The organism is Mycobacteroides chelonae CCUG 47445, assembly GCF_001632805.1.
GTDB lineage: Bacteria > Actinomycetota > Actinomycetes > Mycobacteriales > Mycobacteriaceae > Mycobacterium > Mycobacterium chelonae.
In genome coordinates this window covers 4,766,713-4,824,383 of record NZ_CP007220.1, presented here as the reverse complement: position 1 = coordinate 4,824,383, position 57,671 = coordinate 4,766,713, and the positions used below count along the sequence as shown (strand labels likewise).

At 62.5% G+C, this 57,671-nt stretch carries 33 protein-coding genes and 2 pseudogenes (2 of these 35 only partly in view); 26 read left to right on the top strand and 9 right to left on the bottom strand.

Annotated elements, in window-relative coordinates; genetic code table 11:
* The 4 genes in view from BB28_RS23400 to BB28_RS23385 are tightly spaced (at most 23 nt apart) and all read left to right on the top strand, a layout consistent with a single transcriptional unit that may run on beyond the window.
* Positions 1–17,070: the 3' portion of a non-ribosomal peptide synthase/polyketide synthase gene (locus tag BB28_RS23400; RefSeq protein ID WP_046255267.1), read on the top strand. 7,326 nt of this gene lie to the left of the window's left edge; the window shows 17,070 of its 24,396 coding nt (coding positions 7,327–24,396); its start codon lies off the left edge, out of view; the stop codon is at positions 17,068–17,070.
* Positions 17,070–25,172, top strand: coding sequence for a non-ribosomal peptide synthetase (locus tag BB28_RS23395; RefSeq protein ID WP_081252320.1), 8,103 nt, complete (start codon positions 17,070–17,072; stop codon positions 25,170–25,172). The genes BB28_RS23400 and BB28_RS23395 overlap by 1 nt, the downstream gene beginning before the upstream one ends.
* Positions 25,169–25,483, top strand: a complete 315-nt coding sequence (locus BB28_RS23390; RefSeq protein ID WP_046255266.1) for an acyl carrier protein — start codon at positions 25,169–25,171, stop codon at positions 25,481–25,483. Before BB28_RS23395 ends, BB28_RS23390 begins: the two co-directional genes overlap by 4 nt.
* A 23-nt stretch (positions 25,484–25,506) precedes the next feature.
* Positions 25,507–27,141 carry an AMP-binding protein gene (locus tag BB28_RS23385; protein ID WP_046256118.1) on the top strand — a complete coding sequence of 545 codons (1,635 nt, stop codon included), beginning with the start codon at positions 25,507–25,509 and terminating at the stop codon, positions 27,139–27,141.
* On the opposite strand, the gene BB28_RS23380 is transcribed toward BB28_RS23385, so the two are convergent.
* Positions 27,138–28,031, bottom strand: coding sequence for an amidohydrolase family protein (locus BB28_RS23380; RefSeq protein ID WP_046255265.1), 894 nt, complete (start codon positions 28,029–28,031; stop codon positions 27,138–27,140). The two genes, BB28_RS23385 and BB28_RS23380, sit on opposite strands and share 4 nt — an antisense overlap.
* 133 nt (positions 28,032–28,164) lie before the next feature.
* Between BB28_RS23380 and BB28_RS23375 the strand changes: the two genes are divergently transcribed.
* The 3 genes from BB28_RS23375 to BB28_RS23365 are packed head-to-tail and all read left to right on the top strand — an operon-like array spanning position 28,165 to position 31,646.
* Positions 28,165–28,377: a heavy-metal-associated domain-containing protein gene (locus BB28_RS23375; protein ID WP_046256117.1), complete on the top strand. Its 213-nt coding sequence runs from the start codon at positions 28,165–28,167 to the stop codon at positions 28,375–28,377.
* Entirely contained in the window at positions 28,374–29,339 is a 966-nt protein-coding gene (locus BB28_RS23370; protein ID WP_046255264.1) for a hypothetical protein, read from the top strand. The genes BB28_RS23375 and BB28_RS23370 overlap by 4 nt, the downstream gene beginning before the upstream one ends.
* A 21-nt stretch (positions 29,340–29,360) precedes the next feature.
* Complete coding sequence (locus tag BB28_RS23365) at positions 29,361–31,646, top strand: heavy metal translocating P-type ATPase (RefSeq protein ID WP_046255263.1); 2,286 nt, start codon at positions 29,361–29,363, stop codon at positions 31,644–31,646.
* A 578-nt stretch (positions 31,647–32,224) separates the two neighbouring features.
* On the opposite strand, the gene BB28_RS23360 is transcribed toward BB28_RS23365, so the two are convergent.
* The gene (locus BB28_RS23360) at positions 32,225–35,041 is read right to left on the bottom strand and encodes an MMPL/RND family transporter (RefSeq protein WP_046255262.1); all 2,817 of its coding nucleotides are present in this window, start codon (positions 35,039–35,041) and stop codon (positions 32,225–32,227) included.
* Positions 35,038–35,475, bottom strand: coding sequence for an MmpS family transport accessory protein (locus BB28_RS23355; RefSeq protein ID WP_052740348.1), 438 nt, complete (start codon positions 35,473–35,475; stop codon positions 35,038–35,040). The genes BB28_RS23360 and BB28_RS23355 overlap by 4 nt, the downstream gene beginning before the upstream one ends.
* Positions 35,476–35,966: 491 nt before the next feature.
* Here BB28_RS23355 and BB28_RS25745 point away from each other — a divergent pair.
* The 8 genes and pseudogenes from BB28_RS25745 to BB28_RS23315 form a co-directional block, all read left to right on the top strand.
* Positions 35,967–36,156: pseudogene (locus tag BB28_RS25745) on the top strand (pyridoxamine 5'-phosphate oxidase family protein); the annotation flags it as partial.
* A gap of 426 nt (positions 36,157–36,582) precedes the next feature.
* Positions 36,583–37,773 (top strand): lipid-transfer protein, encoded by a 1,191-nt coding sequence (locus BB28_RS23345; protein WP_109550545.1) that lies wholly within the window; start codon positions 36,583–36,585, stop codon positions 37,771–37,773.
* Positions 37,774–37,832: 59 nt separating this feature from the next.
* The gene (locus BB28_RS23340) at positions 37,833–38,267 is read left to right on the top strand and encodes a type II toxin-antitoxin system Rv0910 family toxin (protein WP_046255260.1); all 435 of its coding nucleotides are present in this window, start codon (positions 37,833–37,835) and stop codon (positions 38,265–38,267) included.
* A gap of 15 nt (positions 38,268–38,282) precedes the next feature.
* Positions 38,283–39,143, top strand: a complete 861-nt coding sequence (locus tag BB28_RS23335) for a MaoC/PaaZ C-terminal domain-containing protein (RefSeq protein ID WP_046255259.1) — start codon at positions 38,283–38,285, stop codon at positions 39,141–39,143.
* A 31-nt stretch (positions 39,144–39,174) separates the two neighbouring features.
* A complete protein-coding gene (locus BB28_RS23330) occupies positions 39,175–40,044 on the top strand; it encodes an SDR family oxidoreductase (protein ID WP_046255258.1) in 870 nt (289 codons plus the stop codon).
* Positions 40,045–40,077: 33 nt separating this feature from the next.
* Positions 40,078–41,343, top strand: coding sequence for an acyl-CoA dehydrogenase family protein (locus tag BB28_RS23325; RefSeq protein ID WP_046255257.1), 1,266 nt, complete (start codon positions 40,078–40,080; stop codon positions 41,341–41,343).
* A complete protein-coding gene (locus tag BB28_RS23320) occupies positions 41,340–42,506 on the top strand; it encodes an MCE family protein (RefSeq protein ID WP_046255256.1) in 1,167 nt (388 codons plus the stop codon). Before BB28_RS23325 ends, BB28_RS23320 begins: the two co-directional genes overlap by 4 nt.
* Positions 42,507–42,691: 185 nt before the next feature.
* On the top strand, positions 42,692–43,327 hold the full coding sequence (locus tag BB28_RS23315; protein ID WP_046255255.1) for a TetR/AcrR family transcriptional regulator: 636 nt from the start codon (positions 42,692–42,694) through the stop codon (positions 43,325–43,327).
* A gap of 1 nt (position 43,328) precedes the next feature.
* Here the strand turns inward: BB28_RS23315 and BB28_RS23310 are convergent, their stop codons facing one another.
* Complete coding sequence (locus BB28_RS23310; protein WP_052740343.1) at positions 43,329–43,955, bottom strand: TetR/AcrR family transcriptional regulator; 627 nt, start codon at positions 43,953–43,955, stop codon at positions 43,329–43,331.
* A gap of 113 nt (positions 43,956–44,068) precedes the next feature.
* On the opposite strand from BB28_RS23310, the gene BB28_RS23305 reads away from it, so the two are divergent.
* The 9 genes from BB28_RS23305 to BB28_RS23265 all read left to right on the top strand — a co-directional run bounded on the left by BB28_RS23305 (position 44,069) and on the right by BB28_RS23265 (position 53,934).
* Positions 44,069–45,670, top strand: a complete 1,602-nt coding sequence (locus BB28_RS23305; protein ID WP_046255254.1) for a flavin-containing monooxygenase — start codon at positions 44,069–44,071, stop codon at positions 45,668–45,670.
* Positions 45,670–47,121, top strand: coding sequence for a cytochrome P450 (locus BB28_RS23300; RefSeq protein ID WP_052740341.1), 1,452 nt, complete (start codon positions 45,670–45,672; stop codon positions 47,119–47,121). The genes BB28_RS23305 and BB28_RS23300 overlap by 1 nt, the downstream gene beginning before the upstream one ends.
* Positions 47,118–47,969: an SDR family NAD(P)-dependent oxidoreductase gene (locus BB28_RS23295; RefSeq protein ID WP_046255253.1), complete on the top strand. Its 852-nt coding sequence runs from the start codon at positions 47,118–47,120 to the stop codon at positions 47,967–47,969. Before BB28_RS23300 ends, BB28_RS23295 begins: the two co-directional genes overlap by 4 nt.
* Positions 47,970–48,045: 76 nt before the next feature.
* Positions 48,046–48,963: an alpha/beta hydrolase fold domain-containing protein gene (locus BB28_RS23290; protein ID WP_157889447.1), complete on the top strand. Its 918-nt coding sequence runs from the start codon at positions 48,046–48,048 to the stop codon at positions 48,961–48,963.
* A gap of 28 nt (positions 48,964–48,991) precedes the next feature.
* Positions 48,992–49,174: a rubredoxin gene (locus BB28_RS23285; protein WP_046255252.1), complete on the top strand. Its 183-nt coding sequence runs from the start codon at positions 48,992–48,994 to the stop codon at positions 49,172–49,174.
* A 5-nt stretch (positions 49,175–49,179) separates the two neighbouring features.
* Entirely contained in the window at positions 49,180–50,088 is a 909-nt protein-coding gene (locus BB28_RS23280; RefSeq protein ID WP_075874132.1) for a short-chain dehydrogenase/reductase, read from the top strand.
* Positions 50,060–50,917, top strand: a complete 858-nt coding sequence (locus BB28_RS23275; RefSeq protein ID WP_046255251.1) for an SDR family oxidoreductase — start codon at positions 50,060–50,062, stop codon at positions 50,915–50,917. The genes BB28_RS23280 and BB28_RS23275 overlap by 29 nt, the downstream gene beginning before the upstream one ends.
* Positions 50,914–52,422 (top strand): aldehyde dehydrogenase family protein, encoded by a 1,509-nt coding sequence (locus BB28_RS23270; protein ID WP_046255250.1) that lies wholly within the window; start codon positions 50,914–50,916, stop codon positions 52,420–52,422. The genes BB28_RS23275 and BB28_RS23270 overlap by 4 nt, the downstream gene beginning before the upstream one ends.
* Positions 52,423–52,476: 54 nt before the next feature.
* The gene (locus tag BB28_RS23265; RefSeq protein ID WP_075874133.1) at positions 52,477–53,934 is read left to right on the top strand and encodes a flavin-containing monooxygenase; all 1,458 of its coding nucleotides are present in this window, start codon (positions 52,477–52,479) and stop codon (positions 53,932–53,934) included.
* 185 nt (positions 53,935–54,119) lie between these two features.
* Here the strand turns inward: BB28_RS23265 and BB28_RS23260 are convergent, their stop codons facing one another.
* Positions 54,120–54,395 (bottom strand): hypothetical protein, encoded by a 276-nt coding sequence (locus tag BB28_RS23260; protein WP_046255248.1) that lies wholly within the window; start codon positions 54,393–54,395, stop codon positions 54,120–54,122.
* A 222-nt stretch (positions 54,396–54,617) separates the two neighbouring features.
* A complete protein-coding gene (locus BB28_RS23255) occupies positions 54,618–54,809 on the bottom strand; it encodes a hypothetical protein (protein WP_046255247.1) in 192 nt (63 codons plus the stop codon).
* Here BB28_RS23255 and BB28_RS24805 point away from each other — a divergent pair.
* Positions 54,794–55,012: pseudogene (locus tag BB28_RS24805) on the top strand (CGNR zinc finger domain-containing protein); the annotation flags it as partial. The gene BB28_RS23255 and the pseudogene BB28_RS24805 sit on opposite strands and share 16 nt — an antisense overlap.
* 3 nt (positions 55,013–55,015) lie before the next feature.
* On the opposite strand, the gene BB28_RS23250 reads toward BB28_RS24805, so the two are convergent.
* Positions 55,016–55,675 (bottom strand): DedA family protein, encoded by a 660-nt coding sequence (locus BB28_RS23250; RefSeq protein ID WP_046255246.1) that lies wholly within the window; start codon positions 55,673–55,675, stop codon positions 55,016–55,018.
* A 205-nt stretch (positions 55,676–55,880) separates the two neighbouring features.
* Between BB28_RS23250 and BB28_RS23245 the strand changes: the two genes are divergently transcribed.
* Positions 55,881–56,918 (top strand): endonuclease/exonuclease/phosphatase family protein, encoded by a 1,038-nt coding sequence (locus tag BB28_RS23245; RefSeq protein ID WP_046255245.1) that lies wholly within the window; start codon positions 55,881–55,883, stop codon positions 56,916–56,918.
* Between the two features lie 15 nt (positions 56,919–56,933).
* On the opposite strand, the gene BB28_RS23240 is transcribed toward BB28_RS23245, so the two are convergent.
* Positions 56,934–57,374, bottom strand: a complete 441-nt coding sequence (locus BB28_RS23240) for a hypothetical protein (RefSeq protein WP_046256109.1) — start codon at positions 57,372–57,374, stop codon at positions 56,934–56,936.
* Positions 57,375–57,462: 88 nt separating this feature from the next.
* Positions 57,463–57,671: the end of a phosphoribosyltransferase gene (locus BB28_RS23235; RefSeq protein ID WP_046255244.1), read on the bottom strand. 412 nt of this gene lie beyond the right edge of the window; 209 of the gene's 621 nt are visible here — the last part of the coding sequence; its start codon lies off the right edge, out of view; its stop codon occupies positions 57,463–57,465.

Below are 57,671 nucleotides of genomic sequence, written 5' to 3'. Positions count from 1 at the left end.
ACAGTCAACGGCAAGCTTGATCGCCGTGCACTACCGGTACCGGAATACCTCGGCGGTGACCACTATCGGGCACCCGCGAGCCCCGTCGAGGAGATCCTGACCGACGCCTTCGCTCGTGCCCTGGGACTCGAGCGTGTTGGCGTTGATGACTCATTCTTTGACCTGGGCGGAGACTCGCTGTCCGCGATGCGTCTGATTGCCGCGATCAACAAGTCACTGAACGCCGGTATTGCCGTGCGCGACTTGTTCGATGCGCCGACGGCTGCACAGTTGTCCGGTCGCATCGGTGGGGAAGAGGCGCGACTGGAGCCGTTGGTGGCAGTCGAGCGGCACGCTGCCGTTCCGTTGTCATTCGCCCAATCGCGACTGTGGTTTCTGGATCAGTTGCAGGGACCGTCCCCGGTCTACAACATGACGGCTGCGTTCCGGATGGACGGAACACTCGATGTCGACGCGTTGGGTGCGGCGCTGGCTGATGTGGTGGGGCGTCATGAGAGCTTGCGCACCGTGTTCGTCGCCCCCGGTGGCGTCCCTCGCCAGGTGGTGCGGGATTCGGGCAGCGCCGATTTCGGCTGGCAGATCGTCGACGCGGCAGACTGGACCGTCTCACAGCTTCAGCGGGCCGTGGACGCAGCGTCACGGCATACTTTCGATCTGGCCACCGAGATCCCCTTACGGGCAACACTGTTCCGCATTTCCGAGGAAAGGCACGTGCTCGCTGCGGTGGTGCACCACATCGCTGCCGATGGCTGGTCGATCACCCCGTTAGTCGCCGACCTGGGGGTGGCCTATACCGCGCGGTGCCTGGGACGGACTCCGGGTTGGACTGATCTGTCGGTGCAATATGCCGATTACACCCTTTGGCAGCGTGCACAATTCGGGGATCTTGAGGACGGCGACAGCCGCATCGCGGGACAGCTCGCCTATTGGCAAGGGGCGTTGACCGGGATGCCCGAACGCATCGCCCTGCCCACGGATCGGCCGTACCCACTGGTGGCCGAGCACCACGGGGCGACCATCGCGATCGACTGGCCCGTCGAGTTGCAGCAGCAGGTTGCGCGGGTGGCTCGCGAACACAACGCGACCAGCTTCATGGTGGTGCAGGCGGCACTGCTGGCTCTTCTGTCCAACCTCAGCTCCAGTTCTGATGTGGCGGTGGGCTTCCCCATCGCCGGACGCCGTGACCCAGCGCTCGATGAACTGGTCGGGTTCTTCGTCAACACGTTGGTGCTGCGGGTCGACCTAACCGGCGACCCCACCGTCTCCGAGGTTCTGGCGCAGGTGCGCGCACGCAGCCTAGCCGCCTACGAACACCAGGACGTGCCGTTCGAGGTACTCGTCGAGCGACTGAACCCGACCCGTTCCCTGTCGCATCACCCGCTGATTCAGGTGGCGTTGGCCTGGCAGAACGTCGCCGGGCAAGACATCAATGATTCAGCGGCCAACGCGGTGCTGGGCGATCTGCGTGTCACCTCGATGCCGGTGGAAACACACACAGCACGAATGGACGTGAACTTCTCGCTCGCCGAACGCCGGACGAAGTCCGGTGAACCAGCGGGAATCGGTGGGACGGTCGAGTTCCGCACCGACGTGTTTGACGCCGAATCGATCACGGTGCTGGTAGAGCGGCTTCAGCGCGTGCTGACGGCCATGACGGCAGACCCGATGATGCGGTTGTCGTCGGTGAACGTACTCGATGAGGCTGAGCATGATCGTCTTGCCGCACTGGGCAACCACGCGTCGCTGCTGAGGCATGCGCCGCGACCGGTGTCGATTCCCGAGCTTTTCCACGAGCACGTGATGCGCACTCCCGAAGCGGTCGCGGTGACTCACGGCGTGAGTTCATTGACTTACCGCGAGCTCGATGATTCCGCGAATCGATTGGCGCACTTGCTGATCAAGCGGGGTGTGGGCTCGGGGCAGTATGTCGCGCTGTTGTTGAATCGGTCGGCCGAGGCCATTGTGGCCATCCTGGCCGTTCTCAAGACCGGAGCCGCGTATCTGCCGGTCGATCCGTCGGTGCCCGATGCGCGGTTGGAGTTCGTGTTGGCCGACGCCGGGCCGGCGGTGGCGGTGACCACCGCCGATCTGGCCGATCGGCTGGATCGCGATGGCCTGACGATCATCGATATCGACAATCTCGATGCCGATTCCGATGCGGCTGAGCTCTGCAGGACGCTGCCCATGCCGGGCGCGGACGATATCGCATATCTGATCTACACCTCGGGCACGACGGGCGTGCCCAAGGGCGTGGCGCTCAGCCATCACAACGTGACGCAGCTTCTCGAGACGCTCGACGTCGGGTTGCCGCACTCCGGAGTCTGGTCGCAGGCGCATTCCCTGGCATTCGACGTTTCGGTGTGGGAGATCTTCGGTGCGCTGCTGCGGGGCGGACAGGTTGTGGTGGTCCCGGAGGAGGTGACGAACTCGCCGGAGGACTTCCATGCCTTGCTGGTTCGTCAGCGCGTCGGCGTGATCACTCAAACACCTTCGGCGGTAGGCGTGTTACCACGAGAAGGTCTGGAATCGGCGGCGCTGGTGGTCGTTGGTGAAGCCTGCCCGCCGGAAGTGGTCGATCAGTGGGCGCCCGGGCGGGTGATGATCAATGCCTACGGACCCACCGAGACCACGATGTGTGTGGCGATCAGCGCACCACTACAAGTCGGGCAGGGTGTGCCGATCGGTTCGCCGGTACCCGAAGCCGCGCTCTTTGTACTCGACGAATGGCTGCGTCCGGTCCCAGCGGGTGTGATCGGTGAACTGTATGTGGCCGGTGCGGGATTGGGCTACGGCTACGTGAGCCGAACCGGCTTGAGCGCGTCCCGTTTTGTGGCCTGTCCGTTTGTCGGCGCGGGAATGCCGGCGCGTCGGATGTATCGCACCGGGGACCTGGTGTGCTGGGGATCAGACAGGCAGTTGCACTATCGCGGGCGGGCCGACGAGCAGGTCAAAATCCGTGGTCATCGCATCGAACTCGGCGAGGTGCAGGCCGTTCTAGCGGCCCTGGGCGATGTCGGGCAGGCAGTGGTGATCGCACGCGAGGATCGGCCGGGGGATAAGCGTCTGGTGGGCTACATCACCGGCACTGCCGATCCTGGCGACCTGCGTCACGCGATGGCCGACCGTCTGCCGGCCTACATGGTGCCCGCGGCGATCGTGGTCGTGGACGCCATGCCGTTGACGGTCAACGGAAAGCTCGACTCCCGCGCCCTTCCGGCGCCCGATTACCTTGACCACGAACGGTATCGCGCCCCGGCAGACGCCGTCGAAGAGGTTCTCGCGGATATCTACGCTCAGGTGCTGGGCCTGGAGCGGGTCGGCGTCGATGACTCGTTCTTCGATCTGGGCGGCGACAGTATTCTGTCCATGCAGGTGGTGTCGCGGGCCCGGGTGGCAGGCCTGGTGTGCCGGCCGCGCGATGTCTTCGTTGAGCAGAGCGTTGCCCGGTTGGCGCGCGTCGTCGATGTGGCCACAGACACCCGCGGACCGATCGATGAAGGGGTTGGGCCGGTTCCGGCCACTCCAATCTTGCGGTGGCTAAACGATATTGATGGCCCAATTGGTGAGTTCAATCAGGCGGTAGTGCTGCAGGCCCCCGCCGATATCACCGAGGCCGACGTCGTGACGGTGCTGCAGGCCTTGCTGGATCGTCATGCGGCGCTGCGTATCCGTGTCGAAGACGATGGCATGGGCGGATGGTCCTTGACGGTGACCGACCCGGGCGCGGTTCAGGCGCGAGAGTGCCTGCAGGTGGTGGATGCGTTGTCCGATGAGGAGTTGGTCGGGGCGCGGTCGCGGCTGAACCCGGCGGCAGGAGTCATGGTAAACGCGCTGTGGGTGGCCTCGACCGCACAGCTCGCGCTGATCGTCCATCACGTCGCCGTTGATGGGGTCTCGTGGCGAATTCTTTTGGAAGACATCAATATTGCATGGGCGCAGCATGGCGGCGGGCAACCCGTGGTACTACCGCGCACGGGGACGTCGTTCCAGCGATGGGCCGAGCTGTTGAATGTGCATGCGCGCAGTCCCGAGGTCGAGCAGCAAGCGCAGACATGGCGACGGGTGGCGCAGACCCCTGCGGTGTTACCGGTGGCACGCCCCGGGATCGACACCCACGAGAATGCCGGGCAACTGTCGGTATCGCTCGACACCGCCACTACTAGAGCGCTTCTTGGCGACGTTCCCTCCGCGTTCCATGCGGGGCCGCAAGACATCCTGTTGATCGCACTTGGTCTGGCGGTGGCAGAATTCTCGGGTACCGGGGCTGCGCCGGTCGGTATCGACGTCGAAGGACATGGGCGCCACGAGGATCTCGCCGCCGGCGTCGATCTCTCGCGCACGGTGGGGTGGTTCACTGCCAAGTACCCGGTGGCGTTGGCGGTGGGTGGTCTGTCCTGGTCGCAGGTGGTGGCCGGTGATGTGTCGTTGGGTGCGGTGATCAAGGGCGCCAAGGAGCAGATTCGTTCGCTGCCGGATGCACTGAGCTACGGCCTGCTGCGCTACCTGAACCCCGACATCGACCTGGATACCGCCGACCCGGCGATCGCGTTCAACTATTTGGGTCGGCTGGGCGGTGCGGGTACCGAATCATCCGATGGTATGTGGCGGATCGCCGCCCAGAGCATGTCGTCGGCCGGTGCCGCTGCGGTGATTCCGATGCCGTTGACCCATACCGTGGCACTCGACGCCGGCGTCCTTGACACCGGTACCGGGCCACGGTTACAAGCCAACTGGACGTGGGCATCGTCAGTGCTCGACCATGCTCAGGCCACCCGTTTGAGCCAACTGTGGTTCGACGCACTGGTCGGCATCTGTGCGCACGTGCGACACGGTGGGGGTGGGCTGACCCCGTCGGATATCACGCCGGCTCGACTGAGCCAGCGGCAGCTCGACGTGTTACAGCAGCAGTACCGGATAGCAGATGTGCTGCCGTTGAGTGCATTACAGCAGGGCCTGATCTTTCACAGCGGTACGGGTGGCGGGCCCGAGGATCTGTACGTGGTGCAGTTGGACATCGCGGTCAACGGCCCACTCGATCGGCATCGGCTACATGATGCGGTGCAAACGGTGGTAGGCCGCCACCCTCACCTGGCGGCCAGATTCTGCGGGCAGTTCGACCAGCCGGTACAGATCATCCCCGTGGATCCCATCGCGGGGTGGCGATATGTCGATCTGGGTATCGACACCGAGATCGAATTTCTCAGTGCCGAAACCGAAGGGCAAGTCCAGCGGGTGTGTGCCGCTGAACGTGCCGCAGTGTGCGATTTGGCCGATCCGCCGGCCTTCCGGGTGGCCTTGATTCGCACCGCACATGATCGGCACCGATTTGTACTCACCAATCACCACATCGTCCTCGATGGCTGGTCGTTGCCGATCTTGTTGCACGAGATCTTCGCCAGTTATCGCGGGCATCGGCTGCCGACCGCCACGCCGTACCGGAGCTTCATCAGCTGGCTGGCCGACCGGGATCAGGCCGCTGCTCACGCCGCGTGGGGTGAGGTATTGGCGGGTTTCCACACACCAACTCTTGTCGCGACGGCGCAGAAATCCGTTCCGGGGCAACGGGGGATGCGTACCTATCGGGTGCCCGCGTACACCACTCGGGCAGTTGGAGAGTTAGCGCGATCGCAGCACACCACCGTCAACACTGTGTTGCAGGGCGCCTGGGCGCTATTGCTCACCGCGTTGACCGGCCAGCACGACGTTGCCTTCGGCACCGTGGTGTCCGGACGACCGACCGAAGTAGCAGGCGCAGAGTCGATGGTGGGCCTGCTGATCAACACGGTGCCAGTGCGTGCGGACATCACCGCGCGGACGACCACCGTCGATCTGCTCGATCAATTAAAATGTTCCTACGCCAAGACGCTTGATCATCAACATCTCTCGCTTAGTGAGATCCACCGAGTCGTTGACCATGATCGACTCTTTGACACCCTGTTCGTATTTGAGAATTACCCGGTGGACGGCGGCGCATTGTCAGGTGCTGACGGGATCAGCATCGCCGAGATCACCACCCACGAATCGACCGATTATCCGCTGACGATGCAAGCGATACCCGGTGAGGAACTGCGTCTGCGTATCGAATACGACACCGCAGTCATCGAACCGGCCGAGATCGAAGCCCTCGCCCGCCGGATGGAGGCGGTGCTGGTAGCGATGACGGCCGAGCCAGGTCGGTCGTTGTCCTCGTTGCAGATGCTGGACGGAACCGAGCGCACCCGTCTGCAGCAGTGGGGCAACCGGACCGTGCTGACCGATCTGCCCGAGTCGGCGACAGTGCCGGAGCTGTTTGCCGCTCAGGTGGCGCGTGTTCCAGGGGCGGTGGCGCTGGTCTGCGGCAACCGGACGTTGACGTATCGGGAGCTGGAGGAGTCCGCGAATCAGTGGGCGCACAGGCTTATTGGCGAAGGAGTAGGCCCCGGCCAGCGGGTGGCATTGATGTTCTCGCGTTCCGCCGAGGCGGTCGTGGCGATCTTGGCAGTACTCAAGACCGGCGCGGCCTATCTGCCGATCGATCCGGCGCTGCCACAGGCTCGTGTCGAGTTCATGTTGTCTGACGCTGGGCCGATCGTGGCCGTCACCACGACCACGTTCCTCGACCGCTTCACCGGACACGGCCTGGCAGTCTTCGATGTCGATGACCCGGCAGTCGCCGCCCAGCCGAGTACCCCTCTGCCGGCTCCGGCCCCGGACGACATGGCACACATCATTTACACCTCGGGTACTACCGGGCTGCCCAAAGGCGTTGCGGTAACGCAGCGCAACGTGACCCAGCTGTTCGACTCGCTGCGGATCGGCGTGCCGCTGGGGCCGGAACAGGTGTGGACGCAGTTCCACTCGTATGCGTTCGACTTCTCGGTGTGGGAGATCTGGGGGGCCCTGCTGCACGGGGGGCGGTTGGTTGTGGTGCCCGAATCGGTGGCCCGCTCGCCGCAGGAGTTCCACGAGCTGCTGATGCGCGAACAGGTGACTGTGCTGACACAAACCCCGTCGGCGGTGTCGATGCTGCCCGTGGATGGCCTGGAGGCGGCGTCATTGGTGATCGGCGCGGAGCCTTGCCCACCTGCATTGGTGGATCGCTGGGCGCCGGGCCGGGTCATGGTCAACGTCTACGGTCCCACGGAGACCACGATGTGGTTGTGCGCCAGCGCACCCCTCTCCGCAGGAGAGGGGGCACCGCCGATCGGGTCACCGACGGCGTGGGCGGCGTTCTTCGTGCTGGACGAGTGGTTGCGGCCGGTACCCCAAGGCGTGGTCGGTGAGTTGTATCTGGCCGGTGCGGGGGTCGGCATGGGGTATTGGCGCCGCTCGAGCCTCACCGCGTCGAGGTTCATGGCCTGCCCGTTCGGTGAGCCCGGAACACGCATGTACCGCACCGGCGATCTGGTGCGTTGGCGCGCCGATGGGCAATTGGACTACCTGGGCCGCGCCGATGAGCAAGTCAAGATTCGCGGATACCGCATCGAACTTGGCGAAATCCAGTCGGCGCTGATCGCGCTGCCGGGCGTGGAGCAGGCGGCGGTGATCGCCCGCGAGGACCGCCCGGGAGACAAGCGCCTGGTCGGTTACATCACCGGGAGCGCCGATGCGGTCACCGCACGCAACGCGTTGGCCGATCGGCTGCCGGGCTACATGGTGCCCGCCGCGGTGGTCTCCCTGCCGACATTGCCGATGACGGTCAACGGCAAGCTCGATACGCGGGCACTACCGGCACCGGACTACCAGGATGTCGATCAATACCGTGCTCCGGCAGGGGCGGTCGAAGAGATTCTCACCGGAATCTTCGCCCGCGTCCTCGATGTGGAACGTGTGGGAGTTGACGACTCCTTCTTTGACCTCGGCGGCGATTCGGTCTCGACCATGCGTCTGGTTGCGGCGATCAATGCCAACCTGGATACGGATCTTTCCGCGCGCGCGGTCTTCGAAGCGCCCACCGTTGGCCAGTTGGCCCCGCGTATCGGTGCGGGCACGGGTCGGCTGGACCCGTTGGTGAGGCAAGATCGTCCTTCGGTCATTCCACTCTCGTTCGCCCAAAATCGATTGTGGTTTGTCGATCAACTACAAGGCCCCTCACCGGTTTACAACATGCCGGTGGGTCTGCGGCTACATGGGCGCCTGGATACCAGCGCACTGGGGGCGGCACTGGCGGACCTGATCGGCCGACATGAAAGCCTGCGCACACGCTTCGAGGCGCCCGATGGAGTTCCTCGGCAGGTCGTGATGCCCGCCGACGAGGCAGAGTTCGGCTGGGATGTCGTTGATGCCACGACGTGGTCGCCGAGCCGACTGGACGAGGCCGTGGCATCCGCGGCTTGTCACAGTTTTGACCTCGCCGCCGAAATTCCTTTGCGAGCTACGCTTTTCCGCGTTACCGCGGACGAGCACGTGTTGGTGGCCGTGGTACATCACATTGCTGCTGACGGATGGTCCCTCACCCCGCTGGTGCGTGATCTGAGCGTGGCGTACGCGAGCCGATGCGGCGGCACAGTTCCCGATTGGGAGCCGATGGCGGTGCAGTATGCGGATTACACGCTGTGGCAGCGTGCGCAGCTGGGCGATTTCGACGACAGCGACAGTGCCATCGCCGCGCAGTTGTCCTATTGGGAAGACGCCCTGGCGGGTCTCCCTGATCGAGTGGCGCTGCCCACCGATCGGCCCTATCCGCCGGTAGCCGATCAGCGCGGCGCCACCGTGCTGGTCCAGTGGCCGGCCGAATTACAGCAGCAAGTGCGCGCGGCGGCGAGTGAGCACGGAGCGACCAGCTTCATGGTGATGCAGGCGGCGCTGGCCGTGCTGCTTTCCCGGATCAGCGGAACTTCCGATGTGGCCGTGGGCTTCCCGATCGCCGGGCGCCGCGACCCGGCACTGGACGAGCTGGTGGGATTCTTTGTCAACAACCTGGTGCTGCGCGTCGATGTGGCCGGTGACCCCACCGTGGCAGAGTTGTTGGCGCAGGTGCGGCAGAGCAGTCTGGCAGCGTTTGAGCATCAGGACGTTCCCTTCGAGGTTCTGGTGGAGCGGCTCAATCCCGTCCGGAACCTGACTCACCACCCGCTCGTGCAGGTCGCGCTGGCCTGGCAGAACCTGCCGTGGCAAGACACCGGCCCTGCTGGCGGACTGCGTCTTGGTGATCTACAGGTCTCCCCGCTGACCGTGGACACCCAGACCGCCCGGATGGACCTGACGTTCTCGTTGGGAGAGCGCTGGACCCAGGCCGGTGAACCCGCAGGTATCGGCGGTGCGGTCGAATTCCGCACCGACGTGTTCGACACGTCCAGCATCGAAACACTGGTCGAACGGTGGCGGCGAGTCGTGGCGGCGATGACAGCCGATCCCGCCCAGCGACTTTCGGCCATTGATCTGCTGGACGAGCCAGAACACGCCCGTATCGACAACTGGGGCAACCGGGCGGTTTTGGCGGCCCCGGCACCGCTCCCGATGTCAATTCCGGCGTTGTTCACCGAACAGGCCATGCGCACGCCGGAGTCTGTCGCGATCAGTTTCGACGGACGCGGCATGACCTACCGGGAACTCGACGATGCCGCAAATCGGTTGGCACACCGCCTCACCACACATGGAGTGCGCCAGGGCGGATGTGTGGCGCTGCTGGCTGAGCGCTCCGCGGAAGCGATCGTGGCGATGCTGGCTGTGCTCAAGACCGGGGCCGCGTACCTGCCGATCGACCCCGCGCTGCCCGACGCGCGGATCGAGTTCATGCTCGCCGACGCTGCACCGGTCGTCGCACTGACAACAGCGGGGCTGGCCGATCGGATGGCCGGTTATGACCTAGTGGTCATGGACATCTGCGATAGCGCTGATTTCGCCGCCCCTGCCGCGGAGTCCGCACGACAGGTACCCAGCCCGGACGATATCGCCTACATCATCTACACCTCGGGAACCACTGGCGTGCCCAAAGGCGTTGCAATCACGCACCACAACGTGACCCAGTTGTTAGGGACACAAGAAACTTTCCTGGCGGGCGGGGTCTGGGCGCAGTGGCACTCCTACGCCTTCGACGCATCGGTCGAAGAGATCTGGGGAGCGCTGCTACACGGAGGCCGGCTGGTGGTCGTGCCGGAGTCGGTGACACGATCACCCGAAGACCTCACCGCCCTATTGGTGAACGAACAGGTCAGCGCGTTGAGCCAGACCCCCTCGGCCGTCGCGATGCTGGCACCCGAGTCCTTGGGATCGGTGTCCTTGTTGGTGGCCGGTGAGCCTTGTTCGGGTGAGGTGGTGGACCGCTGGGCGGCCGGACGGTGCATGGTCAACGCCTACGGGCCGACCGAGACCACAATTTGTGCCTCCAGGACAGCGTCTTTGGCGGTCGGCACGGGGGCGCCCCCGATCGGTGTGCCGGTCCAGGGCGCGGCGATGTTCGTGCTGGACGGCGCGTTACGTCCGGTACCACCCGGTGTGGTCGGCGAGTTGTACATCGCTGGTCGGGGTGTGGGCGTCGGGTATGTGGGCCGGACCGGTTTGACGGCCTCACGCTTTGTGGCGTGCCCTTTTGTCGGCGCGGGAACAGCGCCGCAGCGGATGTATCGCACCGGCGATCTGGTGCGTTGGCGCGCCGACGGGCAATTGGATTACCTGGGCCGTGCCGATGAGCAGGTCAAGATTCGCGGATACCGCATCGAACTCGGCGAAATCCAGACGGTATTGGCGGGGTTGGACGGCGTCGAGCGCGCAGCGGTGATCGCACGAGAGGACCGCCCCGGAGACAAGCGTCTGGTCGGCTACGTAACCGGAACAACGAACCCTGCCAAGTTGCGCACCCAGTTGGCCGAGCAACTACCGGCCTACATGGTTCCGGCTGCGGTTGTCGTACTCGAGACGTTGCCGATGACCACCAACGGCAAGCTCAACACCCGCGCCTTGCCCGCACCGGAGTATCACGACATCGATCACTACCGTGCGCCCGGCACTCCTACCGAGGAGATCCTGACCGGAATTTACGCACGGGTGCTGGACGTCGAACGTGTCGGAGTCGACGACTCCTTCTTTGATCTGGGTGGGGACTCGCTGTCCGCGATGCGTCTGATCGCCGCGATCAACGCCGACTTAGATACCGCCATCTCGGTGCGTACCGTGTTCGAGGCGCCCACCGTGGCCCAATTGGCACCGCGCATCGCCGGAAAGTCGCACACCGTCTCCCCGTTGGTCGCGGTCGAGCGTCCCGCGGAGGTTCCACTGTCGTTTGCCCAGTCTCGGTTGTGGTTCCTGGACCAATTGCAAGGGCCCTCACCGGTTTACAACATGGCGACGGCTCTTCGGATCAGCGGGAATCTGGATGTCGACGCGCTGAGCGCGGCGCTGGCCGATGTGGTGGCCCGCCACGAGAGTCTGCGCACGCTGTTTCAGGCGGCAGCGGGAGTGCCGCAGCAGCGGATCCTGCCATCCGAGCACGCGCAGTTCGGCTGGCACGTCGTCGATGCCACCGGTTGGTCGGCGGGTCAACTGCAAGAGGCCATCGGTGAGGCGGCGCGCCACACATTTGACCTGGCCACCGAAATACCATTGCGAGCACAGCTTTTCCGCATCACCGGTGACGAACATGTGCTGGCCGCGGTTGTACACCACATTGCAGCGGACGCCTGGTCGATCACGCCGCTGGTGGCCGATCTGGGAGTGGCCTACGCCAGCCGGTCCGCGGGACAGGCCCCCGGATGGGCACCCTTGGCGGTCCAGTACGTCGACTACACGCTGTGGCAGCGCACCGAACTGGGTGATCTTGATGACGGTGGCAGCCGCATAGCGACGCAGGTGGCGCACTGGCAGGAGGCGCTGTCGGGCATGCCCGAGCGCATCGAGTTGCCGACCGACAGGCCCTACCCGCCGGCTGCGGACCAGCGGGGTGACACCGTGTCCCTGGACTGGCCTGTCACGCTACAGCAGCAGATCGCCAGGGTGGCAAGGGAACACAACGCGACTAGCTTCATGGTGCTGCAGGCCGCCCTCGGGGTGCTGCTGGGCAAGCTCAGTGGAAGCACTGATGTCGCCGTCGGATTCCCGATTGCGGGGCGCAGCGACCCTGCTCTCGATGAGCTGATCGGATTCTTCGTCAACACCCTGGTATTACGGGTGGACTTGACTGGTGATCCGACGGTGGCAGAGCTGCTTGCCCAGGTGCGAGGACGGAGCCTGGCTGCCTACGAAAACCAGGACGTGCCTTTCGAAGTGCTCGTCGATCGGCTCAATCCCACTCGGTCATTGACCCACCACCCGCTGGTCCAGGTGGCGCTGGGGTGGCAGAACGTCCCCGGACAAGGTGGCGGCGAGACCGGACCAGGACTGGCACTCGGTGATCTAACGGTGACCCAGATGGCGGCGGACACCCAGACAGCCCGCATGGATCTGAGCTTCTCCATGGCCGAACGCCGCACGCACACCGGTGATCCTGCCGGGATCGGCGGGACGGTGGAGTTCCGCACCGATGTGTTTGACCGGGCCAGCATCGAAACACTGATCAATCGGTTCGAACGGGTGCTGGTGGCGATGACCACCGATGTGGATCAGCATCTGTCATCGATCGATGTGGTTGATAGTGAGGAACACACTCGCCTTGACGTGATGGGTAATCGAGCGATGTTGTGCCGAACGGGAAGTGCCCCGGTGTCGGTCCCCGAGTTGTTCGGCGAGCAGGTGACGCGCGCACCCGAGTCGGTCGCGATCACCGACGGCGTACGTTCGATGACATATCGGCAACTCGACAGTGCTGCAAATCTCTTGGCGCACATGCTAATCGCGCAGGGCGCGGGGCCTGGAGGTTGCGTTGCGCTGCTGATGGAGCGATCCGCCGAAGCGATCGTCTCCATGCTGGCAGTACTGAAGTCCGGTGCGGCATATCTCGCGATCGACCCGGCGGCGCCTGCGGCCCGGATGGAGTTCATGTTGGCCGACGCGGCGCCCGTCGTCGCGATGACCACCGGCGGTCTGGCCGAGCGGTTGGACGGTCGCGGGTTGGTGGTCATCGATGTCGGCGATATGTCCGATCTCGATGACACCCTGGCGGACGCTAAGCTCGGTACCGCGCTGCGGGCCGCGGCTCCGGAGGACATCGCCTACCTCATCTACACCTCGGGAACCACCGGGGTACCCAAGGGTGTGGCCGTTACGCATCACAATCTGACCCACCTGGCGCGCTCGACGCCCGCTTGCCTGCCGCCGGACCAGGTGTGGACTCAGTGTCATTCCTACGCATTTGATTTCTCGGTGTGGGAGATCTGGGCCGCGTTGCTCGATGGCGCACGTCTGGTGATCGTGCCCGAGTCCGTCGTTAGTGCACCCGAGGAATTCCACGCACTGTTGGTCAGCGAGCAGGTCAACGTGCTCACCCAGACTCCCTCTGCGGCTGGGTCATTGCCGGCGGATGGGCTGGAGTCGATTGCGCTGCTTCTCGGCGGTGAGGCCTGCCCGGGCGAGGTAGTGGATCGCTGGGCACCTGGGCGGACGGTGATCAACGCCTATGGCCCCACCGAAATCACGGTGTACGCGTCGATGAGTGCACCGTTGAAGGCCGGGTCCGGTGCCGCGCCGATCGGTGCGCCCGTCGCGACCTCGGCGCTGTTCGTGCTCGACGAGTGGCTACGCCCGGTGCCGGTCGGCGTGGTCGGCGAGTTGTACGTAGCCGGTGATGGTGTGGCCTGCGGTTACCTGGGCAGATCGGGACTGACGTCATCGCGCTTCGTGGCCTGCCCATTCGGCGAACCCGGTGCGCGTATGTACCGCACCGGCGATCTGGTGACCTGGCGTCCCGATGGGCAGCTGCAGTATTTCGGGCGCGCCGATGATCAGGTGAAGATCCGCGGGTACCGCATCGAGCTCGGCGAGGTGCAAGCCGCTTTGTCAGCCCTGGCGGAGGTATCTCAGGCGGTCGCGATCGCCCGCGAGGACCAACCGGGGATCAGGCGGCTTGTCGGTTATGTCACCGAATCGGAGAAGGGTGCGGTGGACTCGGCCGCACTCCGAAATAGATTGGCAGACAACATACCCGGGTACATGGTACCGAGCGTGATCGTCGTCCTGGACGCGTTGCCTTTGACGGTGAACGGCAAGCTGGACACCCGCGCGTTGCCGGAACCGGAGTATCAGGATGTCGATCGGTACCGTGCCCCGGCCGACGCGATCGAGGAGACACTGGCAGGCATCTACGCCCAAGTGCTCGGGCTCGATCGAGTTGGAGTCGATGACTCGTTCTTTGACCTCGGTGGAGACAGCATTTTGTCCATGCAGGTTGTCGCCCGGGCACGCGCATGCGGTGTGACATGTCGCCCGCGCGACATCTTCGTGGAACAGACCGTGGCGCGGCTGGCTCAGGTCGTCGGGTTGTCCGGCGACGACGTGGGCCCGGCGGACGAGGGTATCGGGCCGGTGCCCGCGACCCCGATCATGCGGTGGCTCTGTGAGGTCGAAAGGACCGGCGGCCCGATCGACCAGTTCAACCAGACGGTAGTGATCCAAGCCCCGCCGGGAGTCGCCGAGTCCGATGTGGCGATGGTCTTGGGTGCCCTGCTTGACCGGCACGCCATGCTGCGACTACGCGTGCAGGTGGACGATGCCGGGGGCTGGGTCCTCCATGTTCCCGAAAAGCCTTCACTGACAGCACATCTCAGATCTGTGGATACGTTGTCGGACGAGGCGTTGACGGCAGCCCGGTCGCGGTTGGATCCGTCTGCCGGAGAGATGGTCAGCGCGCTATGGGTGACATCCACGAACCAGCTGGTCTTGACTATCCATCATCTTTCCGTCGACGCGGTGTCCTGGCGGATTCTGCTTGAAGATCTCAACATCGCCTGGGCCCAGCATCGTCATGGGCAACCCGTCACGCTGCCGACGACCGGAACCTCCTTCGGCCGGTGGGCCGCGCTGATCGATGATCACGCGCACGCCAAGACCGTTGTGGACCAGGCCGATATCTGGTGCCGAGTGCTGACAACGCCGTCGGCACTGCCCTCGGTGCGGGCCGGCCTGGACACGTACGCTGCCGCTGGGCATCTCACGGAGTCACTGGATGTTGAGACGACCCGCGCCCTCCTCGGTGAGGTTCCGGCAGCGTTCCATGCCGGGGTTCAAGACATACTGCTCATCGCGTATGCGTTGGCATTGACGGAGTTCCTGGGTATCACCTTGCCGGTAGGCATCGATGTCGAGGGACATGGCCGCGTCGAGGAACTGGGGGACACCGGCCCCAACGTCGATCTGTCGCGCACTGTGGGCTGGTTCACCACCAAGTATCCGGTGGCATTGAGTGTCGCGGGGCCGGTCGGACGATCCGTGGGCGGGTTGCGCTGGGAACAGGTCGTGGCCGGAGATCAGGCGCTCGGGCGGGTGGTGAAGGACGCCAAGGAACAACTGCGTGCGCTGCCCGAAGGCATGACGTACGGACTGCTGCGCTACCTCAATCCGGACGTTGACCTATCCGGGTCGGACCCGACCATCGGATTCAACTATCTCGGCAGACTCGGTGCGGCCGACACCGCGCAGTCCGTGCCCACTTCCGAGCTCTGGCAGATCAGTCCCGGCGGCGCGGCGGTGTCCGCCGCGGCTGCCGCAATACCCATGCCGCTGGCGCACACGCTGGAACTCAATGCGAGCACCGTCGAAACAGATTTCGGTCCAAGTCTTTATGCCAGCTGGACGTGGGCTCCCTCGGCGTTGGACGACTCTCAGGTCGGCCGACTCAACCGGCTATGGTTCGACGCCTTGGCCGGGATCTGTGCACATGTGCGTGGTGGCGGCGGCGGTCTCACACCGTCGGACATCAACCCCGCCCGGCTTACCCAGCTGGAGATCGATGAACTTGGTCGAGATCATCTGATCGCCGATGTGCTGCCGCTGACACCCCTGCAGCGCGGACTGTTGTTCCAGGCCAACGCGGCTCGCGGAAACCAGGACGACGTCTATGCCATGCAACTCGATGTCACCGTGACGGGCCCGCTCGATTCCAACCGGTTACGCGAGGCGGTATGCACGGTGATCAACCGGCATCCCAACCTTGCGGCCCGCTTCGACAAACGATTCGACGAGCCGGTGCAGATCATCCCGGCAGAGCCCAGCGTGCCCTGGCAGTACGTTGATATGCGCACGGAACGAACGGATATCGATACGAGATTGCGGGAGCTGTGCGCCGCCGAACGTGTATCGGTCTGCGACCTGATTCATCAATCGGCGTTCCGGGCGGCCTTGATTCGCGTATCCGATGGCGTGCATCGATTCGTCATGACCTATCACCACATCGTCCTAGACGGCTGGTCGCTGCCCATCCTGCTGCAGGAGATCTTCGCGAGCTACTACGGGCAGCGTCTCCCTGCTGCCGGGTCGTACCGCAGGTTCGTCACGTGGCTGGCCGAACGAGACCTTGAGGGCGCGCGACAAGCCTGGCGTGAAGTGCTCGCCGGCTTCGACACCCCCGCGCTGGTCGCGCCCCGGGGCCGGATGACACCGGGACCGCGTGCCACCGAGACGTACCGGCTACCTGCCGAGACGACAAGGGCCGTTACCGAATTGGCGCGCTCGGAACACACCACCGTCAACACCGTGCTGCAAGCTGCCTGGGCACAGGTGCTGATGTGGCTGACGGGCCGGCACGATGTCGCATTCGGGGTAGCGGTTTCGGGGCGGTCGGCGGAGGTGGCAGGTGCAGATTCGATGGTGGGTCTATTGATCAACACCGTGCCGGTGCGGGCAACGATCACGCCGGACACCACCATTGCCGACCTGTTGGATGATCTGCAGCGGCGACACAGCGCCACCCTTGACCACCAGCACCTGGCTCTCAGCGAGATACACCATGCCAGCGGTCACGATCAGTTGTTCGACACGCTGTTCGTCTACCAGAACTATCCGGTGGAGGCGGTGGCGGCAACGATGGCCGACGGGTTGACGATCACCGAAGTCAGCGGCCGCGAGTACAACCACTACCCGCTGACCCTGCAGGCCATGCCCGGAAACGAACTGTTCCTGCGGGTCGAATTCGATACCGGACTGTTCGGTGTGAGCCGGGTACAGAAGATCGTCGAGAGGTTCCAGCGGGTGCTGGAGGCGATGACGGGGGAGGTGCAGCAATAGTGAAGGCCGATGCCACCAGGCGCTTGTTGTCCATGGATCTGGGCGATACGTGTGAGCGCACAGAGCTGGATGCGTGGGGTAACCGTGCGGCGTTGGATCGGCGCGTGATCTCTGCGTCGATTCCGGAGTTGTTCGCCGAGCAGGTGGCGCTGCACCCGAGTGCGGTCGCGGCGAGTTGCGATGGCAGCCACGTGTCGTATCGCGGGCTCGACGAGGCTTCGAATCGATTGGCACACTGGCTTATTGCACATGGTGTGCGGCCGGGCCAGCGGGTAGCTCTGCTGTTCTCACGATCGGTCGAGGCGGTCGTGGCCATCATGGGGGTGCTGAAGGCGGGCGCGTCTTACGTGCCGATTGATCCCGCGGTGCCCGACGCGCGGCTGGAGTTCGTACTGACCGATGCATCGCCGGTGCTCGCGGTGACCACCGGCGATCTGGCGCACCGCCTGAACGGTCGCGGGTTAGCGGTCATCGATGTGGGTGACATGCCGGCGAATGCCGAGACCGGCGCGGTTGGCGAAGGGCCAACGTCGGTGGTGCTCAGCGGCGAGGATATTGCCTACGTGATCTACACCTCGGGAACCACCGGCGTTCCGAAAGGTGTTGCCATTGCGCATCACAACGTGACACGACTGATTCGAGCCATTGACGCAAATCTTCAGTTGTTGCCGGGACAGGTTTGGTCACAGTGTCATTCGTTGGCTTTCGACTTCTCGGTATGGGAGATCTTCGGCGCTCTGCTGCATGGCGGGCGGCTGGTAGTGGTTTCGGATTCGGTGGTGCGTTCACCCGAGCAGTTCCACGACTTGCTGGTTGATGAGCAGGTCAGTGTGTTGAGTCAGACTCCATCAGCATTCTATGCGTTACAGACCGTGGACGCGAGCAGGCCGCGGGGAAGTCAGCTAGGTCCAGCGGCGGTCGTATTCGGTGGGGAGGCTCTGGAGCCGAACCGCCTGAAGGCGTGGTTCGAGGACCATCCGCGATCGCCCCGATTGATCAACATGTACGGGATCACCGAGACGACGGTGCATGCCTCGTTCCGTGAGATCACCGCCGAGGACGTCGATGGGTCGGACAGTCCGATCGGCGTACCCCTGGAGCATCTCGCATTCGCGGTTCTGGATGACTGGATGCAGCCGGTCGCTGTTGATGTGGTCGGCGAGTTGTACGTGGCCGGTGCGGCCTTGGGGTGTGGCTATCTGGGAAGGGCGCCCCTGACCGCGACCCGCTTTGTGGCCTGTCCATTCGGAGAATCGGGCGCCAGGATGTACCGCACCGGAGACCTGGTGTGTTGGGGAGCCGATGGACAACTGCGATATCTGGGCCGCGCCGACCAGCAGGTAAAGATCCGTGGTCATCGGATCGAACTCGGTGAAATACAGTCGGTATTAACGGTTCTGGATGGCGTCGAGCAGGCTGTGGTGATCGCTCGGGAGGACCGTCCGGGCGACAAACGGTTGGTCGCCTACATCATCGGTACTGCCGACCCTACGGAGTTGCGTGCCGCACTGGCCGACAGGTTGCCGACTTACATGGTGCCCGCCGCGGTGGTCGCGCTGTCGAGTTTCCCCCTGACCGTCAACGGAAAACTCGATAAGAAAGGTCTACCGGCGCCGGAATATCAGTCCGTTGATCAGTACCGGGCCCCGGTCAGTCCCACCGAGGAGATCCTGGCCGGAATCTATGCTCAAATTCTGGGCCTGGACCGCGTAGGGGTCGATGATTCGTTCTTCGACCTGGGTGGTGATTCACTGCTGGCGATGCGCTTGGTCGCCGCGCTCAACCGATCCATGGATGCGGGCCTGGACGAGCGCGCGGTGTTCGATGCCCCGACGGTCGCGCAGTTGATGCTCCTGATCGGTGGGGATGATCGTCGACTGCAGCCCTTGGTCGCTGCCGAGCGACCGGCGTCGATGCCGCTGTCATTTGCGCAAAGCAGACTATGGTTCATCGACCAATTACACGGTCCTTCACCGGTGTACAACCTGGCCGTGGCGCTGCGCCTGCAGGGGCCGCTGGATGCAGAGGCGCTAGGCGCAGCGTTCGTGGACGTGGTGGACCGTCATGAGAGTCTGCGTACGTTGTTCCCGGCGGTGGACGGGAAACCGCTGCAGTTGGTCGTCGCGGTCGAGGAGATCGAATTCAGCTGGGATGTCGTGGACGTCACCGAATGGCCGGCGGACGGGCTGGAAGTGTCGATAGCGGAATTGGCGCGGCACAATTTCGACCTTGCGACCGAGATCCCCGTGAAGGCAGGGCTTTTCCGCATCGCTGACGAGGAGCACGTGCTCGTGGCGGTGGTGCACCATATTGCCGCAGACGGTTGGTCGATGACGCCGTTGGTGACCGACCTGGGCGTGGCCTACGCCTCCCGGTGTGCAGGTCAGGCTCCCGATTGGAAACCGTTGGCGGTCCAGTACGCCGATTACACGCTATGGCAGCGTGCACAATTGGGTGTACTCGATGACGGCGGCAGCCGGATCTCCCGACAGCTGGCGTTCTGGGAGAAAACACTGGCCGGTATGCCGGAACGTCTGATGCTGCCGACCGATCGCCCGTATCCTTTGGTCGCCGATCAACGTGGTGCCCGAGTCGACGTGAACTGGTCGGCCGATCTGCAACAGCGCATTAATCGTCTGGCGCGCGAACACAACGCCACCAGCTTTATGGTCATGCAGGCGGCGCTTGCAGTACTGTTCTCCAAGCTCAGCGCGAGTTCTGATGTAGCGGTGGGATTTCCGATCGCCGGACGCCGTGATCCAGCGCTGGATGAGCTGGTCGGGTTCTTCGTGAACACGCTGGTGCTGCGGGTGGAGCTCGCGGGAGATCCCAGTGTCACTGAGGTGCTGGAGCAGGTACGCGCACGCAGTTTGGGTGCTTTCGAGAACCAGGACGTGCCCTTCGAGGTACTCGTCGAGCGATTGAACCCGGCCAGATCCCTGACACATCATCCGTTGGTGCAGGTGATGCTGGCATGGCAGAACCTGCCCGGACAGATCAGCGAGTCTCGCAGTGGATTGGCGTTGGGAGATCTGCAGCTCAGTCAGCTACCGCTGGATACGCACTCGGCCCGCATGGATCTGTCGTTCTCGTTGTCGGAATCCTGGAACGAATCAGGCGAGGCCGCAGGGATTTCGGGGACGGTTGAGTTTCGTACCGACGTGTACGACGCCGGCAGCATCGGGACCATGATCGACCGGCTGCGACGGTTACTCGAGGCGATGACCTCCGATGCGACACGGCCGCTGTCGACGATCGACCTGCTCGACGCCGTGGAGCTCGCACAGTTGGACGGCTGGGGTAACCGGGCAGAGTTGGTCAGGCCCGAGATCTCGGTGTCCATCCCAGCCTTGTTCGCGCAGCAGGTCTCTCGTGTGCCGGGTGCGGTGGCGGTCTGTTTTGACGGCAGTCATATGTCATACCGGGAACTGGATGAAGCGTCGAATAGGTTGGCGCACCTACTGGTCCAATATGGTGTGGGCCCGGGGGAGCGGGTGGCGCTACTGTTCTCGCGGTCAGTTGAGGCAATCGTGGCGATCTTAGGGGTGCTCAAGACCGGCGCGGCCTATGTGCCGATCGATCCGGCGGTGCCTGATACCCGGATGGAATTTGTGGTCGCTGATGCCGGTCCGGTTGTTGTCGTGACAACCAGCGAGCTCGCGGATCGGTTGGATGGGTGCGGAGTTGTGGTCATCGACATCGACGATCCGGTCCTCGGTGTCCAGCCCGTCGGTGCGCCGTCGTTGGGACCGGCAGCAGAGGACATCGCCTACGTGATTTACACATCGGGTACGACGGGCGTGCCCAAGGGTGTGGCCATTCCGCATCGGAATGTGACCAGCCTGCTGCGAGCGCTGGACGCCGATCTTGAGTTATCGGCCGGTCAGGTATGGGCGCAGAGCCACTCGTTGGCTTTCGACTTCTCGGTATGGGAGATCTTCGGCGCCTTGCTTCATGGCGGGCGGTTGGTGATCGTGTCCGAGACTGTGGTGCGGTCGCCGGAGGAGTTCCACGCCCTGCTGGTCGACGAGCAGGTCAGCGTGTTGAGTCAGACGCCGTCGGCGTTCTACGCGCTGCAAACCGTGGACGCTATGGGCGCCGAGCCCGCGGGTCAGCTCGGTATCGAGATAGTGGTCTTCGGCGGAGAGGCTCTGGAACCGCAGCGATTGAAGCAGTGGCTGGACCGGCATCCGGTCTTGCCGCGGCTGATCAACATGTATGGGATCACCGAGACGACGGTGCATGCCTCGTTCCGGGAGATCACGGCCGCTGATCTTGACGACGCGGTCAGCCCGATAGGTGGGCCGCTGGCGCACCTGGCGTTCTCTGTGCTGGACAAGTGGCTGCGCCCGGTGCCGGTTGGTGTGGTCGGCGAGCTGTACGTGGCGGGTGCCGGGCTGGGCTATGGATATGTGGGCAGGACAGGCCTGACTGCTGCCCGGTTCGTGGCGTGCCCGCTGGGGGTACCAGGGTCGCGGATGTACCGCACCGGAGACTTGGTGAGCTGGGGACATGACGGTCAGCTGCAGTACGCAGGGCGCGCCGATGAACAGGTGAAGGTTCGCGGGCATCGCATCGAACTGGGTGAAATCCAGACGGCCCTCATGGCTTTGGCCGGTGTTGAGCAGGCTGTCGTGATCGCCCGTGAAGACCGCCCCGGAGACAAGCGCCTGGTTGGCTACATCACCGGTTCCGCAGACGCAGGCAAGATTCGCGCCGAACTGGGAGAGCGTCTTCCCAGTTACATGGTGCCGGCCGCGGTGGTCGCCTTGTCGATCTTGCCCTTGACGGTCAATGGGAAGCTCGACAAAAAGGCCTTACCCGCACCGGAATACACCGATATCGACCATTACCGCGCCCCGGCGACCCTGGTCGAAGAGATCCTGGCCGGGATCTATGCCCAAGTTCTGGGCCTGGACCGGGTCGGGGTTGACGATTCGTTCTTCGATCTCGGCGGCGACAGTATTTCGGCCATTCAGGTGGTGTGGCGGGCCCACGGCGCGGGTCTGGTCGGTCGCCCGCGCGACATCTTTGTCCAGCAGACCGTAGCCCGGCTGGCGAGGGTGGTCAGGATGGCCGATGGTACCGGTGGCATAGCAGACCAGGGACTCGGCGCAGTCATCGCGACACCGATAATGCAGTGGCTAAAGGGAATTGACGGTCCGATTGACGAGTTCAACCAGACCGTAGTGCTGCAATCACCGACAGGTGTCACAGAGGCAGCCGTGGTCATCATGTTGCAGGCTCTCCTGGATCGACATGGCATGCTGCGGCTGCGTGCGGAGGACGACGGGGAGGGCGGCTGGTCGTTGACGGTGCCTGATCCAGGCACCGCCAATGCTCACGAGTGCCTGCAATCGGTGGACATCTTGACCGACGAGGCAGTGGTGGCGGCACGTTCGCGGTTGAACCCGGCCGCGGGTGTGATGCTGAGCGCGCTGTGGGTCATCAACACCAGCCAGCTGGTGTTGATCGTGCATCATCTGGCTGTCGATGGGGTGTCATGGCGAATTCTGTTGGAGGATTTGACTATTGCCTCGACCCAGCTACGCGGCGGCCAGGAGGTGCTGCTACCGCCGGCCGGGACGTCGTTCCAGCGATGGGCCGAGCTACTGGCTGAACACGCGCGCCGCCCCGAGGTGGTCGGGGAGGCGAGCGCCTGGCGCCAGGTGGGGGAGATCCCGTCGAGCTTGCCGGCGCCGCAACCGGCCGAGGATACGTTCGCCACGGCCGGATACCTGACCGAGTTTCTGGATGCCGAGACCACACACATGCTGCTGGGTGAGGTGCCGGCAGCATTTCATGCAGGCGTGCAGGAGATCCTTTTGATTGCCTTCGCTTTGGCGTGGGCTCAGCACTTGGGTACCGGTGGTGCTCCCATCGCCATCGATGTGGAGGGCCATGGGCGCCAAGAGGAGTTGGCCGATACCGGCGGAGCCACCGGAAGTATCGACTTGTCGCGCACGGTGGGCTGGTTCACTACCAAGTACCCCGTGTCGCTGGCAGTCGGTGGATTGCGCTGGACTCAGGTTGTCGCCGGAGACGCCGCGCTTGGTGCGGTGATCAAGGATGCCAAGGAGCAGCTTCGAGATCTACCTGACGGTCTGACCTATGGTCTGCTGCGCTATCTCCATCCCGAGGTGGATCTGCCGGGATCGGACCCCGCAATCGGATTCAACTATCTCGGGCGGCTGGGGGCTCCGGCAGCCTACGCATCCGGAGACGTGTGGCGCTTCAGTCAAGACGGCCTGTCCTTGACCGGAGCTGCCGGGGCAATGCCCATTGCGCTTCCACACACCGTGGAGCTCAACGCGGTCACCATCGACACCGACACCGGACCGCACCTCAACGCCACCTGGACGTGGGCGCCCACGGCGCTGGATCGCATGGCCGTCATGCGTATCAACCGACTGTGGTTCGACGCCCTGGCAGGTATCTGCGCACATGTGCGAAGGGGTGGAGGGGGATTGACTCCCTCGGATATCGTTCCGGCTCGGCTCAGCCAGCGCCAGATCGATGGTCTGCAGAGTCGATTCCGGATCGCTGACGTGTTACCGCTTACTCCTTTGCAACAGGGATTGCTCTTCCACGCCGGCATCGCGAACTGCTCCGGTGATGATGTGTATGCGGTGCAGTTCGATATCGCGATGAGCGGATCTCTGGAGGCGGACCGGCTTCGTGATGCGGTGCAGGCAGTGGTAGCAAGACATCCGCACCTGGCGGCTCGATTCTGTGAGCAGTTCGAGCATCCGTTGCAGATCATTCCCGCCGATCCTGTGGTGCCATGGCGGTATATCGAGTTACCAACTGATCAAACAGATCTCGATGTTGACGAGCAGATTGAGCAGATCTGCGCCGCCGAACGCACCGCTGTCTGCGATCTCGCCGACCAGCCCGCGTTTCGGGCCGTGCTCATCCGCATCGGAGACGACCGGCACCGGTTTGTGCTCACCAATCACCACATTGTGCTCGATGGCTGGTCGATGCCGATTCTCATGCAGGAGATCTTCGCGGGCTATCACGGGATGAGGTTGCCCCCGGCCGCGTCGTATCGGGATCGCCGCGCTGGTCGGGGTGGCGCTGGTGGGGTTGACCGTTCTCGCGGTGACCACCGAGCAGATGAGCGACTTTGGGGTACTGCGCGCGTTGGGCGTTCGTCCAGCACAGTTGTGCCGCACCGTAATCACCCAGGCGGCGCTCATCGCCGGGCTGGGGTATCTGGTGGGCGCGGGAGTTACCTACGGGGTGCAGTTCCTGGTGAAGGATCGGCTGGGAGATGTCACGGTGGAGGTGACTCCCACCATGCTCGTCGCGATGGCCGCGGCCACCGGTGTCATGGCCGTCATCGGATCGCTAATCCCGGTCCGCCGGGTAACGCGGATCGACCCTGCACAGGCGTTCCGGAGGTGAGTTCGATGAATCCTGTGTTGCAACTTGAGAATGTGGAGCACCAGTACGGCAGCGGCGACGCGGCGGTGCAGGCACTCCGGGGCCTGGACCTGACGGTCAGCCCCGGCGAGGTTGTGTTGGTGGTTGGCCCCTCGGGTGGAGGTAAGACCACCGCGCTACTGGTCATGGGGCTACTGCTGACCCCGGGGTCGGGGATGGTCAGGATCGGCGGCCAGGACGTCAGTGAGCTGGGTGAGCGGGAGCGCGCGCGTATTCGACTGGAACGTCTCGGGTTTCTCTTTCAGGAGTACAACCTGCTGAACGCGTTGACGAGCGCCGAGAATGTGGCGCTGCCGTTGCGCTATGCCGGGGTCGGGAAGGTCGCCGCCATGTCGCGGGCACGGGAACTGCTGACCGAGCTCGGATTGGCCCACCGCACCGAGCACCGTCCACCGGCGCTCTCGGGTGGGGAGAAACAACGAGTCGCCGCGGCGCGCGCACTGGTAGCGCGCCCCGGTCTGGTGCTCGCCGATGAGCCGACCGCGAACCTGGATTCAGCGACCGGCAAGAAGGTGGCCGAGCAGCTCGCGGACGCAGCGAGAACACAGGGGGCGGCAGTGGTGATCGTCACCCATGACCTGCGTCTGACGGATATCGCCGATCGGGTGCTGCACCTCGAGGACGGCGTGCTGCTGGAGAAAGAGGACCAATGACCGAAAGACAGTCCGTCCCTGAACTTCCCATCGATCTCGACATTGCCGAGGCCTTACGAGACGCGCTCACCAAGCTGCTGCCCCCGGAGGATCTGGCACAGCTCGACCTCGACGCGGTCGGACCTGACACTCCGCTACTGAGCCTTCCCGTCGACTCCGTGGTGCTGATGGCGCTGATGAACGACCTGGAGGACAGGTTCTCCGTCTTCATTCCGGAAGAGGAGGCGTTTGCGTTCGTGGTGGTGGGCGATATCGGAGCGTTCATCCGGCAGCGTCTCCGCGATAAGGCGAAACGACGCGAACAAGGATGAGTGTCACCGCGATTCGCCAGCATGTGAAGGCGAACGCTCCGGCCATGGCCACCGGCGCTATCGACTACACGGTCCTGTTGCGCTCGGATCTGGAGCGAATCGACTTCTACGATTCACGTAGCCACCTGCACGCACTCTCGGGAGCGGGCCTGGTCCGTACCATCCGGATTCGCGCCGCGGCGCTCGCTGCGCGGGGCCTGCGCCGGGGCGACCGCGTGGCCATGGTCGCCGCCAGTGATGAGGAGTACCTGAGCACGCTGCTGGCGGTGCTGTTGTTGGGCGCGGTACCGTGCGCGATCGCCCCGCCGCCCACACCCTCGCGGCCGGAATCGGCGGGTGTGGCACACCTGTGTGCGGCGCTGGAGGTGCTGAACCCGGCCATGGTCATTGCGCAACCGCGCGTCGCGGTGGCGATCACGCACCGGATCGTCGTGATGTACGGCGAGCTGACCGATGCCGATCCGATCGACTGGCCGCTGCGTTCGCACGCAAATCCCGGCGACATCCACCATATTCAGCTCACCTCGGGCTCCACGTCGGCGCCCAAGGCAGTGCTGTTGACACACGGCAATGTGGTGCACAATGCCGGCGCAATCGCCTACGGCACAAGGGTATTGCGCGGACGCGACCGGGTGTTCAGTTGGCTGCCGCTGTACCACGATATGGGTTTCATCCAGGTACTGGCCGGTCTCCTCTACGGTCTGCGGGTCGGTGTGATGACCCCGATGGGGTTTCTGCGGGATCCGATGTCATGGGTGCGGCACATGACTCATCACGGTTCGACGCACACGGCGGGCCCACCCTTTGCCTACCGGGCCGTGTCTGACGCGATCAAGCGCGCCGGCGCACTTTCGGACGTGGACCTGTCTCGACTGCGGCATGCCTACGTCGGCGCCGAGCCCATTCCGTACTCGGTGATGTGTGATGTCACCGAACAACTCGCGCCGCTGGGGATGCGGGCAGATGCACTGGTGCCGTGTTACGGCATGGCCGAAACTGTGCTCGCGACAACCGTTGCACTGCAACCGTATCCATTGGGTGCGAAGACCTTCGGAAGAGTGCACGCCCGGAAGAATCCGGAGGATGAGCAGCCAGTCGTGTCCTGCGGACAAGTGGTCGACGGCCTGCTGTTGCGGATCACCGGACCTGCTGGCGATCCGCTACCCGATGGTGCCGTGGGCGATATCCAGGTGAGCGGACCATCGGTGATGTCCGGCTACCTGACCCCCTACGGTGGGGTCGCGGCGCCCGAGGATGGATGGCACGACACCGGAGACCGAGGGTTCCTCGCCGATGACGAACTGTTTGTGGTGGGGCGGCGCAAGGAGATGCTCATTGTGCGCGGGCGTAACTTCCCGCCCTACGACATCGAGCGAGAGATCGACAGCATCTCCGGCGCCGGAGGTGTCTCCGTCGTCTTCTCCCTGCCCGACGAGCAACGTGCCCGGGAGTCGGTGGTGGCCGTGGTGGGAACCCGGGTGGCGGCAGATGAGTACGGGGAGCTTCGCACCCGAATAGCCGCCGGTGTCCGTGCCGCGTTCGGCTTCTCCCTCGACGAGGTGGTGCTGGTGCCGGCTCGAACGATTCCCCGGACCACAAGCGGAAAACGCCAGCGGCTCAAGGTTCGTCAGGCCTACCGAGACGGACTGTTGATCTAGCCGTTGACGCCGAACAACGCCGCCGCGTTGTCGTACAGCGCTCCGCGTACCCAGGCGTCATCCGCTCCGGGGACGGCTTGCAGGGCGTTGATCGCCTCAGCGTATCCGTAGGGGATGTTCGGGAAATCGCTCCCGAAGAGGATTTTGTGGCGCAGGTCCATCAGCCTCGGATAGTCCGCCTCCGGGAAGGGCGCCTTTTCGTTGGAGAACGCGGTGAAGGCCATGGTGGTGTCGAGCCGCACCTCGTCGTAGTGCATGCAGATGTCGAGGAATTCGCCGTACTCGGGCATGCCCATATGGGCGATGATCAGGCGTAGTTGTGGGAATTGCTTCAGCAGCACCCGGATTCGCTCCGGCCCGGTGAATTCGCCCGGTGCCGGACCGGACCCGCAATGGATGACGACCGGAATCCCGGCGTCCTCGATGAGGCCCCATACCGGGGTGAGCAGGGGATCGGTGGGGGAGAAGGCCCCGACCTGGATGTGGACCTTGAAGACGCCGGCGCCCGCCTCGATCGCCTCCGATACGTACTCGGCGGCTTCGGGTTCGGGAAAGAAGGTGGCGGTGTGGATGCAATCGGGGGTCTGCGCCGCGAACTGCGTGGCCCACTGGTTCAACCAGGCCGCCATCTGCGGTTTATGCGGATAGACCAGTGAGGTGAACCGCAGCACCCCGAACTCTCGCAGCGTCGCGACGCGCTGGGATTCCTCGGCGCGATAGGTGATCGGCCAGGGACGCCCGACCAGCGGCCCCACCGAGTCGAAGTAGCCCCACACCTTGTCCATGACGGATTTGGGCATGAAGTGGGTGTGCACGTCCACGATCCCGGGGATACCCAGCGACTGCCAGATCTGTCTGATCGGTGCCGGGTCGAAGGCTGATTCGGACATACGCCTATCTATATCAACCGGCCTGCGCAGACCCATCCGGGGAGCCGGTTGGGAGTAGCGCAAGATACCCGACGGGGGTATGGTCTGAGTCGAGATACCGATACCCCACCGGGGTATGAACGAAAGGATGGCGATGCACTCGAGCGAGTATCAGGTCACAGGGATGACGTGTGGACATTGCGAGATGTCTGTTCGCGAAGAGGTCGGCGAGGTAGACGGCGTCGAGAGTATCCAGATCAGCGCGAGCACCGGCAAGCTCGTCGTCGGGGTGGACAAGGACGTCGATGACGCGAAGATCCTGGCCGCAGTCACAAACGCAGGCTATTCAGCGGTCCGAGTCGCGTGAACGCGGCGGGCCGGCTGGCCATCTTCAGCACCGTTCTAGCGGTGGGGTTTGGCTGCGCGTACATCGTTGCTTCGGCGGTGGTGCCTGATAGCGCGGTTGAAAGTTGGGGCGCCACCGGACACACGATGGAGGGTAACGAAATGAAGGAACACCAGGGAGCTGCACACGGTTCGGCCGACGACGTTCAGGGGCTGTCGTTAGGAAGAGACGGCTACACGCTGTCGGTCGTGGGTGCACCCATAAGGGCAGGCGTGGACGGTGAGCTGCAGCTGAATATTTCTGGCGCAGATGGCGGGCCACTGGTCGAATTCGCCACGACGCATGACAAGAAATTGCATTTGATCGTGGTCCGCTCCGATGGTGAGGGATTTCGGCACGTCCACCCGACTTTGGACGCCACCACAGGCACGTGGACGGTGCCATGGAAATGGGATGCGGCCGGCAGCTATCGAGTATTTGCCGACTTCCGGCCGGCTGATCGTCACGATGCACAACCGTTGACGCTGAGTCGTGTGGTGAACGTGGCCGGAGACTTCACCCCTGTGCGGCACAACGCGATTCGCACTGTCGATCAGGTGGCGGGCTTCACGGTGCAACTCAATGGCGAGCTGAAAGCGGGTGCCGCGGGAGAACTGACGATGACGGTTACCCGAGAAGGGCAACCCGTGACCACCTTGCAGCCCTATCTCGGCGCCTTCGGGCATCTGGTTGCCCTGCGTGACGGGGATCTGGCATTTCTGCATGTGCATCCCGAAGGCGCAGAGCCGATGGCGAACCAACACGGAGGCCCGTCCATCTCGTTCATGGCACAGGCACCCACAGCCGGCCGATATTTCCTCTACTTGGACTTCCAGGTAGAGGGCAGAGTCCACACAGCCACGTTCGTTGTTGATGCGTTGCCGGGTGTCGACGGCTCGGAGGCGGGATCCTCGCATGGGTCGGCGCACTCCGGTGGCCACTAAACAAAGCGATCGGGTCTTGAGATGAATCGTGAGGAGACGCATGTGAATGTGTCACTGGTCCCAACCAAAGCGGCCGGCATCGAGCTAGACATCGGCGGGATGACGTGCGCGTCCTGTGCAAACCGAATCGAACGCCGGTTGAACAAACTCGAAGGTGTAACGGCCACAGTAAATTACGCCACAGAGAAAGCGGCCGTGTCGGTACCGGAAGGTTACGACGCGGAGTTACTGGTTGCCGAGGTAGAGAAGACGGGCTACACCGCGTCGCTGGTGCTCGAAACGCCCCAGCAGGAACGCTCGGAGGACACCGCGCGTGACGCAGCCCCGGAGCTCCTGTCGTTGCGGAACCGATTGCTCGGTGGGACAGTGCTTTCGGTTCCGGTTATCGCCATGGGGATGGCGCCGGCCCTGCAGTTCACCTATTGGCAGTGGGCATCGTTGGCGCTCGCGGCACCCGTTGTCGTATGGGGCGCATGGCCATTCCACAAAGCGGCGTGGACCAACCTGCGGCATGGCGCCGCAACCATGGACACGTTGATATCCGTGGGCACGATCAGTGCATTCCTGTGGTCTCTGTACGCGTTGTTCTTGGGTACCGCAGGTACTCCGGGCATGGTGCACCGGTTTGCGCTAACACTGCAGCCCTCTGATGGCGCGGCGAACATTTACCTTGAGGCCGCTGCCGGCGTCACCACCTTCGTCCTGGCCGGTCGGTATTTTGAGAAGCGCTCCAAGAAGGAAGCGGGTGCGGCGCTACGGGCTTTGCTTGAACTCGGCGCAAAAGAGGTATCGGTTCTGCGCGACGGCACTGAGACGAAGATTTCTATCGACGAACTGGTTGTGGGGGATCAGTTCGTTGTCCGTCCAGGAGAGAAGATCGCCACCGACGGCGTCGTGGTTTCCGGAGCATCGGCCGTGGACGCCTCGATGTTGACGGGTGAGTCGGTTCCCGTAGAAGTCGCCACGGGGGACGCCGTTACCGGTGGCACCGTTAACAGCGGCGGACAATTGGTCGTGCAGGCGGCGCGAGTTGGGACAGATACGCAGCTGGCGCAGATGGCCAGGCTGGTCGAGGCCGCTCAGACAGGCAAAGCGCATGTGCAGCGGCTCGCCGACAGGATCTCGGGCGTGTTCGTACCGATCGTCATCACTGTCGCTGTCGCCACCCTCGGTGCCTGGCTGGGAGCCGGGTTCCCGGTGTCTGCCGCCTTCACCGCAGCGGTTGCAGTGCTCGTGATCGCATGCCCCTGCGCGCTTGGTCTCGCCACTCCAACGGCACTGCTCGTTGGTACCGGCCGAGGGGCGCAGATGGGCGTCCTGATCAAGGGGCCGGAAGTGCTGGAGTCCACCCGTCGGGTTGACACGGTGGTGCTGGATAAAACCGGAACAGTGACAACGGGCAAGATGACGCTCGTTGAGGTAATTGCCGAAGACGGTACCGATCGGGCGCAGGTGCTCAGGTTGGCCGGCGCGCTCGAGGACGCATCGGAACATCCAATTGGACAGGCTATAGCGCGGGCAGCCCGTGCTGAGATATCGAATCTGGCTGCGCCCGTGGATTTCACCAACGTGGAGGGGAAAGGTGTACGGGGAATCGTCGACGGGTACGCTGTGTTGGTCGGTCGGGAATCCTTGCTTGCCGACTGGTCACAACACTTGAGCGACGGGATGAGTGCGAGCAAGATTCGTGCTGAGCGCCAAGGTAAAACGGTTGTCGTAGTTGGGTGGGATGGTCAGGCCCGCGGCCTGCTTGTCATCGCTGACACCGTCAAACCAACAAGTGCCGAAGCTATCGCAGGACTACGGAACCTCGGGTTGAACCCCGTGCTGCTGACTGGTGACAACGCTGCGGTCGCTCGCCAGATTGCCGACGAGGTTGGCATCAAGGACGTAATCGCCGAAGTTCTGCCCCTCGACAAGATGGCTGTGGTGGCCAAACTGCAGTCCGAGGGCAAGCTTGTGGCGATGGTCGGTGATGGCGTCAACGACGCTCCCGCGTTGGCGCAGGCAGATCTGGGTCTGGCGATGGGCACCGGCACCGACGTTGCGATCGAAGCCTCGGACATCACGTTGGTACGTGGTGACCTGCGCAGTGCGGTTGATGCGATTCGGCTGTCGCGCAAGACGTTAGGAACTATCCGTACGAATCTGTTCTGGGCGTTTGCCTATAACGTCGCCGCGATTCCTGTTGCCGCGTTGGGGATGCTCAACCCCATGCTTGCGGGCGCCGCAATGGCGTTTTCCAGTGTGTTTGTGGTCGGCAACAGCCTCCGCTTACGCGGTTTCAAGAGCACCTCTCTGTCATAGACCACAACAAGTGCCCCAACCCAAGAAGAAGGAGAGGTAAAGAGAATGAGTGATCCCACCGAAGCAGGCAGCGGCTCGTCGTGCTGCTGCAGCGGATCTGCCGACACCCAGACTGCTGAAACGACTGAAGCAGGCGCCAACGAGCTCGGCGCGGTGCAGGCTACAAACAGCTAGGTTATTTGGACCCAAGTCGGCCGGCTGTGAAACTCCGTGTGGAGTTCGCAGCCGGCCGACTTTTATCTATGGTCGGTGACGGTTCTAGCGGGCGAGTGGCCCCGTCGTGCTGCATGCCAACTGCGTACCGGCTCTGGCTCATCCGGCTCCCGCGGGAGCGTGACTACCATGCGTCAGGCCCCGGACTTGTGGGGCGAGCATGAGTCCTGCCGGCCGCGTGGACGGTCCGCGGTAGGCGGCCCGCACCTGAATGCCGCCTCAACCCCGAACAGGTTGTGGCACAGCCTCTATCCCCTTCGGCACGGTGTGTCCTGGATGTTGAAATGACGCCGCTCAGCATCCACCAGGTTGGTGAATGCTGAGCGGCGAGGGTATTGCAGGTCAGCCCGCTGGGCGGCTACGGATCAGACCGTGATCTCCGTTGGGGTGCGGTCGATTCGGTGCGGCCACCAGAACCATCGACCGAGAATTGTGGCGATAGCCGGCACCATGAAGGAGCGCACCACCAAGGTGTCGAGCAGCAGACCAATACAGATCGTGGAACCTACCTGCCCTACCGTGCGCAAGTCGCTGACCACCATTGCCAACATGGTGAAGGCGAACACCAGGCCAGCGGTAGTCACCACTCCGCCAGTGCTTCCCATGGCGCGTACCAGGCCGGTCTTGATTCCCGCGCCGACTTCCTCTTTCAAGCGGGAGATGAGCAGCAGGTTGTAGTCAGATCCGACGGCCACCATGATGATGAAAGAGATCGGCAGAACCAGCCAGTTCAGATCCTTGCCGAGGAGATGCTGCCAAACCAGAACGGACAATCCGAATGCTCCCGCGAAGGAGAACACCACCGTACCGAGGATGACGATCGCTGCGGCGAAACTCCGGATTATCACCAACATGATGACGAATATCAAAGCGAGGGTTGCTATTGCGGCAACAGCGAGGTCGTACCGCGCGCCGTCCTTGATATCCCAGAAGTTCGTTGCTGCCCCGCCGATGTAGACATTGGCGCCGGCCAGGGTGGTGCCCTTCACCGACTCACGTGCCGTTTCGTAGATCGTTTGAGCGCGCGCTATACCTTCCTCCGACATGGCCTCACCCTGGTGAGTGACTATGTACCGCGCCGCTTTTCCATCTGGTGAGACGAAGAACTTGAGGTCGATCTGAAAGTCTGGATTGTCAAAGGCTTCCGGCGGTAGGTAGAAGAAGTCGTCGTTCTTCGCCGCATCGAAACTTCTTCCGAGATCTCGCATGTTTCCACCAAGGTCGGAAATCTGAGGCATGAGTCCCTGGAAGGTGCTCTGCATCGTGAGCAGCAATGTCTGCATGCGGGATGTGTTCTCGATCATGTCGCCGAATTGGTCAGCCATCTGCGGCAGTACTGTCGCGAGAACTCCGGAGGTTGTCACTGAGTTATCGATCTCGTCGACCATCTTGTCGAGTCCATCCAAGAGGTCGAAGGCCGACCGGAGTGCACTACAGACCGGTATGTCGAAACAGTGGTTCTCCCAATAGAAGTAGTTTCGCAGTGGTCGAAAGAAGTCATCAACATTCGCGAGTTGATCTCGCATCTCGCCGGCAATGATGCGCATTGACTTCGACGATTCGTGCCCCAGCGCGGCAGCCGCTGCTTGCTCATTGGTGAGGGCCTGCATGCGTCGGGTAAGCGTGATCATGTTTGTCAGGGTGTCCGACATGATTGTCATATCGGCCATCCGATCGTCGATGAACTGGATGTTCTCGCCGATTTTGCTGCCCATATACCCGAGGGAGAACGGTAAGGAGCTGTGTTCCAGTGGCGTTCCCAGGGGGCGGGTGACGCTCTGCACCATCGCGACACCCGGCACACGGAAGATGTTCTTGGCTACCCGGTCGAGGGCGAGCATGTCTGTCGAGTTCCGCAGATCGTGATCGGCCTCTATCAGGAGCATTTCGGGGGAGAGCTTGCTTTGCGGGAAATGTCTATCGGCGGCCTGATACCCAACATTGGATAGCGTGTTCGTGGGCTGATGTTCGCGCTCGTTGTAGCTGATCCGCAGCGTTGGCAGGGTAATCACACCAACGAGCACGGCGGTAGCGCTAGCAATCAGGATCGGCACGGGCCAACGGGCCACGCTGGCGCCGATGCGCCGCCAGCGCCGAGTCTTGATGGGCCGCTTCGCATCAAACCACCCGAAGTGACTGCCCACGGTCAGCAGCGCGGGTCCAAGCGTAAGAGCGGCCGTCACGGCAACGAGCAGACCCATGGAGCAGGGGATGCCCATGGTGCGGAAGTAGTTGAGTCGGGTGAAACTCAGACAGAATGTCGCCCCGGCAATAGCAAGACCGGACCCCAGAATCACATGGGCTACACCACTGAACGCTGTGTAGTAGGCGGTCTCTCTGTCCTCGCCGCGTTGGCGGGCTTCCTGATATCTGCCCAGTAAGAATATGCCGTAATCAGTACCCGCACCGATGACAAGTGACACCAGCATCGAGGTAGTGAATGATGAAACTTGCGCTATCCCAACATGTCCGAAGAGTGCAGCGATTCCTCGGCTTGCCATCAACTCGATCATGACCGTGGCCAGCACCATGAGCATGGTTGCGATAGAGCGGTACACGAAAATGAGGATCACCGTGATCATCACGATCGTGGCGAACATCATCCGATTGAGGCTGGCGTCGGCACTGCGCTGTGAGTCCGTGGCGAGCGGTGCTGAACCGGTCACATGTGACTTCAGCCCTTGGGGGAGAGGGACACTGTCGACTGTTTTCCGAACCGAATCTATGGACTCATTGCCGAGCGCTGCGCCGGCGCTGCCGGCGAGCCGGATGAGAACATACGACGACTTTCCGTCAGCACTCTGGTTTCCGGCCGCGGTCGTGGGGTTCCCCCACAGGTCCATGATGTATTGGACATGCTCTTTGTCTTCCGACAGCCGACTTACCAGAGTGTCGTAGTACTGATGCGCTTCGTCGCCTAGAGGATTCTCACTCTCCAACACGATCATGGCCACGCTGTTGGTGTCGGATTCCTTGAAGGCCTCGCCAATTCGCATCATCGCGACGGATGACGGTGCATCATCGGGAACCAGTGGTACCGCACGCTGATTGATGACTTCTTCGATCTGTGGGACGGCCCCATTCAGCGCCATCACCACCGCAACCCATAGCAGGATTATTGGTATCGATAGCTTCCGGATGATCTTCGCGAAGAGCGGCCGTTTGGCGTGACTGTTGCTCATGCGGACAGCACCGTGCACGAGACGGCTGCGTGTTCGGCAGTGACCGAGTGTTCGGAGCGAACCACGTCGTTGACCCTGATGCGGCAGCCAATGTAGTTGCCGTCAGTCTGCGCCATGACGCTGGCGACTGCTGCGGTCTGCACCGTTGTCTCCGTATGCGACCACGGCAGGGCGGTGAAATCGACCCGGTTCGGCAGGGTTCCCACATCGAGGTAGTTGAGCGATCCGGATTGCTCGACGGCGCCAAAGATCTCGTAGGTGATGTTCTTCGGGTTGAACTGAACAACCTCGGAGCCAATTCCATTGACCGCGGTGGATGCCTGGCGACCCACGCCGAATCGTCCCCGCACCTGCCAAATCGATGCGCTGGCAACAGCTAGCACGATCACAACGGCCAGGACCAGCCACGTCCGTTTGAGAATCGAAAACAACATCACGATTACCTCTCGCAGTTAGCCCAGATCCAGAAGAAGCACTCCGCCCGGCGACCAAAGGGTCGGCACTGGGCACGGGTGGTGCTCGTGACACCCCAACGAGGATCCGGGTCGCATCGGGTAGTCACGTGGCCGCCGTGTCCTGGGGTCAGACTCCTTTGTCCAGGTAAAGGCGACATAGTGGGGAACCTTATACCGGTAGGGGGTATATGGCAAGCGCCTGTCGACCCTCCTGGTTCTATTTGGGCACGCCCCCGCGAGGGCGTAGTTTCTTTGAGGTGGCCGGATGTTGGGTGCATGTCTGGCCGGGAAGCCTTGAGCCACGTCAGGTTGCCCACCCTCCCTGCTTTATACCCCGTTGGGGTATAAAGCAGGGAGGCGGTGTGGTCTGAGCTCGGAACCCGGCGCTCCCGAGCTCAGCGACTTCGTCGAGACCTATCGGTGAAGCGGGACTTGAACTCAAGTGGAGTTGAGACATTAGCGTCGTGGGTATGGCATTTAGAACCGATGAGATCGCCTTCATGAAGGACGCCGACCTCGGTCGGCTTGCAACCATCCGGCCCGACGGCGCACCCCAGGTGAGCCCCGTTGGATTCACCTACAACGAGGAACTCGGCACCATCGATATCTTCGGCTACAACATGAGCCGAAGCGCCAAGTACCGCAACATCACCTGCAACGAGAATGGCGACGGAGCTTTCCGTGCGCTATCTACCACCGGCCGGGTAGCCGTGCACGCAATCGATTGCCGCCAAGGGATCTCGTCAAACTGAAGCGCCCAAGTCTGGTCCGGTGCTTGTCTGGGCCCGTGTGAGAAATACCCCAGGCTAAACCTGGAGGCGTTCCTCGACTCCGCGTGCTCGCCAGGCGATCACATTAAAAACCAACAACAATGTTTGTTTCATGCGTCAAACCAGGACCTACCGTCTATCTCGAGCCTCACGAAAGACCATTTTGCGCAGATACAAGGGTATTTAAGATCCTCTGAGCTGGTGCGAACAGGATCGCGCAGCTGAATCAATCGTTGACAACATACCAACCAGTCTGTATGTTTCCGATTCAACAGGTCAACGTGATCACGCGATGACCTCGGATGGAAGGACAGCGGTGCCAAACAAGGTTTACGTCGTTGGTGTCGGGATGACGAAGTTCGAGAAGCCGGGGAGCCGGGAGGAATGGGACTACCCCGATATGGCGCGCGAATCCGGTGGCAAGGCGCTCGCCGATGCCGGGATCGATTACCGCCTCGTCGAGCAGGCGTACGTCGGATATGTCTACGGGGAGTCGACGTCTGGGCAGCGAGCCGTCTACGAGCTCGGTATGACGGGTATTCCCGTGGTCAACGTCAATAACAACTGCTCAACCGGATCGACCGCGCTTTACCTTGCAGCGCAATCGATCCGGGGTGGGTTGGCAGACTGCTCGCTCGCACTGGGATTTGAGAAGATGCAGCCGGGCTCGTTGGAGGCTTCCTACGACGACCGTGAGCAGCCGATGCAGAAGCACTTTCTGGCGCTCGCCGAAATCAGTGAAGTGCTGTTCCCGCCCGCGCCATGGCTATTCGGGGCGGCAGGCCGTGAGCACATGAAGAACCACGGCAGTACCGCCGAGCATTTCGCCAAGATCGGCTACAAAAATCACAAGCACTCAGTGAACAATCCGTACGCACAGTTCCAGGACGCGTACACACTCAACGACATCCTTGCCTCGCGTATGGTGTACGACCCGCTGACCAAGTTGCAGTGTTCACCCACCTCGGACGGATCGGGTGCTGCGATCTTGGCATCGGAATCCTTTGTCGAGAAACATGGTCTCGCAAGTCAAGCCGTGGAGATTGTGGGCCAGGCGATGACAACCGACTACGAGAATTCATTCGATGGCACGTGTAAGGCGCTCATCGGATATCACATGAATGTCGCAGCCGCTCGCAGCGTCTATGAGCAGGCGGGCCTGGGTCCGGAGGACTTCCAGGTGATTGAGCTGCACGACTGTTTCTCGGCCAACGAACTACTGCTCTATGAAGCGCTCGGTCTGTGTGCCGAGGGCGAGGCCGCCAAACTTATCGACAACGATGACACCACTTACGGGGGGCGTTGGGTTGTAAACCCTTCGGGCGGACTAATTTCGAAAGGCCATCCGCTGGGGGCGACTGGACTAGCCCAGTGCGCCGAACTGACCTGGCAGCTGCGTGGCACCGCCGATCGTCGACAGGTGGACAACGTGACGGCCGCCCTGCAGCACAACATCGGTCTCGGTGGCGCGGCTGTCGTCACCGCTTATCAACGTGCCGAGCGCTAACGCGCACGTTGCACGCAATCCCGAACACATCACCCACAAAAGTACGAAGGAGAACCGTCATGGGACACATTGAAGCAACCCGCGAACTCGCCGCAAGCCCAGAAGCATTGTGGTCCACAGTGTCTAATCCGCAGACCTGGGATAAGTGGTTTACCGTGCACGAGCGTTGGCTGCAAGAGCCGCCCACCGAGCTCACCGCAGGAGCCAGGTTAACGGCCAAGATCGTCATGCTCAACATGGCCAACAAGATCGAATGGGCTGTGGACGAGGTTCAGGCACCCAACACGCTTGTGTTGAGCGGTACCGGCATGGCAGGTGTCAAGGCGAAGTTCCAGTTCACCATCGAACCGTCAGGCAACGGATCGAGGTTCACCGTCAGCGGCGATTTCAACGGTGCGCTGATCAAGGGCGCATTGGGTAAGGCGGTCGAAAAGGACGGCATGAAGCAGCTCGACAAGACGCTGGATCAGCTCGACGCCCTGGCGTCGGTGTAGCCGGGGCCACCGAAGATGCCTGACGATCTTGTATTCGACGACAGTGGCCTGAACCAGTGGACCGACGAAGAGCGCTTTGAGGTTACTGGTGACCGCTTGGCCGAGTATGCGGCCGCAACCAACGACCCCATCCGGGAGCATCTCCGCGGCGATATCGCCCCGCCGGTGTTTGCGATTGTGCCGGTCTTCGAAGCAATGCTCATGCCTGCCGTGGACGTGCTACCGGTCGAATTGATTCCGCGAGTTGTTCATGGGGAACAGGACTTTCGATTCCATCGGCCGATACGGCCGGGCGACAAGTTGATCTCCCGCGGAAAGATGATCGGGTACGAGGGGCTCGAAAACGGTACTCGAGCGGCGATCAAGCTCGAATGCCGCGACGAGAGTGGCGAACTAGTCAACGAGCAGTATGTGACGACGTTCGTTCGTGGATTCAACGCGGGGAAGAAAGTCGGTGAACTGAGTCCCGAGCACAAGTTCGTCGACGCACTACGCAATGAATCGCCGGCGGCCAAGGTTGTTCAACAGGTCGATCTCGACCAGACGTTCCGCTACTCGGCCGCCTCGGGTGATCCGATGCCCATCCATCTCGATGAGGAGGTGGCCAGGGATGCGGGCCTGCCGGGAATCATCGCGCATGGGCTCTGCACGATGGCCTTTACATCGTGGGCCCTGCTCACGGAGCTGGCCGGATCCGACACCGCGCGGCTAGGCCGTCTTGCGGTCCGGTTCTCCAAGATGGTGCTCCCCGGGGACTCGCTGGAGACACGGATCTGGAAAAAGGGCAGCGCCAACGGTTTTACCACCTATGCCTTCGAGACTGCACGTGGTGACGACTTCGTGATTACAGACGGTCTGGCCGAGATCGCCGACTGACATCAAGACACAAGAGAGGAAGACCCAATCGATGGGCGTTTTGGATGGCCGCGTTGCTCTGATTACCGGAGCAGGTCGCGGAATTGGTCGTGAGCATGCTCTCCTGTTTGCAGATGAGGGCGCCACGGTGGTGGTGAATGACCTCGGCGGTTCGAACAGTGGCGAAGGAAGTGACGAGGGGCCCGCGCACGAAGTGGTCGAGACCATTCGCGCCAACGGTGGCACGGCCGTTGTGAATACAAGCAACGTCGCCACCTGGGAGGGCGCCAAGGAGCTCGTGGAGCAGGCTGTCTCGGAGTTCGGTCACCTCGATATCGTCGTGAACAACGCGGGTATTCTTCGCGATACGTTCATTCCCGCGATGGCAGAGTCCGAGTGGGACGCCGTGCTCGCGGTACACCTCAAGGGTCATTTCGCGGTGATCCATCACGCGGCGAACTACTGGAAGGCGCGGTCCAAGGCCGGCGACCAGCCGAATGCCGCGGTGGTCAACACCGCCTCCGGTTCGGGGCTGACACTGCCCAATGCCGGGCAGGCCAATTACGGTGCCGCCAAGGCGGGCATCGCAGCGCTGACGTTGATTGCCGCCGAAGAGCTCGATCGTTACGGCGTGCGGGTCAACGCGATCGCACCCATCGCACGTACGAGACTGACTTTGGCCACACCGGGAATGGGCGCACTGATGGCAGAGCCCGAAGACGGCGAACCGGATCTGTTTAGCCCGGCCAACATCTCCCCGCTGGTGGCCTACTTGGCTTCCGACAAATGCGCGGTCACCGGCCAGGTCTACGCGGTGCAGGGCGGCGCCATCTCCCAACTTCAGGGTTGGCATGACGTTGAAACCATTGAAACCGATGAAGTTTGGCAAATCGAGGATATCGCTGTACGTCTGCCTCACTGAGACAGTCTCGTCACCCGTAATCGGAGGAATTTCATGATCGGCTGGTCCGACACTGATCTGATAATGCAAGAAGCGGCCCGCGGTTTCGTCAACAAGGAGATCAGACCGCACCTGGATGCGCTGGAAAGCGGGGAGATCTCTCCCTATCCTCTTGCGCGAAAGCTATTCAGCGAGTTCGGGCTTGATGTCATGGCCGCCGAAGCGGTCAAGACGATGCTCGATCGGCAGCGTGGACGAGCCGAGAACGCAGGACGCGAAAGCGAGAACGACCGCGCGCACAGCGGCGCAGCTGGGTTCGGTGAAATCGGCCCTCAGGCTTCGATGGTCGCGGTGATGGTGTCCGAACTGGCTGGTGTGAGTATTGGTCTGCTCAGCACGATCGGGGTGAGCCTCGGGCTTGGTGCGGCCACCATCATGAGCCGCGGAACCCTCGCTCAAAAGGAGCGCTGGCTGCCGGAGCTTGTGACGCTGGAGAAGATCGCGGCATGGGCCATCACGGAACCCAATGCGGGCTCGGATGCGTTTGGCGGTATGACGACAACTGTCCGCCGAGATGGTGAGGATTACATCCTTAGCGGACAGAAGACCTTCATAACCAATGGTCCCGCGGCAGATGTCATCATCGTCTACGCCAAGCTCGATGACGGTGATCGTGAGATCGACAAACGTGACCGCCCGGTGCTGACATTCGTGCTCGACAGCGGAATGCCAGGCCTGACGCAAGGCCTGCCTTTCAAGAAGATGGGCATGATGTCGTCGCCGACAGGAGAGCTCTTCTTCGATAACGTTCGGCTGACCCCTGACAGACTCCTTGGGGAGTCGGAAACTCACAGCGGCGGAGACGGGCGGGAAAGTGCCCGAGCCAACTTCGCCGGCGAGCGGGTCGGGGTCGCCCTTATGGCTCTCGGCATCATCAACGAATGCCACAGGCTTTGTATCGATTACGCGAAGACTCGCACCTTGTGGGGTAAGGAAATCGGCCAGTTCCAACTGATCCAGTTGAAGCTGGCTACGATGGAGATCGCACGAATCAATGTGCAGAACATGGTCTTCCAAACACTGGAGAAGCTCAAGACCGGGTCACTGCCTTCACTGGCTGAGGCATCGGCCATCAAGCTGTACTCCTCGCAGGCGGCCACCGAGGTAGCGATGGAAGCCGTGCAGCTCTTCGGCGGCAACGGCTATATGGCCGAGTATCGGGTGGAACAGCTTGCTCGCGATGCTAAATCGCTGATGATCTACGCCGGCAGCAACGAGGTGCAGGTAACTCATATCGCTAAGGGGTTGCTTGGGAAATGACCGCTAAGTCCAGGGATGCTGTCGGAGCGGCCCGCCGTAGTTCGGCGGCGTCGCGACGTGGAGTCATCCGGGTCGTGAAGTGGTTCGGCGTAGTCGCCGTGTGCGCTGCCGGGATGGCGCCCCTACTGTATGTGGCCAGACAAGGCGATCACATCACGGTGACGGCGCAGTTTGACAGTGCTTCTGGTCTGTACGAGGGCGGAGTGGTGGCGGTATTGGGGATGCCGGTCGGGGAAGTCGAAACGATAACGCCCAAGGGGGGATACGTCGATGTGCAGTTCACCGTGGACAAGAACGTGAAGGTGCCCGTCGATGTGCAAGCGGTCACCGTGTCGACATCGATCCTGACCGACCGGCAGATTGAACTGACACCGCCATACCGGGGCGGTCCGCTCCTCAACGATCACGACACTATCGGTCTGGACCGGACAAAAACACCTGTCGAGTTCGATCGCGTCGTGGGCGTTCTCGACAAACTGTCCGTATCGCTTGCCGGCGACGGCAAGGGCCAGGGGCCAGTCGCGGATATCGTTAACGCAGGCGCCGGTGTTGCCGACGGCAACGGGCTGAAGATCAAGGCTGCGCTCGATGAGCTGTCAAAAGCGTTGCGCCCAAGTGGCGATGGCGGTGCGCTCACCAGTGCAGAGCTCACCACGATCATTAGGAACATCAATGCGTTGATGGATGCGACTGCGCAGAATGACGCCACGCTGCGCGAGTTCGCCGCTTCTATCCACGCGCTCAGTGAGATCATCGACGATGAGAGCCTTGGAACAGGAAACACAGGGAAGACGCTCACCGACGTGGTCAAACAAATAGGCGATGTTCTCGAAGCAAACCGTGATCACATTAAACAATCAATCCTCAATGGAGGCAAAGCTTTCAAGTCTATGACCGAGCATCAACGCGACCTCGCAGAAGTCATCGACGTGTTGCCGCTGGCCATGGAGAACATCTACAACATCATCGATCAGGACAACGGTTCAATTCGGGTACGCGGACTGACCGACAAGATCATCTTTGATGAGACGGTGGGCAAGGAGATATGCAATCTGATGGGACTGCGCCAGTTGGGCTGTAGTACTGGAACATTGCAGGATTACGGCCCAGACTTTGGCCTCTCCTATATTTTGGACGGGCTGGCGGCGATGGGGCAGAAGTAACACATCGGCGATCGTGTTGCGTGTTTCATCGGGTGCAACATGTATACGTGCAGGAATGCTTATCGTCTGCGCTTCTGACTGCGTAGTCGGGTTGATACCAACATGAGTGTAATGGCGGTATGCTCAATAGAAACAGGATGGCACGTTTGTTACTGCGGTAGCGGACGGTAAGGGGCAGGGCGTCGATGAGCACACCAGCAACTAGCCGGAGGAGCCAGGCCGAGCGGCGGGCCAGCACGCGGGCGGCGTTGATGGACGCGACCATTCAGACACTGATCAAGGATGGCTACACCCGACTGACCACCAATGAGATTGTGCGCCTCGCCGGGGTATCGCGTGGCGCACAATCGCACTATTTCGTCTCCAAGGCAGACCTGCTGGTCCAGTCTCTCGATCATCTGGCGCAGCGAATGACCGATGAAGTCGAGCATTCGTTGGCACCGATGCTTGGCGACGACACCGACAACCTCGAAATGCTGCTCGATCGGCTGTGGGAATTCCATCGCGGGCCTTTGTTTACCGCCGCCATCGAGCTATGGGTGGCAGGACGGACCGACCCAGACATCCGGACACACCTGCGGCGCTTCGACCGTGAACTCAATGCGAACATTCGACTGATCGCCACGCGGTACATCCCGAGGTTTGCGCTCTCAGAAGGCTCTGCTGGTGCGTTTGTCACCGCGCTGGCTGCGATGCGAGGGCTTGCGATGCTGAGGTTCACGGCGAATGAGGATGCGGTGGACCGGATGTGGACGATCACACGCCTCGACCTGATCGGGTGTTTCGAGCGAGCCGCGGCTACGGTGAGATCGGCGAGCTGACCTAGCGAACCGGCGCAACACCTACAACGCGAGAAATTGCGGGAATCAGCCAGTTCCAAGCGATCTCGCGCACCTGCTGGGTGTCGGAGAGATCGTAGCGTGAGACGGGACTGAGGACGAGCGATTGCGTGATGCGCACAGCGAGTTCGGCTGCGTCGTCGAAATCGGCTACCTCGTGCTCGCCGCCTGCATCGGCGAATGCCTTTGCCATCCAACCGGATATGTGGTGTCTTCCAACTGCCAAGAAGGGGCTTTCGTAGGCCGCGTACGGCAGGATCGTTTCCGGTTCGGTGCGAATGAGCCGCTGTAGCAGCACATGATCGCGCAACCACTCGTATCCGAATACGAACATCTCAACGTACCGCTCCATGGGCTCGGTGTCGGTCTCGGTCATCGGCTCCAGCATCGCCAGGATGCTGGACAGTTCGCGCTCCACGATGGCCGCGACGATTGCATCTTTGTTGGGGTAGTGACCGTAGATCGTCACGCGCGCAACGCCGGCGTATTTGGCGATGAGGTCCATCGTCAGGTGGCGTATTCCGTGCTCTTCTGCAGCACGTAACGCGCCGTCCAGAATGCGTTCGGCCGTGCCGGCCTCGGTCCGCCCCTTCGTGCTCTTGCGTGCCATGCCCACATGCTAGCGCCTCGTGCGGCGGTCTAAGCTGCGGAAATCATCATTTGATTGACAAATCGACGAAAAATGTTGATGATGTTAATCATTCACCCCGCAACGGAGGCGCAATGCAGCGAGACGTTTTGGCACGGTCGGAACCTGCGACCGAACGCCCAGGCCCTGACACACAGGCATCGCCTGATCATGAGGTCGTGATCGTCGGTGCGGGATTATCTGGCATTGGATTCGCGATCAAGCTGCGGCAGGCCGGGTTTCGTGACTTCCTGATAGTGGAAGCGGGCGCCGATGTCGGCGGAACGTGGTACTGGAACACCTACCCGGGTGTGGCCGTGGATATTCCGTCGTTCAGCTATCAGTTCTCTTTCGAGAAGCGGCCGGACTGGTCGCGCAGTTATGCACTGGGCGGAGAGCTCAAAGACTACGCAGGGTATTGCGCGGACAAGTACGACCTGCGTCGCAGTACCCGGTTCTCCACCACGATTATCGCTGCTGTCTACGACGAGGACTCGAATCTCTGGCGGCTTTCGATCAATGGGGGCGGGGAGCTGACCGCGCGTTACGTTGTCAACGCAACCGGTGTGTTGACCGCCCCGAAGAAGCCGGACATCGACGGTGTGGATACCTTCGCCGGCATCACGATGCACACCGCGCGTTGGGATCACTCCCAGACGTTGTCCGGCAAGAAGGTCGGTATCATCGGGACCGGTGCCTCAGCGGTACAGATCATCCCCGCGATAGGGTCCGATGTCGCACATCTGACGGTCTTCCAACGCACACCGATCTGGTGTCTGCCGAAGCCGGACTTTCGTTTGTCACGGTGGGGTCGTTGGATTCTGCGCTACCTACCGGGGTGTCAATCAGCCGTCCGGATGGTCAGTCAGGCATTTGTCGAAGTCACCTTCCCGGTGGCGGGGCATTACTACAAATCGATCCCGGGGAGTAGGCACTTGGCGGGCCTGGCCACCAAGTACATCCGTAGCCAGGTGAATGACCCAGTGGTGCAGGAGAAATTGATCCCCCGGTACGCACCGGGATGCAAGCGCCCAAGCTTCCACAACCAGTACTACGCCACGTTCAATCGCGAGAATGTCCATCTCGAAACGAACTCGATCACCCATGTCAGCGCCGACGGCGTGCACACTGCAGACGGCATCGCCCACGACCTCGACGTGCTCATCTTGGCCACGGGATTCAAGGTGTTTGACGAAGGCTCGATGCCGACCTACACCGTCCGGGGGCGCGACGGGGTCAAGCTCTGTCAGTGGTGGCACGAGCACCGATTCCAGGCCTATCACGGGGTGAGTGTCCCCGGTTTCCCCAACCACTTCTCGATGTTCGGGCCTTATGGGTACAACGGCGCGTCCTACTTCACCCTCATCGAAGCTCAAACGACCCATATCCTGCGCTGCCTACAGCACGCGCGGGCAGCCGGGCACACCCGCGTCGAGATCACCCAGGAAGCCAACGACCGGTTCTTTGCCGAGATGATCTCGCGCCGCGGACGCCAGGTGTTTTGGCAAGACAGCTGCTCATTATCGAACAGCTACTACTTCACAGAACACGGCGATGTCCCGCTGCGCCCCAACACGACGGTTGAAACATATTGGCGTAGTAAGCATTTCGATCTAGGAGATTACCGGTTCGGCGAACCCGAGGCGGCGCTTTCACGCAGGGGCACGTCGACAACACAGAAACGGGCGGTGAACTGATGAGCATGACCATCGACAACGAATCACGCGTTGAGGGCCAGACACCGCGGTCCCTGCCTCCGACCCTCCCGGTGTACCGACTTCCCGCATTGCTGTGGGCGATGCAGCGCAACATCGTGCCGGAGCTGCATGGGCTGTTCGAGAAACTGGGCCCGACAATCAGAGCTGTGGGCCCTGGGCTCGAAATAGTCTTCGTCAGCCGCGCGGCCGAAGCAGAGCGCGTCTTCATCGCCAAACAGGACATCTATCCCAAGGGGGAGGAGTACGAGGTTCCGGCGCTGGGTCTGCGGACGGGGCTGGTGACCAGTACCGGTGACCGATGGCAGCGCGACCGGCGAATGATCAATCCGATGTTCGCTAAACGGCGTCTCGATCCGTTCGCCGCCACCATGACCCAGTGCGCACTCGACATGGTCTACCGGTGGGAGTCGATATCGGACGGTGGCCCTGCGGTTATCTCGAATGAGATGATGCGGGTCACACTGGAGATCGCGGCGCAGACCTTGTTCGGCGCGCAGCTGACCGACGACGAAATCGCCCGGACCGGTGAGGCCATCGCCGTAGTCCTCGAGGACATGCTCACAATCGGTGCCTCGTCATTTACTTGGCTCTTGCACGCGATCCCGGGGATCGGTTTGGGTCGTGCGGCACGGGCGCACTGGAAATCGCGCAGGATAGCCAGCCGGGTGGCACTCATGGACGACCTGATGCAGCGCCAGATCAATGCCCGAGCCAAGAACCCTGACGCACCGACCGATGACTTTCTGGCGATGTTGCTCGATGCTCAGGACGGCGACCAGAAATTGACTCATCCCGAAGTCATGGCCCAGGCACTGACGTTCCTCGGTGCCGGGCACGAGACCACCGGCTCAGGACTGAGCTGGTTCTGGCATCTGTTGGCGGAGAATCCCGCTGCCCGGCAGCGGATGTTGGACGAGATCGACACGGTGCTGGAGGGGCGGCCACCCACCGCGGACGACGTCGAGCGACTGCCGTGGACCAAGGCCTGTTTCAGTGAGGCATTGCGCATCCACCCACCGGTGTACCTGTCGATGCGCCGCGCCCAGCAGGACGACGTCCTCGGCGGCTACCGTGTGCGGAAGGGTTCGATCGTGGTGGTTCTAACCCATGAGGTCCACCGGGACGCCGCCATCTGGCCGGAGCCGACTCGGTTCGATCCCAGCCGCTTCATGCCGGGCATCGGCAAGGACAGACCACGGGGCGCCTACGTCCCGTTCGGTGGGGGCCGGCGGATTTGTATCGGCTCGCAGTTCGCGCTCATGGAGGGCACGCTGATTGCCGCCGTGGTCGGCCAGCGCTACATTCTCGATTCCCAGCCGGGCTGGACGGTGCAGGAGGAGGGCGTGACGACGCTGCGGCCCAAAGGCGGTCTACCAATGATCCTGCGCCGCCGCACGGATGCGCCGCCGATCGTCTCGGCGCAGTCATGAGCTCGGGCACGAAGGTCGCCGGACGCACCGTTGTCATCAGCGGAGCCGGGTCGGGGATAGGCCGCGCACTGGCGCGGCGCTTTTCACGTCTTGGCTGCCCGCTGGCATTGACGGACTGGAATGCCGACGGATTACAGGACACACTGGCTCAGCTATCGACACCGAACCTGTCACGGGTGCTCGATGTGCGCGACCGTGATGCCCAACTTGCCTGGGCTAAGGAAGTAACCGACTGGGCGCCAAAGCCTTTGGCGGCGGTGATCAACAACGCCGGAGTCGTGGTGTCGCAGAACGCCGCTGATTCTAATTACGAGGACGACAAGTGGTTGATAGACATCAACTTCTGGGGTGTCGTCCACGGAACCGTGGCGTTCCTTCCCCATTTGATCGCCCAGCGATCGGGAACCGTAGTCAATCTTTCCAGCTTGCTCGGTCTCATTGCATTCCCCACCCAGTCCGCCTACTGCGCATCGAAATTCGCGGTCCGCGGATACACCGAGTCGTTGCGTCACGAACTGCACGGCACGGGCGTTCATGCGCTCACCGTGCACCCCGGCGGCATCAACACGCCGATCACCCGCGCCGGGCGGGTTCATGTCGACGCACTCGGTAACACGGATCCGGAGTTGTTTCACCGCAACTTCACGGCCATGGCACGCACTTCTCCGGAGAAGGCCGCCGAGGTCATCCACAAGGGCATCGAACGGGGTCGTGCACGCGTACTGGTCGGACCCGATGCGCACCTGCTGAACATGATCGGAACCGCGCTGCCCGTGCACTATTTCAGTCTGGTGCGGCCAGCAATGCCGATCGGGCGCCGCGTGCTCAACGCGTTGTCCGGCGGATGACAACCTGACGGTTTGCGTCGAAAAATCCTGCGATAGAAAGGAGTGTTCGTCGGTGAATATACCTATCCCAGCATCGGTGCTTAGGCCGCTCGTACGTCTGGCGGCACGCTGGACATTCAGCCCGTCAGCAGAGTGGCCCGCGATCCGGCACCGCGTCGACTGGACTACCGCCCATTCACCCATCCCGTCCGGTGTGGCCGTATCTCCCCGCGTGCTCGGCGGAGTCGCCGCCGACCTCCACACACCGCGTGGCGCACGCAGTGACGCAATCATCCTTTACCTCCATGGCGGCGGGTATGCAACGGGGTCGCGCACCAGCCATCGTGCACTGGTGGCACGACTTGCCCACGCGTGCAACGTCTCTGCCTATGTTCTGGCCTATCGGCTGGCCCCGGAACATCCATGCCCTGCAGCATTCGAGGATGTGGTTTCGGCGTACCGCGCACTGTTGGACGACGGGTGGGCCGGCAGTCAGATTCTGGTAGTAGGTGATTCAGCCGGTGCCGCTCTGACGCTGATGTTGGCGATCGGGGCACGGGACGAGTTGAACCTACCGTTGCCGGCGGCCGTGGGATTGATCTGCCCGCCAATAGAACACGATGTAGCGGCGCTGGCGACCAGAACGAATGCTGCCACCGATCCAATTCTCACTGTGGGGCTCATACGCCGATTCTTCGATGCATACACGCACGAAAGTGCCGATACGAGCTCACTGCAACTCCTGCAGCGGAGCCTTCATGGTCTACCGCCGATGGTGGTCGAGGCCTCCGGCCGCGACCTGCTGCTCGACGACGCCCGCGACCTGGCGCGCCGGGCACAAAAGGCCAATGTGCGTGTGCATTACACCGAACACCCCGGTCAGGGGCACGTGTTTCACGTCATGGCCGGGTTGACCTGGGCCGCCAATCGGGCAGTGGACAACATCGCCTGTCAACTCACCACGGAACTCGATCGGCATGAGTATTTGACCTCTCCCACCGGGATTCCCGAGTAGCACACGCGAGTAGCAGAAGGACACAACGATGGATTCCTACAAGCTGTACCAATGCGTGCAGTGCGGCTTCGAGTACGACGAGGCGCTGGGGTGGCCCGAAGACGGGATCGCACCAGGCACGCGATGGGAGGACATACCTGAGGACTGGTGCTGCCCCGACTGTGGAGTGGCCAAGACTGATTTCGTCATGATCGAACTCGAACGCAGCTGACGGACGTGAAGAGGCTCATAGGGCGATCCCGACCATCTCTCGTCGGTCAAGTGGTCGCGATCACCGGGGCGGGGCACGGCATCGGCGCGGAAGTAGCGCAGGAGCTCGTCGCGGGTGGCGCTCGCGTGGCGCTCATCGACCGCGACACCGACGCTGTGCGCCGCCTGGCCGTCCGGCTTGGAGATCAGGCGGCCGCCTTTGAAGGCGATGTCACATCCGATGCGTCGATTTGTGACGCGATGATATGTGCCGCGGCGCATTTTGGTCGACTTGACGCGGTGGTGGCTAATGCGGGTATCGCCGGACACGCCGCGCCGGTCGCAGGGACACAACCCGAACAGTTTGAGCAAGTCATCCAAGTGAACTTGCTGGGCGTGTATCGCACCGTCCATGGCGCATTGCCGCATCTCGCCCCGCGCGACGGCTACATATTGATCGTATCCTCGATCGCGTCCGTGATCCCCGGGCCAACCATCAGCGCCTACGTTGCCTCCAAAGCTGGGGTGGAAGCCTTCGCCCGTGCACTGCGCATCGAGCTGTATCACAAGCGAATTGATGTGGGCCTCGCCTACTTCGGACTCGTGGACACCGATCTGGCACAGAAGTTGACCTCGACCGGACTCGGTGCGGTGATGGCAACCTTCCCAAAGATTCTTGCCAAGCCAATACCGGTATCGCGGGCGGCCGCGGCAATCGTGCGCGGCATTCAAGGACGTGCCCGGCGCGTGTACGCACCGTGGTGGGTGCCGGCGTTGTTGGATCTGCGTCCGTTGGTGATTCTTGCCGACCGAGCCATTCAGCGCCATCCCGCGCTCACCGCGATGATCAGCGCTCAGACCGCGCCTACCGGCACGGCAACTGCCCCTCTCAATGAAAAGAAATCGGATGACGCAACGCCACAACAATGTTCGTAGAACTGTAGCGATAACCGGAGGTGCTCGCGGAATTGGCCGGGCCACGGGGGAAGCGTTCCTGCGCGCCGGCGCCAAGGTCGCGATCGGCGATATCGACGCAGACCTCGCCGAGAGGACGGCGCTGGAGCTGTCCCGTGCCACCGGCGGCCATGTATGCGGACTTCCGGTCGACGTCACCAACCGAGAGTCCTTCGCGGCGTTTCTCGACAGAGCCGAAGCGCAGCTCGGACTGCTCGACACGTTGGTGAACAACGCCGGGATCATGCCCACGGGACTCTTCTCCGAAGAAGACAATGCGATGACGGACCGGATGATCGCCATCAACCTGGCCGGGGTGCTCACGGGATCCAAACTCGCCGTTCACCGATTCTCCGGGCGGCCAAGTCGGATCGTCAACATTGCATCGTTGGCCGGCGTGAGCGCACACCGAGGTGTGGCCACCTACTGTGCGACCAAGCATGCCGTCCTGGGTTTCTCCGAGGCGTTGCGCCTGGAACTGCAAGGGTCGGGAATTAGTGTGACAGTGGTACTTCCAGGGATAGTGCGCACCGAATTGTCCGCGGGAAGCAGCACACCGCAGTGGGCCCGGCCGGTCACCGAAGTGGGCCCCGAGGATGTCGCGCGGGCCATTGTCGAAGCGGTGATGCGTGGCCGCGACAAGGTCGTGGTGCCCCGTGTCCTGGGCGGCATGCTCCGCGTGATGGGGCTCTTGCCGGATCGACTTCGCCAGCGGCTGGAGCGCATCGCCCATCTCGATACGGCGTTCACCGATGTGGATCCAGTCGTACGCGCGTGCTACCACGACCGCATCACACGGGTATCCCAGTGACGGACCTAGATGTCATCGCGCCGGCAACCGGCCGGGTAGTTGGACAGGTAGCCGACATGGCCGCCGCGGACGTTCAGGCCGCTGTCGCCAGTTTGAGAGAAGCGGCCGGAGGCTGGGCCGCCTTACCGGTTCAGGAGCGTGTCCGCTGGCTGCGCAGATTTCGTGATTGGCTGCTGGACAACGAACGCGAACTGGCGATCATCCTGCAGGAGGAAACCGGGAAACCGTGGGCAGAAGCCAATATCGAGATTCCCTACATCGTTGAGGCTATTAACTACTACACGCGGCTGGCGCCGAAGCAGCTGCGGGTCAGTCGACCCAGAAGGCACGGCGCCTTGGCGGCGGTCAAGAACCAGCTGCTGTTGTGGCGGCCGTACCCAGTCGTCGGAATCATTACTCCGTGGAATTTTCCTCTCGGTCTTTCTCTTCTCGACGCGGTTCCCGCGCTGGTGGCCGGGGCCACGGTTGCGATCAAACCGTCGGAGTACACACCCCTGACAGTGCTTGCCGCACAACGAGGGTGGATTGAGATCGGTGCGCCGCCGGTGCTCGCGGTGGTCACCGGATCGGGCCAAACCGGCGCAGCCCTGGTGGACCACGTCGATTACGTCCAGTTCACCGGATCGGCTAAAACCGGTCGCGCAGTTGCTCATAGCGCAGCAGAACGGCTCATCCCCTGTGGACTTGAGCTGGGCGGCAAAGACGCCATGATCGTGCTTTCCGACGCCAACCTTGAGCGTGCCGCCAACGCCGCAGTCTGGGGGGCGATGGCCAACGCCGGCCAGATGTGTACTTCGGTAGAACGGGTCTACGTCCACGCCGACGTCTACGCACGCTTTCTCGACCTTGTCGTCGCGAAAGTTGATTCCCTGCGAGTCGGAGCCGACGATCAGTCCTATCGGGTGGACGTAGGTCCCTTAACGACGTGGGAACAACACAGAATCGTCGTAGACCAGGTAGAGGATGCGCTGAGTAAGGGCGCCATTGCGGCGGCAGGAGGTCCGTCGGCACGGGGGTTTGGCACATCTGGAACCTTTTATCCGCCTACGGTATTGACCAATGTCGACCATTCGATGTCCTGTATGCGCGAGGAAACGTTCGGGCCGCTACTGCCGGTGATGGGGTTTTCCGCCGACAAGGAAGCGGTCCAGCTGGCCAACGACTCGCGCTATGGCCTGTCTGCGACGATATTCACCAACGATCGGCGCCGCGCCGAACAGCTTGCGCACCACCTCGATGTCGGCGCGGTGAATATCAACGACGTCTTCGCCAATCTCTTCACCTTGGCGCTGCCGCAAGGCGGCCAGCGTGAATCCGGTATTGGTACGCGAAACGGAACTGTGGCGATCCTCAAGTACTGCCGCCCAAAAACCGTTGTGACCGCACGCCTGCAACTGCATCGTGAACCCACCTGGTATCCGTACACCGCACTGCGCGGCGCACTGGTCCATCGGGCTGCGCGACTGATCGGCGGACGCAGCCTGATCCGCAAACTCTGGCAATGAAGTGTGCGTTAACACGAATGCCGCCAAGCGAATTCTACCCAAGGGGGAAGTTCTGTGAGTGCGCGTAGCCTGCAACCAGCAGTGGCGGTCATAGGGGCCGGAATGTCTGGCATCGCGATGGCGCTGGCACTTCAAGACGCCGGTTTCAGCGAGTTCACCATCTTCGAGAAGGCGCAGCGCCTTGGTGGAACATGGCGTGAGAACAGCTATCCCGGCTTGACTTGCGATGTGCCGTCTCACTATTACAGTTACCGCGATATGCCGAACCCCAATTGGAGCCAGCTGTTTTCGCCGGGATCCGAGATCCAGGGGTATCTCGAGCAGGTGGTGTCCAAGCGTCACCTGCACCGGCACATACGGTTTGGCACGGACATAGTGGCGGCCGAGTTCGTGGACGACCATTGGGAACTGCGTACCGCTGACGGGGTGAGCTACAGGGCTGATGTCCTGGTGTGCGCGACTGGGGTGCTCCATCGTGTACGAGAACCCGCCATCGAGGGCCTTGGAGACTTCGATGGTCCACGCTTCCATTCGGCGCGCTGGAATCACGATATACCGCTGGAAGGAGTCCGCGTCGGAGTCATCGGCAGCGGTTCGACGGGTGTGCAGATCACCTCTGCCCTCGCCGGGAGAGCAGCCTCTGTAACGCTGTTCCAGCGCACGCCGCACTGGGTAGCGACACTGCCCAACCCGAGGGTGCCGACGCCGGTTAGATCCGCGCTGCGGCGCGTGCCGGGCGCCTCGCGAGCCTTGTACTCGGCGAACAAACGCGCTTTTGATGTGTTGGCGAAGGCGGTGACCGAAGAGTCTTGGCAACGAAAAGCCTTCGCGAAGTTAGCGCGCAGCAGCCTGGCGAGGGTCGCCGACGATGGACTGAGGGCGGCGCTAACACCGGCCTACGAGCCGGGATGTAAACGTTTGGTGATCTCACCGACCTTCTATCGGGCGATCCAACGCGACGATGTCCATTTGGTGACCGCTGGGGTTGATCGCGTTGTGGCTGAAGGGGTTCGCACAGTCGACGGCACACTGCACAAGCTCGATGTGCTGGTGACGGCGACAGGCTTTGATGCCCACGCCTACATGCGCCCCATGGCTTTGACGGGACGCGGAGGGATAACCATCCACGAGGCGTGGAGGCGTGGCCCACACGCATACCGCAGCACCGTTGTTCCCGGATTTCCGAACCTGTTCCTGATGCTCGGTCCCTATAGTCCGCTGGGCAACTCTTCGTTGGTGCCCGTCGCCGAGACCCAGGCGCGATACGTTGTGTCCTGGTTACAGCGAATCCGCGACCGCAACGTGGCTTCGATCGAGGTGACCCCCGAGGCCGCCGAGCAGTTCCGGACCGAGGTTGCCGCAGCGCTTCCGAACACGCTGTGGGCGACAGGCTGCGACAGCTGGTATATCGGACCCGACGGAAAGCCGGTGCTGTGGCCCTGGACGATGCACAAGTTTCGTGCCGACCTTGCCGAGCCTGATCCAGCTGACTTCGTAGAGACCTATCGGTGAAACGGTAGTACGTGGGTTCAGTCGCACTTCGCTCTTGTCACCCGGGCATGTCGTAAGTGCCCGACAGTGTGATCGCCAGGAAGCCGCGCACGGTCATCCTTCGTAAACCGTTGACAGTTTCCGTGAGTGAGCGTTCGACCTCTTCCAGTTTGTTCCTCAACTATGCCCTCGGTCGTTCGGCGGGCTTAGTTAATGCCGCCGATGTACTGGCCGCTGGGGGGCGAGGTGTAGCGCATCTGCGGGCCGGAGTTGTTCATCGAGTACCGGCCGGTGCCCAGCCGGGCGTGATCTCGGTTGTTGCCCCCAGGGCCGTCATTGCCGGCGACGGCGGAGACGGGAGCGGCGGTCAGCTCGATGGCGGCGTAGGTGGGCACCAAGATTGCGAGACCGATACCCGCGGCGGCGACAGCGCGACGGAGGTTGGTGGAGACTGCGTGCGAGGTGGTGGTCATGTGGGTCATTTCGTCTGCGCTCCAATACTTTTGAACATCTTCTTGCGATGCTTCAAATAACGTGAGCGCTATCTGTTGCCATCCTGAACGGCCTGTGATATCTCAGTCAGTCCGGCCCGGAATAATCGCGGAGACGGGGCTGTTCGATAAAGCAGGACAACCGAATACGCCAAACGCGGACTCCCACGGCCTTATGACCGGGGCGGGTCCGCGTTCGCGTACTCGGCTGGATTAGTTGTGGGTGGGGCAGGAGATGTCGACGTACACCGTCGAGAAGGCGGTGGCGCCGCGCAGCCCTTCGATACCCGTCACCACACATTGGGAAAGCGGTGCATCGGCGATGCCGTTCAGCTGGACCGTGTAGCCCTGCGCCTGCAGCCGGTCGACGGTATCGGACGCGGAGGATGCGCGGAACGCAGGCACGGTTGACCGTCGGGTTGATCGCTCGTCAGGCGATCGACTTTTTCGGTGGACCGGAGCGCCACCAGCTGCGTGCCTGCCTGGCGTCGCACTGCGTGCTGTTCTTCGTCAAGGAGCACCCGCGGAGGGAATGGTGCACGCCGAAATGCGGTAATCGAGCCCGGGTCAAGCGGCACTATGACCGCCAAAGTGTGGCTGGTTCTTAGCGTTCAGCCGTTGTCGGTGACCGCGCGCCGCTTGTCCAGGTACACCTTGGCGGCCGTCGCGGCGGCCGGCAGGGTCGATAGGATGGCGATCACCAGGATGATGAGGTCCAGGTGCTCGCCGACGAACGCGACGTTGCCCAAGAAATAGCCGACCGTCGTGAGTCCGACACCCCACGCGGCGCTGCCAATGGCGTTGTACAGCAGGAATATCGGATAGCGCATACCCGACATGCCGGCGATGACCGGGGTGAAAGTGCGAACCACCCCGATAAATTGTGCGACGAGAAGTGTCTTGGGCCCATGCTTGTCGAAGAAATCGCGAGAGGCCGTCAGATACCGCTGCTTGAAGAAGCGTGCATCTTCCTTCTTGAACAGTGCCGGGCCGAGCCGACGTCCAATGAAGTATCCGCATTGGCTGCCCAGCAGGGCGGCCACCGCGGCACAGGGCGCCAGCACCTGGATCGAAACAGGGGAATTCGGCTGAGCGGCAATCAGTCCAGCAGAGAACAGCAGCGTGTCACCGGGCAAGAAGGGAAACAGCAGGCCGGTCTCGATGAAGACGATAACCATGACCCCGGCCAGGACGGCGCCCCCGAACAACCCTCCCTCGCCGAGCCAGTACATCGGATCCATGACGTCCGCGGGCGCCAGACCCATGTCCATGGCTGGAAGCTAGCCGCGGAACATTGCTGGACAGGAAACAACACGAGAACCCCACCTGGCGCGCTCGCGGTTGGCAGGCAATTCCGTATGACAGGTGTGCGGCAACTGAGTGAACAACCTCGACGCGGCCTTGTCCAGGGCGGCGATTCGGAGATCCTCGGAATACGTTGGCGATCAAACAAGCCATCGCTCAAGGGAGCCAGACATGGTCCGCACCGCATTCAGTGTCGCGACGTTCAACATGTACAACCTGCAGGATGCGGACACTCCGCTCTACGCGAAAACCAAGCCGTGGACCCCCGAGGAATTCAAACGCAAGACCGAGTGGGCGGCATGGCAACTGGGGAGCATCGGGGCCGACGTGGTCGGGTTGCAAGAGGTGTGGAGCAAGAGCGCCCTGGAGGCGATCCTCGCGGTGGACCCGAAGGGACTGGCCGACGAATACGACATCCTGGCCACCCCGGCCGTAGGAACCTCGATCACCTGCGCCGCACTGGTGCGCAAAGGACTGCTTACCGGAAAACCCAAGTGGATCACGGACTTCCCCAAGGCGGTGCGGCTCGAGTCGAAGGATGACCCCGCCGATCCGCAGGCACCCGTCATCGATGTCTCGATCAAGAGCTTCTCGCGGCCGGTGCTGAACTTCCGGATTCAGCTGCGCGACGACGAGCCCGCTACGGAAGTCTTCGTGGTGCACCTCAAGTCGAAGTTGCCCACACAGGTCAGCCAGGAGGCGTGGTACAAGAAGACCCCCGCGACCTATCGTCCGCATCAGCAGGCGCTGGGTGACGGGATCTCGACCATCCGCCGAACCGCGGAAGCCGTCGCGGTGCGGATCCTGCTCAACGGAGTCCTGCGGGACACCGAAACCCCGGTCATCCTGCTCGGCGATATGAACGACGGTAAGGAAAGCAATACCGCCAACATCCTCACCGCACAGCCCCGCTACCTCGTGGGGGACTCAAAGGGCGGCAGTGATTTTGGGTTGTACTCGGCGCAAACGCTGCAGGAGTATCGGGACACTCGCGATGTCTATTACACGCACGTGCATCAGGATCTGCGAGAGTCGCTGGACCATGTGATGGTCAGCGAGCAGTTCTATGACCACAGTCGTAAGCGGGTGTGGCTCTTCGACGGGCTGCTGATCAACAACGACCACCTGAACTTCGAGAACCACCGGGAGACGGGTACCGGGGACCATGGCATCGTCAGCGTGAGCTTCAAGCACAACCCGGTGAAATGAGAGGCTCCGCGCCCGTCATGACACGCTGAGTAATCGCCGGTCGCCGAGTGGATTCTCCAGTGGCACACTGAGACTGCCCTGCACGGCGATCAGGATGCACATCTTGCCGACGGCCTCCGGCGGCGTGCCGCCGCGTAACGCGATCTCGACAGTGTCATCGGTCTCGTGGACCGTTGCGTGCGCGCCGTGGCATTGCGGCGTTCCGCTGGTGAAGTACACGGTCACCGCGTTGCCGTCGGGGGAACGACTCCAGGTGTCGAATGCCATCGGACGGCTGTCGACGATCCGCGGGTTGTCGTCGAAAAGAGTTACCGCCTCAACGGGCGGAACCTCGGACGGGGTGGCGGTCACAGTGGGGACGGGGGTGTCGGCTGCCGCGGTGGGTGTATCGAGCCCGCGATCGCCGCAACCCGCAAGTAGGACAAGTGACAAGACCGCCAGCACAACTGCACGCATGTCCCCACGGTAGGCCTCTTCGTCGACTGTGCGCGCAGGGTGGGCCGGTTCTCGCATCTTGTGGCGGATCGCCGCCATGGACGCACAGTCAACGAGAAAGGAGCGTGCGCACCTCGTCATCGGAGACCTGGTGAAAGTCTTGGTAGGCGTCACCCACCGCGAGGAATCGGGAGGGAGAGGCGGCAACGACGAAATCATCGACGAGGGAACCGAATCGGCGGAACGCCGATCGTGGGGCAATGGGAACGGCCGCCACCACCCGCGTGGGCGAAGCATTTCCGATGGTCAGTAAGGCGG

Excerpts from the sequence above, each read along its gene's own strand:
- BB28_RS23390 (WP_046255266.1), top strand. The coding sequence starts at position 25,169 with ATGACCGAAAGACAGTCCGTCCCTGAACTTCCCATCGATCTCGACATT.
- BB28_RS23380 (WP_046255265.1), bottom strand. The coding sequence starts at position 28,031 with ATGTCCGAATCAGCCTTCGACCCGGCACCGATCAGACAGATCTGGCAG.
- BB28_RS23375 (WP_046256117.1), top strand. The coding sequence starts at position 28,165 with ATGCACTCGAGCGAGTATCAGGTCACAGGGATGACGTGTGGACATTGC.
- BB28_RS23365 (WP_046255263.1), top strand. The coding sequence starts at position 29,361 with ATGAATCGTGAGGAGACGCATGTGAATGTGTCACTGGTCCCAACCAAA.
- BB28_RS23360 (WP_046255262.1), bottom strand. The coding sequence starts at position 35,041 with ATGAGCAACAGTCACGCCAAACGGCCGCTCTTCGCGAAGATCATCCGG.
- BB28_RS23355 (WP_052740348.1), bottom strand. The coding sequence starts at position 35,475 with ATGTTGTTTTCGATTCTCAAACGGACGTGGCTGGTCCTGGCCGTTGTG.
- BB28_RS23340 (WP_046255260.1), top strand. The coding sequence starts at position 37,833 with ATGGGACACATTGAAGCAACCCGCGAACTCGCCGCAAGCCCAGAAGCA.
- BB28_RS23335 (WP_046255259.1), top strand. The coding sequence starts at position 38,283 with ATGCCTGACGATCTTGTATTCGACGACAGTGGCCTGAACCAGTGGACC.
- BB28_RS23330 (WP_046255258.1), top strand. The coding sequence starts at position 39,175 with ATGGGCGTTTTGGATGGCCGCGTTGCTCTGATTACCGGAGCAGGTCGC.
- BB28_RS23325 (WP_046255257.1), top strand. The coding sequence starts at position 40,078 with ATGATCGGCTGGTCCGACACTGATCTGATAATGCAAGAAGCGGCCCGC.
- BB28_RS23320 (WP_046255256.1), top strand. The coding sequence starts at position 41,340 with ATGACCGCTAAGTCCAGGGATGCTGTCGGAGCGGCCCGCCGTAGTTCG.
- BB28_RS23315 (WP_046255255.1), top strand. The coding sequence starts at position 42,692 with ATGAGCACACCAGCAACTAGCCGGAGGAGCCAGGCCGAGCGGCGGGCC.
- BB28_RS23310 (WP_052740343.1), bottom strand. The coding sequence starts at position 43,955 with ATGGCACGCAAGAGCACGAAGGGGCGGACCGAGGCCGGCACGGCCGAA.
- BB28_RS23305 (WP_046255254.1), top strand. The coding sequence starts at position 44,069 with ATGCAGCGAGACGTTTTGGCACGGTCGGAACCTGCGACCGAACGCCCA.
- BB28_RS23300 (WP_052740341.1), top strand. The coding sequence starts at position 45,670 with ATGAGCATGACCATCGACAACGAATCACGCGTTGAGGGCCAGACACCG.
- BB28_RS23295 (WP_046255253.1), top strand. The coding sequence starts at position 47,118 with ATGAGCTCGGGCACGAAGGTCGCCGGACGCACCGTTGTCATCAGCGGA.
- BB28_RS23285 (WP_046255252.1), top strand. The coding sequence starts at position 48,992 with ATGGATTCCTACAAGCTGTACCAATGCGTGCAGTGCGGCTTCGAGTAC.
- BB28_RS23275 (WP_046255251.1), top strand. The coding sequence starts at position 50,060 with ATGACGCAACGCCACAACAATGTTCGTAGAACTGTAGCGATAACCGGA.
- BB28_RS23260 (WP_046255248.1), bottom strand. The coding sequence starts at position 54,395 with ATGACCCACATGACCACCACCTCGCACGCAGTCTCCACCAACCTCCGT.
- BB28_RS23250 (WP_046255246.1), bottom strand. The coding sequence starts at position 55,675 with ATGGACATGGGTCTGGCGCCCGCGGACGTCATGGATCCGATGTACTGG.
- BB28_RS23245 (WP_046255245.1), top strand. The coding sequence starts at position 55,881 with ATGGTCCGCACCGCATTCAGTGTCGCGACGTTCAACATGTACAACCTG.
- BB28_RS23240 (WP_046256109.1), bottom strand. The coding sequence starts at position 57,374 with ATGCGTGCAGTTGTGCTGGCGGTCTTGTCACTTGTCCTACTTGCGGGT.